Below are 50,109 nucleotides of genomic sequence, written 5' to 3'. Positions count from 1 at the left end.
TGAAGAATACGAAGTATTGGTATCCCTTGAGTCTCGTACCATGGTAACACGCGGTCATTAAGCATATCAGCAGCAGTTAAAGCTGTTTTATCAGTATATAGTTTAGCATCCGCTACCCTAGTATAGCTATCAATAAATACCTGAGAATAAACCTTACCTATACCTTTGAAATTACCTACATAATACGTATCCTGACATCCTAAATAACCTGGATGCTGCGTCTCAATTTCTCCATGAGCTTCTTTTTCCTAGCACTTGTAATTGAGATTCAGTAAGAACAATACCATCCTGAGCCATCTTTGCTTCTAATGCTTTAAGCCTTTTACTGATATTGTTTAAATCATTACGTAACCAAATTGATCTCACTCCTCCAGGCGATACAAGTATACCGCTCTTCTTAAGCTCATTTGATACTCTTAGCTGTCCATATGCTGGATATTCTATTGCCATATCCATTACTGCTTTCTCTATCGCTGGATCAACTCTATTCGCTATTATTGGCTTTCTTCGACTAATTTCATACAATGCCTCTTCGCCACCAGTTTCATACAGTTCTTTAAATCTGTAATAACTATCTCTACTATAGCCCATCGCTTTACATGCTGATGATATGCTACCAAGACTCTTAGCTAGTTCTAGTAACCCTATTTTTGGCTTTATTATTTTTTGATTTAAGTTCATTTTTCATCTCCATTTAATAATTAATTTATTTTACTAATATGTAATCTATACTTCTGGTTCTACTGGTAATCCTAAAGGAGTACTTGTTAGAGATAAAGCTATAGTAAATACATTGTTGTCTATGCAGTTTCTCTTTCCAATGGAAAAAGGAGATGCTTTTCTTTTTAAAACTAATACTGTATTTGATGTTTCTCTAACAGAAATTTTGGGGTGGTTTTTCGGACTGGGTAAAGTTATTGTTTTGCCAATTAATTATGAACTTGATCCTGCAGCACTATTAGAGCAAATTAATATAAATAAAATCACTCATATTAATTTTGTACCTTCAATGCTTTGTGCCCTCTGTAACTATATAGAAGTTACTGGAAAAAAAGTGAAAAGTAACTTAAAATATATATTTGTTGCGGGTGAAGCATTTAATGTTGCTCTTGCACATAGAACTAAAAAAATATTTAAAAATGCTTGCATAGTAAATGCCTATGGTCCTACGGAAGCTGCAGTTTACACGACTTATTATATCTTTAATGGGAATGAAAAATTCTTACCTATAGGCAAACCACTACCAAACATGACTGTATATGTATTAGACAAAAGGATGTTTCCTGTTCCTATTGGAGTCAAAGGTGAACTTTATATTAGTGGTATTGGTTTAGCAGAGGGTTATATTAATAACGAGGTCATATCACAAAAAGCGTTTATAAAAAATAAAATATTTGGTAATAAGTTGGCCTATAAAACCGGTGACGTAGTAAAGTTAAACGAGGATGAAAATGTAGAGTATATTGGTCGTCAGGATTCCCAGATTAAAATACGAGGTTATAGAATTGAACTGGGTGAGATTGAATCTAAAATTAAAGAAATCAGTTGTATACAAAATTGTGCTGTATTAGTTATAGAAGATAATAATCAAGAATATTTAGTTGCGTATCTGGTATCCAAAGATCCTAATTTATCACTAGAATTTATGCTCAATGAGGTAAAGACAACATTAGAAAATTCGCTACCATCCTATATGATTCCAAGAGATTACGTCAAACTAGATGAACTACCGATAAACTCAAGTGGAAAACTTGATAGAAAGTCACTTAAAGATTCTTTTGATCCGAGTCAATTTAAAAGCAAAGTTCATGAGGAGATATCCTTTACTGAGAAAAAGCTATTAAATGCATGGAAGAAGTGTTTGGGGAGAGGCAATATTGATGTGAATAAGAGTTTCTTTGACTTAGGAGGCACCTCGCTTAAAGTTATTGAATTGTATTTTGGTAAAGGATTATGAGTTAAAAATTAACGATATTTATAAACTAAAGACCATAAGAAAAATAGCTAAAAAAATAAAACTAAAGCCCTCAAATTTAATTGCTCATTTTAAAGAAGTAGATTCAAGCATCAATGAATATTATGATACACTAAGTAGAATAACTCACAGTAGATACGTACCTGAAAATATTTCAGTTGATAAAGTATTTAATAATTTTAAATCAGTATTGATAACTGGTGCAACTGGGTATGTAGGAAATTTTATACTTCGATTTTTACTAGAGCATTCAGAAAGTAATATCTTCCTAATAATAAGGGGGAAAAATTCTGATCATATAAAAAATAAGATTAAGGATAAGCTATGGTATTATCATAGAATTGACATTGATAAATTTGACAAAAGAATTAGTTATCTGCAAGGAGATATAGCAGAGTCTAAATTTGGTCTTACGAACATTGATTACATAGATTTAAACGAAACAATGGATATTGTTATTAATTGTGCTGCAAAAGTTGATCATTTTGGCCAGTACGATGAATTTTATAAAGCTAACGTTGAATCAGTAAGGAACTTAATAGATTTTTGCTTATTGAAGGAGCAAGTTTTATTACACCATATTTCGACTGTGAGTGTTGTAAAAGCAATGAAACCAAATTCCGAAGGGATTTCTATTCTAGAAGAGAGAAATATATCTCCATCATCTATAAATGAAATTGACAATTTTTATATAAAGACAAAAATTCTTGCCGAACTATTAATTGAGGATGCCAAAAAAATAGGGTTGAAGTCAAATGTTTATAGACTTGGAAATGTTACTTTTTGTAAGAAAACAGGCATATTCCAGCAAAACCCTCATAAAAATGCTTTTATGAGATTAGTTGGTAGTTTTGTAAAACTTGGCCTTTTCCCAAACGATCATAGAATAAATTTTGACCTAAGCTATATTGATGTGGTGATTAAAGCTTTAGGTCTATTTTTGTGTAAATCAAATACTATTAACCACCATTATAATATAATTAATCCCAACAAGATATCTTTATCAGATCTTGCCACTAAGATAGCAAAATTGGAACCAAAAGTTAAGATAAATGATATCAATGACTTTTATAAACATTTGATCAGTGTATACGATTCAAGACATGAACCTTTGATAACTCATCTTTATTCAAGTGAGTACTGGAGTAAGCCATCAATTGTAAACCACACTTATACTCAGCAAATTCTTGAAAAGCTAGGACACGAATGGAAAGAGTTTGATGCACAAGATGCTTCTAATATTATTAGCATTGTCTCATCTATGAGTTAGCGTGTTTATGATTAATTTTGCAAAAAATAATGATGAGTTAGATAGATTTAATCTAGTGCAAAAGCTAGTAAGTATAGCATCTGATATAGCTATGTATAATTTTGAAAATAGAAAAGTTGTGCAAGTAAAAAAAGATTTATCATTAGTGACAAAAATAGACAAAACAATTGAGAGAGCACTAGTAAATTTAATTTCTAATGTTTTTCCACATGATGGAATATTGGGAGAAGAAATTACACATAAAAGTTCAAAAAGTGGTTATTTATGGACTATTGATCCTATAGATGGGACTATAGCATATGTTCATGATCTCCCCCTTTTTTCTACTTTAATAGGTTTAGTGTTTAATGGTCGTATAGTACTTGGTGTAGCTAGTTTTCCTGCTCTATCTAAAGTTTTTTTTGCTGTGGCTAATCATGGCTCTTATTGCGTTACAGATAGTTTAACCATAAAAACTCATGTAAAACTTTTCTCCACAAGACAACCAAAACTAGGAGAACTAGTTTTTTGTCACTCAGGTGAAAATTATTTTCAGAAAGAAAGTGATAAATACCTTTTTAATAAAATAAAATCTTTTTCTAAGTATGTTCGTTCTTGGGGAGATGCATATGGACATATTATGGTTGCAAAGAGTAGTAGCGATATTATGGTAGATACAGTCTTAAAAGTTTGGGATATCGTACCTTTAAAAATTATTTTAGAAGAATCAGGAAATGTATTTTTTACAAAACCACAATTGAATTTAGAAAATAGATTCCAAAATTATCTTGCTATTTCGTGTGCAAGTAAAAAATTTATAATTAGATTAGTATCAGAGTTCAAGGAGTAAAGAAATATGGTAAGTAAAAAAATCGCAGTGATTACCGGAGCAAGCAATGGTATAGGTAAATCAGTTTCTCAATTTTTGGCTCAAGAAAATTATCATGTGGTTCTAATAGCAAGAAATAAGGGGAAACTGAATCATGTTTGTGAAATCATTAACTCCAAAGGAGGTAGTGCATCATGTATGTATATAGATGTTACAAATTGTAAGTCTGTTAGTAAAACTATAAACTCCATTTTCAGTAATTATTCTCGAATAGATGTATTATTCAACAGTGCTGGAGTTGCATATCAAGGAACTTCAGATATTAGCATAGAAGAAATAGATGAAATGGTAAAAACTAATTTACTTGGAACTATTTATTTTTGCAAATATGTTGCAGAATACATGAAAAAGCAACGTTCAGGTTATATTTTTAATCTATCTTCATTAGGGGGAAAAATATCAAGACCAAATATGGGAGTATATAATTCAACTAAATTTGGTGTATTAGGTTTCAGTAATGCATTATTTAAAGAATTGATGCCATACGGAATAAAAGTTACAGCCTTATGTCCTGGAGTTGTAGCTACTGAAATGGCTAAAAAAATTCTTGTTAATTCAAAAATTACATCTGAAGATTGTATTAATCTTCATGATATCAACCGAACTGTAAGTTATTTATTAGATTCAAGTACTAATATCTCTATAAACGAGATAGTTATGCACTGCACTAAAATGACCCATCTTGAAGAAGAAGCAAAATTAAATTGTTTGCAGAATCATGAATATGAATGATAATATCAATTCTGTGTCTTTCTCAGAAGTTGCTTTAACAAAAAACAGATTATCCCAGATTTCTTTTTATAATGGGTATATTTATATGTTAGAGCATATACCTTGTCAAAAAAAAACTATAGCAATAAGGTTTTGTTCTTCTTCTGGAAAGAAAGAGAGTTTAATTTCAGGATCTTATAGTATAGGAAGCAGGGTTTATGAATATGGTGGTGGAGATTATGTAATTATCAATGATGTTTTTTATTTCATTAATCTGTATGATCAAGCTTTATATGGAATTTTTCTAAGAAAAAATAAACAAGTAAAACGAATTATATCGAAAAAGAATGAAAGATTTGGAGGATTAGTTGGAGATGAAAAAAATAATAAAATCTACTGTATATGTGAAAAACATACAAGTTCAGGAGTTTTTCATAAAGTAATATGTATTGATTTAAAAAAAAATTGTTGTACAACTTTGTGTGCTGGTAAAAATTTGTAATAGTTGAGATTAAATCTTACATTCGTATCATTTTTGAAAAGGTTATTAACAGTAAAATCAATATTTAATTCTTCACTTAAATAGGTAGCAATTTTTATTGCTTTTAACGAATCACCTCCTAAATGAAAAAAACTCTCGTTTAAATTACAGTTTTTTATTTTTAGCGTTTTACACCATATGTTATATACTGTACTTTCAATTTTATCTTTTTTTGCAATGGCGTTAATGTTTTTATTATTTATTTTATCGAAAGGAGAAGGAAGTTTTGTTAAATCTACTTTTCCACTAGAATTTAATTGAAATTCATTTACACATACCAAATAAGTTGGTGTCATATATGATGGTAAAAATTGTGAAAGTCTTGTACGAAAAATGTTCTCCAAAAATTTTGAATTACAAATCAGGTAAGTACAGATTGAGCCACTTTCTTCAGAATTCTTTATGACAGTTGTATAACAATCTTTTATTTCACGAAAATTGTTTAATATAGTTTTGTTAATTTCCTCTAATTCAATTCTGTATCCTCTAATTTTTACTTGAGTATCAATTCTGCCAATAAACTCAAGATAGCCTCTTGTATTCAATACTACAACATCACCAGTACAATATATTCTTTTAGTACCTTTTACTGTATCTAAGGAAATGAATTTTTCTTTTGTTAGATTAGGAAGGTTTATATACTCCTTAGCAAGCCCTATACCACCAATACACAATTCACCTTTGACACCATATTTTATATTATCTATGTGTTCAATTATGTTATCTTCTTTACGAATATATAGTTGATAATTTGATATAGGATTACCTATTGGTACGGAATTATACTCATAAAAAAATGGATCATCATTACAAATATAAGTAGTAGCTGCAATACTAATCTCAGAGGGGCCATATGCATTTATATATTTAACTTTATTAATCCACTTTTTTACAAGTATATGGTTAGTTGGAGAGCCAACTGTAATAAGCAATCTTAAATATTGTACATTTTCTGGTATTAAGTGGGTTAAGTAAGTGGGTGGAAGAGTTATAACTGTAGTTTTACTTGAATTTAAATAATTTTCAAATTTTCTATAATTACTTATAATGTCATTGGTAATAATGTGCAGTGTTCCACCACTTAATAGTGCTATTACTATTTCAGAGATAGATGCATCAAATAAGTAACTAGCAAATTGGGCGTAAATATCTTGATCAGATAAATTAAATTTTGATATATAATGTGAAGCATGATTTGCAATCCCGACGTGTGGTATAACAACTCCTTTAGGATTACCGGTGGATCCAGATGTGTAGATAATGTAAGCTGCATCTTCTAAAGAACTTGAATTTAGAATGTCAGAATCATCAAAACGTTTTAAAAGACTCAATTCGTCAATATAGAATGATTCAATTCTTGAACTGCAGTTATCTTTCATGTCTAACTTAGTAAGAACTATTTTTGCCTTAGAATCTTTAAGTATATAACTTTTTCTTTTCTGCGGAGCATTTGGATCAATATACAATAAGCATGCCCCTGATTTAAGAACAGCAAAAAATGCTATTAGAAATTCAATTGACTTATCAGTACTAATTGCAACTACATTACCATTAGTTATCCCTTTTGCACGAATTACACGAGCAAGTTGATTTGATAATGCATTTAGCTCTTTATAAGATATTTTTTTATCTTTACAAACTGCTGCTATTTTATTTTTAAATTGTTTTGCAACTTTACAAAACTCCTCGTGTATAAGATACATACTGTATTACTGTAGTTTTTAAAATTCAATCTAATGTACTTTTAGTAGGTAAAGTAATTCTTTCCTATGTATATCTATCAATTTTATATAGTCAAAATCCTGATTAATAATATTTTTAAACTTTTTTTTATTCTCGACATTTTCAAATTTGGACTTAGCAACTCTCAGCAAGTCATAAATAACCATATTTAATAAATCCTCTGTATTAATAAATTCTCCTGTTAATTTATAGAAATTATATTCTTTTAGGATTTTTATGAATCGTTCTACATCAATATTACCATTTCGCAAACACATGGTCCTAAATAAAACTGCAAGTTCAAGTATGGGACTTGAAATACAGAAATCATCAAAATCGATTAAGACAATCTTGTTATCTTGAGTAAAGATTAAATTTTTCCAGTGAACGTCTCTATGAACTACAGAGAGGAATTTATACTTTTTTAGTGACAAATGAAAATTATCAACTGAGTTACACAAGAAGTTAAAAAAGTTTTGGTTGATAAGTTTTTTTTCTAGAAGTTTTTGTAAAAACGTCTTCATTTCTTCTGAAGTTTCAATGTCTCTTTTATCAAAATAATCTATAAACTTAATAGAATACTCATGTAGTTTGGCTAGATTACTTACAACATATTTGACTTCAGTATCATCTAAACATTCTTTTTGAATTCCTTCAATGTACTCAAATAGCACAACTATCTGAGATCCTAATATATGTATATACTTGTTCTCAGAATCAGCAATTACACAAGGGACAAAATTTACAAATAATCGTTCATTGCATAGCCTTTGTAGTAGAAATATTTCTTGTTCTACTTTTGATCTTTTTTTGTAAGATATTCTTAAAACATAAATTTTGCCATCAGTATCCTCTATTTTATATACCTCGTTTTCAAGACCATAATCAAATTTTGATATTTCTTTAATGTTAAAATTATAATGTTCCTCAACAAATTTTCTTAATTTAAAATCTAATAAACTGCGAGTTCCACCACAACACTCAACACTATGAGCTTCAAGTGATATAATACAAAGAAATTGTAGCAATACGAATTTTATATATCTAGGCATTGTATAAACTCATAGCAATACTTATTATTTTTTCTCTTGAACATCCAAGATAATTCTGAGATTCAACATAATTTTGACCACAAAGAAACTTTTCTTCATATCCTATCCATTCTGAGTCAAAGTTATTGTATATTTTTTTAACTGAATAAATTAATTCACCTCCAAACCCAGATGTTTTATATCCATCCTCCAACACAAGTAATTTTCTTGTTTTTTCAATACTTGATATTAATAACTCTATATCGAATGGTTTTAAAAATCTAGGGTTTATAATTTCTATTTTAGGTAGTTCTAGTGCAATATCACTTATCCATGAAAAGGCACCACTTCCAATTGGAAGCACTGTCATTTTATCTCCTGACTTTAAAGTGATTCCTTTACCAGTTATAACAGAACCCAAATTTGAAACATTACATTTAAGTTCAAAAGTAGGAACAAATATAATAACTGGACCATTGGTTTTTGCGGAATATGCTAACATTAACTCAAACTCCTTAGTGGAAGATGGTTGTAATATCTTACAATTTGGTATAGATTTAACTATGTTAAATATGTGCATCGATTGCTGAACCATTCCAAATGTGGTTAATCCACTAAAAAAACCTATTATTTTTACATTTGCTCCACTTAAGCACAAATCAATAAATTGGCTAAAACACCTTGACATAAAGGTACAAAAAATTGGTAAAAATACCACGTTATTACTCAATGCAATTGATGTAGATAACGTTACAGATATAGCTGCTCTGTAATCCCAGTATCTATAACTCTTTCAGGATATTGCTTTATTAAACTCTGGAATGGTGGAGTAGAAGGAAAAACTAGATAAACGTTGTTGTCTTTTTCTAATAAGTTATATAAAAATTTTTCAAATAAGACATAGCACTCAAAAAATTGTAAGATCATCCCTTCTGGCTTATAAAATTCACCAGACTGAACATTAAAACCCATAAAGGGTTGATGAAACTCTAATGGATTATTTTCTGATGGAAAATAACCTTTCCCCTTTATGGTTTTTATATTAATAAAAACTTTTTTCTTACTTTCTAAGGCTATTCTAAAAGCATTTATTAAATTTTTAATATTGTGCCCATCACTAACCTCTAAGAAATTGAATCCAAAACAATTTACAAAACTTTTTAAAATATCACTGTCTTTGAAAACTCCAACATTTTCCCTGATAGACATATTATTTTGATTATGTACTATTGCAATATTTGCATCCAATTCGCCAAGTAAGTTCAAACCTTCATAAATCTCACCGCTTGTGAAAGCTCCATCACCAATTAACGCAAAAACTTTGTTATTCGTTGAGACGGCTGCTCCAGCAGCTAAAGCAGTTGATAATCCAGCAAATGTTGGGTGTAAGAAGATGTCATGTTGTATTTCCTTATCAGGTATTTTAAGTTCCCCAGTGCGCATGTAATGCTCTACTACTAAAAAAGGATATCGTTGATGTCCAATATCAAATAAAATCTTAACATTTTCATTGTTGATCACATTTAGTAAAGCAATACTAGTTTCAACTAAGCCTAGACTTGATGATAGGTGAAAACCAGGATTTTGTGCTGCATGGTTAATGAAGAGATTTCTCATATCCTCTGATAACTTTTTATAATTTTTCAAGTTTACCTCCCTACAACGTTTATTAATATTTTATACTCTAGGGTTTATTGTCTTAAGCTTAATATCAATATATTATTTCTTTAATATGAAGAGTTAGAAAACAAATATTTAGATGATCTCATAATCAATGTTCTTATGAATAATTGATATTTCTAATATTTGGACAATATCTTGCTTATACAGGTGTTTAGCTAAATCTAACATTGTTCTACCATCTTTGTTATGAATGTTAATATTGATTCCTTCTTGCTTTAAAAGAGATTTAACTACATCCTTTATAATTTTTTTCAACTGCAATATGTAAAACTGTTTTACCCCTTGTATTTAGAGCATTAATCTCTGCTCCAGTATCTAAATATTTTGTGATTTCTTCAATAATTGTTTTTTCCAGCTGTTTTTCACGTATATCCTCAAATAACTTAGCATTTTTTAGTCGTTGTTTAGCATCATTACGTGATTGTCTATCTTCATCACTACTATCTGAATGACGATTTCTTTTCAGCAATGCAAGATGGGTAAGATCGTCCAATCCTTGTATATTTTGCTCTAAATCTTCTAATGTGTATTCTTGGTTCTCTAATTGAGAAATTTCTGGATTAATTATAAGGGGAGTTTGTATTGGAGAATATTTAATATTTCTTTCTGCAACTTTATTAGCACCTTCTATCTTAGCTCGATCTAAATAATACTGGTACCTTGACCTTTGCGATATATTATTCTCTTCATATAATACTTTATTAACAATGACCTTGCTTGCATTCACAAAATCTGTTTGGTGCTTTTTTAATTTAGGGGGTTCTAATTTTAATATAACACACCTCTTGAAATAATATTACACAACTACTTATTTTTTTAATTTCCTAATCTAAATATTAACTTTTTTTTTATTTAATACAATGACTTTATTTATTTTTTTGTAGTTTTTAAAACCTACTCAACTCGAATTTTGTATTAATAAAGGCGATGCATAGCTGATAATGACTGGGTTACAATGGTATTAATAATACTGTTTCTGTTATAAAGTTAGATAAAAATTGCATAAATCTTTAGTATCGGACCTTAAAAGAATTACTAAGAAAATACTTAGCCTAAATATAGCCAAGGCGGGATAAAAAGGCTATGGGAAATAATTTCTAAAAAGCTGATCAATATCACATTGATATTTTCTACGAATGGATTTTATTTCAGCCCATTTATGTTCAATAGGATTTAGATCAGGACTATATGCAGGTAAATACTCAAGCGTAAAACCGGCATCTCGAATATAATCTTGCATATCCTTATTCTTATGGAAAGTTGCATTATTCAGCACAAGCACGCTATCTTCCGGTAATTTTGGAATCAAGTCTTGTTTCACCCAACTAGTAAAAGTTTGTGTATCGATATTATGCTCAAATAAACTAACCGTCAGAAGTTGTTTTCCAAGTAAAGCTCCTATTGCATTAGTCCTACCCTTTGCTGCCCAATCATGCATGCCATAACATCTTTCTCCTTTTAATGCATATCCATGCGTTCTTGGCATTGAATTTGCAAACCCACTTTCATCAATATATACAACTGACTTTTCTTTCTTCTCATATTCAAATATTTTATTTTGGAAGCTCTGTCTCTCTTCTTCCTTGCGTTTCGGATGTACTAGGCTTTTTTTTATAGGTTACATTTAGTCGTTTTAATGTATCTCCTACTGTTCTTATACCTACTTCTAGACGTTTAGCTCTTTCATAATGATAGCCATCAGGATATTTCTTTATATCTACTTTAAGTGCTTCTATATCTATTTTGGTTGCAGGTTTATTGCGACTCCTCTCCGGCTCAAGCTTCTGTTCTCAACGTACTAAGGTAGTTTTTCCTATTCTGAATCGCTCAGCCGTTTGCTTATAGCTCAATCCTTCTTGCTCTTTTATCGAAATTACTTTTCGACGGAAATCTATACTGTATGTCATAATTATATGTCATAATTATATTTTATAGCCTTTTTATCCCGCCTTGGCTATATTACATGAAATCAGTGTAAAGTAAGAAATTGAGCAATTTATAGCTAAACCACTGTAAAACAGTTATGTTATATAGTAATTTAGCTATATTACTTTAATACTGTATCAATTTTATCCGTTTCTAACACACTTACCACATCAGCATAAATGCTGTATTGCTAATGACGAATATTACAAGTCTAGCAGACCATATCGTACTTATGGGTAAAGTTAAGCATTTACTCCATGTTAATCGTACTATTGCAAAATCTCACCCCTGTATTCTATCTCAGCTTTCCTACTACAAAAAGCGAAAGATACTTTAAAGATCTTCTTTATATGAGGATGAGACCTAATTCTAGTATCATATGCTTTATTATTTATTTGCTGTAATCCTACTTGTGCTAATTTTACTAATTCTTCCTCTTTCTCACTTACTTTATATTCAATAAGAAAAGCTTTATCTCCTATATCTTTTCTTGCAATAAGTAGGTGATCAAACCTACCATAACCTGATTCTATATTTGATTCTATAATATATTGCTGAGATAAAGGAGAAAATATACCTCCCATCAAGTTGTGATAATCTCGCTCTTTACATAAATCATGACAAGATGTTGAATCTCTAAAGTATTCTTTTAACCTCTCTACAAACTTATCTACATCCCCACAGGTCAGTAATCCTATAAAACCATCATAATCAGTTGTCGGCATCTTTAATTTATTACTTACCCAATCTTTTATTCGATTAACATATATGCTTCTTATTTCTTTATTTGGGATAAATAAACGATATTCTTCATCATTATTATCAAGTTCAGCATTTAAATAACCTGTAAATACTAGTAAACTAAAAAATACATTCTTGTTATTAGCGATATCCTCAAACGATATTTGTTTATATAACTGCTTAGTTATTTTCTTATTTTCTAGTAATTTTTGTAAATCTTCCTGTATATCATCAGATCTCAATACTTTATCGATTAAATCTGTTCCTCCACTATCTAACCAATAACGATCTAACTGACCATTGCGAGATATACATTGCATTATAGACCATGGATTGTAGACTAACTCTCCACCAATCTTATAACCATTATACCAATCTTTTATTTTATTTTGATTAATCTGAGATGGTGTATCAATAAGTAATTCTGATACTTCTTGTTCAGTAAAACCATAAAATTTAGCAAAATTCTGATCAAGCACTGTATATTCAGTAAGATTATTTAAATCAGAAAATAAATTAGCCTTAGCAATTTTCAATATTCCTGTAATTACTCCCTTCTCTAAATACTCATTACCTTTTAAACATGCCCCTAATATACCTCTAAACAATTCAACTACATCTTTAAAACCTTGCTCTTGATTCCTAAAAGTTGCATATGCATTATTGATTGGTGTATCATACTCATCAATCAATATGTATACTTTTTGCTTGAAATGCTTAAACAGTAGCTTGCTCAAAAACAATAATGAACTATGTAGTTTATCTATTGTTATATTATTCGTTAAATAGTCTTGAAACTTTTGTTTATCTATATCACTAATCTTACTGCTATTAGTTAAATATTGATGATACTCAAAAACATTGGTAATTTTTTCCATTACCTTAGCTTCTATAGTTTGATAATTACTACCTTTTATATCTTTGAGGCTAAGAAAAATTACTGGAAAATTACCTTGCCTTTTCATTGCATACGATACACTTGCTATCCTTAAAGGTTTTAATTGTTTCTCTTCATTAAAGCCTATATTAATCTTACCACCTAAAAATAATTTCTTATTTACTCTTTGTGCTTCCGGAACAATGTTACCATGGCCATCTACTTCTATTTCAAAAAACCGTTGTATCTACTCATATTAATACTTTTGCCCCACCTCCTTGGTCTGGCTATCAGTATTGCTTCACTATAATCTTCTAATAATTCTTTGATCATTAGGCTTTTATCAACAAATATATCTCCCTTTACTATTAGCTTATAAAAATCATCAGTACCTAACATTATTTTAGATAGGTTAGCTATCATTCTGTGATTTAGCGTTCTTCTTAGATAATTTGTACATTTATTCTCATAATTATTAATCTCTTGCTCTATTTTTATTGATTCTTCTTGTGATATATCGAAAAACTTTTCCTTTATACCATGAACATAATCTTTAAAAAATCTCCTGATCTTTTCTTTGATGATTACTTTATTAACACTCTTAATAGCTTCCTGCCAAATTATATGACTATGCGTTAATTTGTATAAATATGAACTACTATGCTCCCCATATATAGAATATACCCTATAGATTAACTTCTTAATTTTTAAACTGTAAAGATCACAATTAATCTCATAAGGTAAAAAAATAGGCAAAGAACCATATCCACTAAACTCAGTATGTAATTCCCTGACTACCGGTCCATGCTCCCATGCTTCTATTTCTTCCTTAAATAGTGGCTTATCATATAAAGCAAGATGAATGCCTTGGACTAAATACATTAGCTTTTGTAGTTTTAGTTGTGTAATTACATCACCTGCTTCTCTATCCACTAATATCAAAAAATACTTAGCTACATCAATGCTACTTAGTATTTCCTCCTCCTGTGCTTGCTCTTTTATCTCTCTACTCTCTGTCATAATCTTACTTTTATATTGAACGTTACGGTTCTAGCTCTTGACCAACTCAGCTGATTGCAACTTTAACATAGAATAGCTGTAAATACCACATCTTAAGATTGATAACTTACCTCACTAGCAACAGCTGGTTTATGTTATTACATAATGCATCGCATCTTGTTTTATGCTATTCTGTAAAATTTCATAATTGCAAATTACACCTAGGCAGTGTTTTTCTAATCGCCCTGCAATCTCAGGTATTTTTAAGTAAACAGCTAAAGCTAAAAATATCTGTAAAGTTTCAGAGGTGGTTTGCCAGATCTTGTCAAGAGACTTAGCTCTAACCGTCTGCATATTATGTAATCTATCAAACAGCTTAATTAATAATAAATCATCCTTCTTTTGCAGATATAATATCTTAACCATTTCTACAGCACTAATCTTATAATCTTTTTTAATTCTGGTTAAATCTTCAACATAAGAAGCTATCTTATCACTAAATGCTTCTGCTATCATTTCTTGAGTCAACTCTGTATCCTCAATAGCATCATGTAATATGGCAGTAACAATAAGATCAGTTTTACATGAGTAATCAGCAACCATATATACTACTTCTAAAGAATGAGTATAAAATAATTCCCCAGTTTTTCGCTTCTGTTCACCATGATATTTTTTGGCATAGTAAATAGCCTTACTAACTTGATTAAAATCTATCTTATTTGTCGTATATTTACTTAATAGCAAAAGTTTATGTAATAATCTTTTACTGTAATAACAATTTAAAAACTCGTGATATTTATAATTGATTTGATTCTTAACCATATTTTGTCATTCTTTACTTATATATTAAGTTTAGTTAACTAAACTAATAATAATCAAGCAGTTCTTACTCATTAGGTCAATTTTTATAGTTACAAGTATAAGGTCTTGTAAATTTGCATTACAAAACCTTAGTCATTGGGGATTATTAGACTTTTTCCCAATTAGAAGTAGAGTTTGCAATGGGGCTTTGGTGATATATAGGTAATGTTATTGGTATATTGCATGTAACAGTAGTACTCTTACCTTCTTCACTTGCTACCTCAATATCTCCATGCATTTCGTGAATAAGTTTTTTAACAAAGCCAAGCCCTAATTTTAACCCTGTATACCCGGTTGCAGCATCAAATTCAATATCCTGACCTCTAATATATTGCTGTATTTCTTCAGACATACCAATACCCGTATCATGGATAATAAATTGTAGCACCATCTCTTTATTATCTTCTTCTATAGTAGTAGGAAATAGATTGATTGTGACAATGACTTTGCCGTCTTCAGTAAATTTAACTGCATTAGCTACTAATTGTTCTAATATTGCCGATATCCAGTAACTATTTCCAATAATTATCTTTTCTATATTATACTGAAAATTACAAAAAAGATCTAAGCCTTTATCTTCAGCCTCCGGCTTAATTTTATTAACAGTGTCATTTACTAATTGCTCTAGATCAAAAGCTTGTCGATCTATGGGCACGAATTTGCTATCTTTGTGCAGCAAATTCACTAGATTGTGAGAATAATCTAATAGTCCCTTAGCACAATCTATGACAATGTTAGATAAGGAGTTCTTTTTGTTAGGATCTGTTTCTCCCCCGTACAATGTCAGTAGCTTGGAGAGCATGTCATTACATGATATATCTAATTTATTACTAATATTTTTAATTAAATCTACCTTGAATATATTAGATTCTTTTAGTTCGTGCTTTACCTTTTGTAACTCTTGCGCTAATGTTTGAGGGGTGTCTGTAACACTATATGTTTGCTCAGATGGCATTAATGTGACAGATATAGGAGATAATTGCAATATCCAAGCTTGCTGTCCCATATTTTTAACTTGATTATTATCTTTTTGTTGATTTGTGTTATTAATTATTATAGCATCTCCTTGCTGTTAAGGTTAGAAAACAGCTCAGAGGTTAAAGTGGTAAAATGTTGTGTTTTTAACTTAAACTCTGAACTAGAGTTGCACCACGGCCGCTCTTAACAAGGACAGATATCACCACAATTCTGTGAAGTACAGAGGATTTTAGAGCTTTTTTGACAGATTTTTATCCAATATGACAACCAGCTGCATAAATGAGACATATCAAAGTCTTTAAGTACAATTCTAAAAAATCAATAAATATATTATTTATTATATCAGAAAATAGCCTAAAAGCTGCAAGAAACCTTGTTTTTACTGGCATATTAATGCATTTTTTGCTATAATTTACCTATCCATTAAATGCTTAAGATCTTTGTGTCAGTAAATAATTTAGAAAAGCCCGGTCCATTTCTGCAATGGGTTGGTGGCAAAAGAAAAATCGCCGATCAATTAACTAAATTTATCCCTTCTGGGTTAAATAATTACTATGAACCATTCCTTGGCGGTGGTGCTTTATTCTTTCATGTAAGAGATAAATTTAACCATTGTTTCTTATCTGATATTAATCTTGATTTAGTCACGTCCTATAACGCAGTTAAGAAGAATCCGGAGCAGGTTAGTAAATTGTTAGACTTCCATAAAGAACAACATTCTAAAGAACATTACTACCAAGTGAGAAGTAATAAGGCAGCCATCTAGCTTTATTTGACAAGCCACTTTTTAAAGAAGAGATTGAAGCTTGGCAGTATGGTCTTGTAGTGCCATGTCTGCGTGCAATATTTGGTAATTTTGCTGCTACTCCAATCCCGTCGCCCGGAGAAATAGATTTTAGTATTTATAATGCACAACAAAAAATATTAATTTATAATATATATTCTTTTTACGGTGAGCATACAGTTGCTTATTTACGTGATTTAATACGCCAACATGCCATTTGGCAACAAGCTATTATCTGTACTAACAGAATTATTACTAAAGAAGAAATGAGCAAATTTTTTAAAAATCAAATAAAAGATTATTTTCTGGTCCCGACAAAAGAAAATATTGTCCAAATAAAAAATGCTAATGATAGTAATGATCCAGCAAAAATTACTGCCAGATTTATCTATCTTAATCGATATTCATTTAAAGGCATTTACCGAATTAATATTGATGGAAAAGCAGCGCAAAGTTTTTCCGGTAGGAATTATAGTAAATCTGATATTGCTGCTAGATTAAAACAATGTAGTCAGCTTTTAGCAGGCACTTCTATTTGTGCGCTGGATTTTTCTTTTATTGAACCTCAAAAGAATGATTTTGTTTATTTTGATCCTCCTTATCATCAATCAGGTGAGAAATTTTATACTAGATTACCCTTTGATGAAAGTGAGCAAACGAGACTTAAAGATTTTGCCAAAGAGCTAGATAATAAAGGCGTTAAAATAATGATCTCCAATAGTGATACTCCTTTTATTAAGAATTTATACAAGAATTTTAATGTTAATATTATTAAAGTTAAATATTCTATGCCGGAGCATAATAAAATGTCTAATGAGGTAATTATCACAAATTATCAGCTACCATAAGTAAGATATAAGTCATCATGAAATATAAGTCACCATGAATCAAATTAGATTTCTTTGCTTGCTTTAGTTATTAGGTGCATAATTTCTTTTAAATCATTTGTAGTAGGGATACCATTATCATAATTCATCAACCACCTGTCTTCAGCATTTTTTATTTGGACAATATTTTCTTTTGTCGGGACCAGAAAATAATCTTTTATTTGATTTTTAAAAAATTTGCTCATTTCTTCTTTAGTAATAATTCTGTTAGTACAGATAATAGCTTGTTGCCAAATGGCATGTTGGCGTATTAAATCACGTAAATAAGCAACTGTATGCTCACCGTAAAAAGAATATATATTATAAATTAATATTTTTTGTTGTGCATTATAAATACTAAAATCTATTTCTCCGGGCGACGGGATTGGAGTAGCAGCAAAATTACCAAATATTGCACGCAGACATGGCACTACAAGACCATACTGCCAAGCTTCAATCTCTTCTTTAAAAAGTGGCTTGTCAAATAAAGCTAGATGGCTGCCTTGGGAAAAATATATGAGCTTTTGTAATTTTAGTTGTGTTATTGTATCACCTAATTCTCGATTAACTAAGATTAGAAAATATTGTGCTACATTAAAACAACTTAATAATTCATCTTTTTGTGGCATATTCATTATTTCAATCCTTATCATTAAATTTTAGTAATGCAAAAGTAAATCCTTGCATTTGAAAAGCATCAGCTAAGTCATTCATATAACGGTTACGAACAAAATAATCATAAAAACTTGATTTTGCTTAGATAATTATTTTTTTATTTTGAGTATCTTCCGTTATTACTGTTAGCTTACTAAAGGTCCCGATATCAACATATCTACTATAGCGTTCAATTAGGAATTTTCTAACTTTGTACCACACTGAAGTTGGATCTAATTGTTTGCTTAATGCAAGTAAATAAGTTTGATCAGCTTGTTTAGGATCATTTTCTTTTTTACTTGCGGCATTAACAAATGGCGGAATAATTTGTAACTGCCCAATACTACTGCCATAGATCATTCGTACTTGCTGTAGTATTTTATCTTGTGTATTTTCTGAAAGCGTAATATTTTTAAGCAATTTGATTTGATACTGATTATTTACTACCCCAATAAATAAGCAGGAGCTTAGTAATTCATAAGCTGAATCAGGATCAAAACTACCAATGATTTTACGTTTTAACTGAGATTGTTTGCTAGTGTCAAGGCTGCTTTCTATCTTATCTAGATATCGGTCTTTAGCTTTGTTTACATCGTTAGATTTAAACTGAAACTTCTCACAATTAGTTTGAGTAGCTTCTCTCAGTTCATGAGCTAAAGCTTTAGCCATGTAATTTAAAAACACTTTTTTATGACCAAAATGATGTTCTGGGTATTGTTCTGCTAATTTCAATAAGAGCTTGTTAATAAAAGTAAGATTAAATTCTCGATTTGATTTTATCTGTAATAAATCAGCCTCTTCTTGGGTTAATGGATGGAAATCTGTTAATTTTTTCCTTTTGAACCAGCTTTTATAATTAACGGCATTAATTGCTGCATTATTGCTATTTGATGGTGTAGAGTCGTATTTTTTAGAGATTTTATTAATAACTGCTTGTAGTGCAGTATTAATCCGTGTGGCACCTGTTGTGATATTAGCACTAGAGAAATTAGTATTACCAGCTTGTTGTTGATCATTGGTTGAACTTGTTGTTTTGAATTGTAAATTTGTTTCAAGTTGTTGTTCTTGTAACTGAGTTTGGTGATTATGATTAAATATATTTTTTTCATTTTGAAAAATTGTAGATCTGTTAGATCTAGATTTATTAGATATATTTTTATTATTATCTATATATAAGTAGTTGGCGAAATTTTTTTCAGGTTGACCTGAAATTTCTTTCGGGTTGGAGCGAAAAATTTTTTGTGTATGGCTGAAAATTTTTTCGTTTTCAGCTGAAGATGTATGATTATAAGGCTGGAAATCTTTTGCTAATTTTATACAAGGAGTGTTACGACATTTGATACCATATTTAATTACTGTTGTGGTAGAAAGATTGATGAACCCGGATTGTTCTAGTTCGAGTAGACATTGTCTTACTCTTCGTTGACAAACTCCTAGAGATTCTTCAAAGAAATGATAGGTTTCCTGGAGTTCGTCGATAGAATTGTTATAATAGATTTGTAAGCGGAAGACTATCAGGGATAAGAGCTGTCTTGAGGTTTTACTTAAGATTTTACCATTATTAGAGGTCAAATTATTCCATTCAGGTGGAATAAAATTACCGACAAAATTGTAGAATATAACAGAGCTATTATCACTATTGTTAATATTTAACTTATTATTAGAGTTAGAGGTGGAAAAAGAGGAGAATATATTATGCATAATATTTCTCCTGAATATCAGTTATAGAAGAGATTTGAAAGCAATTATAGCTCTGATAACTTAATCTCAAAGGAGAATATAAGGAGCATAAGAATTTTTTGATAACAATACTAAACTGTGGAAGACCTAGAGATAAGGTGGTGGGCGATAGGGGAGTTGAACCCCTGACCTTTACGATGTCAACGTAATGCTCTAACCAACTGAGCTAATCACCCTTATAATTTTTTAAATCTTTATGTAGTTTTGGCTTTATCGAATTATGGGCCTTATAATATTTACAATTAAGATAAGTGTCAATTGATTAGTTCAAGTTATATGTTAATATATTGATAAAAAATAGTTATATTGCATACATTTATTAAAAAAACAGAAAAAATTCCTAAAACAGCTATTTCAATAGCTAAAACTTAAGATTAAAGGAAGGTTTAATGAAAAATTTTGATGAATTTAACAAAGAGTTATAAACCCCGAAGTAAAAAAAGCTTATGAAGAACGAAAAATGGAATTTGAGATAGCAAGCACTTTAATAAAGGCTCGTCTTGCATCTAATATGACTCAGGCGGATGTTGCTAAAAAAATGTCTACTTCTCAAGCTCAAATAGCAAGAATGGAAAGCGGACATCATATTCCTAATTTCTTAAGCCTTCAAAAATACGCTAAAGCTGTAAATCAAAAAATGAATTTGTTGATTACCCCATCATAGGGTGTACTACTAAATCTATATGTAGTTTTTAACCATTGTTTTTTTAAAAAATTTATTAATGTACTAGATTTCAAGCTTTATTTCCATTATTTATAACATTTTATTATTTAGTCTATAATTTTATGGTGGATTTAAAAACTAAAGCCTTTGATATTTCTCAAAATTTCACTATTTCTCTTGACGGTCCTGCTGCTTCAGGTAAAGGGACTATAGGTTTAATACTGGCCAAGAAATTTTCTCTTAAATATTTTCAGTCAAGTATTGTTTATAGGCAGCTTGCGTTTGACTGTATTAGTCAAAAAATAGATGTCACTGATATAGATGCGGTAATTGCTTTATCTAAAGAATTAAGACTCGACAATAATTTTGACTTAGAGAATGAGAATATAGGAAATATAGCATCGCAAATTGCCGTAATAAGTGAAATTAGAAATAATCTAAACAAATACCTGATTAATCTAGTAAAAACAACACCTAGAATGATTATGGAGGGTAGGGATATAGGCACCGTTGTTGCACCTGACGCCGATTTAAAGATTTTTATAACCGCAAATCCTCAAATTAGGGCTGAAAGACGATATAAGCAGTTGCAAGCCAAAGGAAAAACATGTATACTCGATGAGATTTTACGGCAAATAATTTTGCGGGATAAAAGAGATAAAGAGCGAAAAGCTGCACCGTTATTACCGGCTTCAGATGCTTTAATTATCGATACTTCAAAGCTTTCGGCTATGGAAGTCGTAGAAGAAGTAACAAATTATATAAAGAATAAAATAACTTGAAAAAGTGCTAGGTTATTTTATTCGATTTTATGGCATTATTGCATGGCTAGTATGTCATTCCCGCGTAGGCGGGAATTCAGTAACTAAAAGGTAAAAACACACTGAATTTTAATATTAAAAGTTCAAATAGTTTCGCTTTTTCTGGATTCCCTCCTACGCGGGAATGACATAGCACGCTTTTTTTAGCCATGCAAGAGCATCCAATTTTATTAACCTTTCAAAAAAATTTTATTAGCCTAGGCACTTTAGCTAATATTACGAGAAGAATATGTCAATAAAACTAAAACAACGATTTGTTCCACAACTTGCAGCAATGAATCATGAATTTGCAGAAGATTTCTCTAAAATGCTTGAAACCGTTGATACAAGTCATATAAAAGAAAAAACGGTAGTTAAAGGTCAAGTAATCGAAATAAAAAACGATATAATTATTGTTGACGTTGGATTAAAAAATGAAGGTAGAATACCTAAGTCTGAATTTTTAGTTTTACCTGAAGTTGGGGACGTAGTTGAAGTTTTCATCGAGAAAATTGAAGGACGTAACGGCAGAACAATATTGAGCCGTGAAAAAGCAGTTAAAGAAGAATTATGGGGACAACTAGAAATCATGTGTTCCAAGGGCGAATTTGTTGACGGTACGATTTTCGGTCGTGTAAAAGGAGGCTTTACCGTGGATTTATCCGGTGTAGTGGCATTCTTACCAGGAAGCCAAGTTGACGTTAGACCTATTAAAGATCCTACTTCTATAATGAATATCAAGCAACCGTTTAAAATTTTAAGTATGGATAAAAAGCTTGGTAATATAGTAGTTTCAAGAAGAGCTATTTTAGAAGAATCACGTTCTGAAGCTAGAGATGAGATGCTATCTAAAATTAAAGAAGGCATGGTATTAGAAGGAACCGTAAAAAATATTACTGATTACGGTGCGTTTATCGATCTTGGAAGTGTTGACGGTTTATTACATTTAACCGATATTTCTTGGGGAAGAGTTAACCATCCTTCAGAAGTGTTAGAATTTAACCAAAAGGTTAAAGTAATGGTTATTAAGTTTGATGAAAAAACCAAAAGAATATCACTCGGTATAAAACAACTTGATTCTAACCCATGGGAAGCAATTAAAGAAGAATTCCCCGTCGGTAAACAAATGACCGGTAAAGTTACAAATTTTGCTGATTACGGCGTATTTATAGAATTAAAAGACGGGCTTGAGGGACTTGTTCATTCAAGCGAAATTAGTTGGTTAAAATCTAATCAAAATCCTAGAAAAACGCTAACTATAGGGCAAGAAGTAGAATTCGTAGTTTTAGAGGTCGATACTGAAAAGCATCGTGTTTCTTTAAGTATTAAACAATGTCAAGAAAATCCTTTGACAAAGTTCGCTGAAAATAATCCTGTCGGTACTATAATTAAAGCACCGATTAGAAATATTACGGATTTCGGTATTTTTGTTGCACTCGGTAATAATATGGACGGCATGATTCATGAAGGTGATATTAGCTGGGAAGATAAAGGAACGGATCTATTAAAATCATACAAAAAAGGTGACAAAATAGAATGCAAAGTTCTAGCCATTAATATTGAAAAAGAACAAGTTAGTTTAGGTATAAAACAATTGTCGCCGAATCCATATCAAGAAATCAGTGATGAATATAAAAAAGGCACAATAGTTAAAGCCCTTATAACAGAAGTTAAAGATGAGGGACTTGAAGTATTGTTAAACAATAAAGTAACAGGTTTTATTAAAAGAACTGAACTATCGGATGAAAAAGACGAGCAGAAGCCTGAAATGTTTCAAATAGACAAAGCAATAGAAGCAAAAGTTGTTTCTATCGAGAAATCAACCGGTAGAATTTTATTATCGGTAAAAGCTTATAAAATAGCAGAACGTCAAAAAGCTCTCAAAGAATATGGTTCTAGTGATAATACTACCAATATGGGAGATATACTTGCTAATGCTTTAGAAGATAAGAAGTAATAATCTATTAAGTCATTGCGAGGAGAAACTGTAAGTTTCAACGAAGCAATCTCAGGAGTTCTATGCTACTTCATGAGGTTGCCACGTCGGTTATTAAAATAACCTCCTCGTCATGACGAAAAACTATTTAATTCATCAATTTCAGGAGAAAATATTAATGTCGTATGTACCGATAGTAATTGAACCAACATCACGCGGTGAACGTGCTTATGATATATATTCAAGATTGCTAAAAGAACGTATAATCTTTGTATGTAGTACTGTTGAAGATCATATGGCAAACTTAATTGTTGCACAATTATTGTTTCTTGAAGCAGAAAATCCTAAAAAAGATATATATATGTATATCAATTCCCCCGGAGGAGTTGTAACCGCAGGTCTTGCGATTTATGACACAATGCAATATATAAAACCTAAAGTGGCTACATTATGCATAGGTCAAGCTTGTTCTATGGGTTCACTTTTATTGTGCGGGGGCGAGAAGGGGATGCGTTATAGTTTACCTCACAGTCGTATTATGATCCATCAACCATCAGGAGGTTATAAAGGGCAAGCTACCGATATAGAAATCCACGCTCAAGAAACCCTAAAAATCAAAAGGTTACTTAACGAATTGTATAGTAAACATACTGAACAAGAGTTAAAACATATCGAAAAAAGTATGGAACGTGATAATTTCATGTCACCGGAAGAAGCAAAAAAATTTGGATTAGTAGATAATATAATGTCTTCTAGAGATGCTATGGCATTGTTAGCAAAATAAAGATTAAATTTTATAGATTTAGTTTTATTATTATAGTATAAGAGAATTAATTTGTTATAGTCAAGTCAGTGGGATTTGCACACCAGAAGCGAGGAGTTAAGCCTAACTAATAGGAGAACGACGAATGATGATGCAGGCGAGTCCAAATCAATTGACTATATTGGGGTCATAGCTCAGTTGGTAGAGTGTTTGAATGGCATTCAAAAGGTCGGGGGTTCGACTCCCCCTGGCTCCACCATGTCTTATTGCTATTTCAATTTATAAATATTTCACACAGTAAACATATCATAAACTAAGGACTTTTTGCTTTTCAAAAAAAGTTAGATAATATTCAAATCTTATTATAATTCCTTTTTAGATTAGTTTTAACTTACTTAGTGAATTAATAAGAGGCTATAAAATGCATAAAGTAATTACACAATTATCAGAAATTAAATTAATTGGTATTACAACAAGTCGGAGAATATAAAGCTCAAAGCGGGGCATTTTAAAGGTAATACAAGTTATTTAATGATAAGAAATATATTATAACATAAGCTTTACCCCACTTTCTACTTCTCATTTTTTGCTTTTTTTTAAATGGCTAGAAATGCCACATATAAAACTATGGTGGAATAAGGATATAGAATGGAGTTTAGAATTGATCGAACAAAAATACTCAAGCTATGTTAGAGGGTATAAGCTAGAAAATAATGAGCCTAAAAATATACACGCTTACATTATAGAAGCAGACTGTACTCCTATAGGATACATCCAAATTTACAATGCTTATGATTTTGAGCGTTCAGACCCATTAATAAAATTACCTTCAAAACTTGCAGCACTTGATTATTTCTTTAATGCTTAGGTTCTGTGGACATTTAATAGAATAATCATAATTATGACTCTTTTTTGCTGCAAATTATAAGTTTTTTTGAAAGAAATATGAATAACTATTCCTTCAAAAATCTTATTACTTTTCGCTAAAAAATACTTCAAAATAAAAAATCAATTAGAAATCTTCACAGAACCTAGATATATTAATATAGATTAAGTGTAAAAAGAATTAGTGAGAAAATGCTAAAAGATCAGAATTTAGATATAGAAAGAAAGCAAGACCATATTGAAATTAATCTTACGAAAAACGTTGAATCTACACTTAAAAGCGGTTTTGAATCTATTCAATTTATTCACAATGCATTACCGGAAATTAACTACGATAGCGTCAATACAACTACTACTTTCCTCGGAAAATCTTTACAAGCACCTATCATAATTTCTAGTATGACCGGAGGCACGACTAGAGCTAGAGATATTAACTATAGACTTGCACAGGTCGCTCAAAAAGCCGGTATTGCTATGGGGCTTGGCTCTATGCGGGTTTTGTTAACGGAACCGGATACAATCAAGACATTTGCAGTAAGGCATATAGCTCCCGATATCCCTTTACTAGCCAATATCGGTGCAGTACAGCTTAATTACGGAGTGACACCTAAAGAATGTCAGTATTTAGTGGATGCTATTAAAGCCGATGCCTTAATTTTACACTTAAACGTTTTACAGGAACTGACTCAGCCGGAAGGTAATAGAAACTGGGAAAAGCTGTTACCTAAGATAAGAGAAGTGGTTAATTACCTCTCTATTCCGGTAATTGTTAAGGAAGTAGGATACGGTTTATCTAAAAAAGTTGCTGAGAGTCTTATTGACGCAGGGGTTAAGGTTCTTGATATTGCAGGGAGCGGTGGGACATCTTGGAGTCAAGTAGAGGCTTATCGTGCTACAAATTCGTTACAAAACCGTATAGCTAGTAGCTTTATTAACTGGGGAATCCCGACTTTAGATTCTCTAAAAATGGTGCGGGAAGTTTCAAAAGATATTCCGATTATTACCAGTGGCGGGTTAAAATCCGGCATTGACGGTGCAAAAGCAATTCGTATAGGAGCTAATATTTTTGGACTTGCCGGTCAATTTTTAAAAGCGGCAGATACTTCTGAAAGCTTGCTTTTCGAAGAGATACAATTGATAATCGAGCAGCTTAAAATTACCATGCTATGCACCGGATCACGCACTTTAAAAGATTTAGCACAAGCAGAGATTAGGTTTTAGTAAAATTTATATTCATAATATATTGGCACCAAATTCAAAAATAACTCTTTCGGCCTTATAATCACTAATTTGAACAAGTTTAACTTCTTCAAGATAATTACCTTTGGTAAATTCGTTAATGACTTTCCGCCAAAATATCAATACCGGTTTATTTTCAGGCATAACCGCAACTTCCCATAATCTTTTATGCATTTGCCAAATTTGCTTAGCTACTTGCCTACCAACTCCTTTATTTTGAAATCTTGCTATAATAAAAAATTCCCCATATTCCAATCGATTTTTATAATGCGTTCCAACCTTATTAAGCAATATAAAACCTGCTATTTCGTCATTTACTTTAATTCAATAGGCTTGCCTATCCGTTTCTATAAAATATTTTTTGTAATCATCAGCTTCATATAAACCATCTCGTGGCAATGTCTAATCATATTCATCTGATTCAAACACCCACAATAACGCGATATATCATATATATAAAACCGTACCATATTTTGGATTAGAGGGTAATCAGCAACGGTTGCAGTGGTTAAACGTATATTCTGTACAGATTCATTCTTCATAACTCTTTTCTTAAATATAATTTAGCCATTTCTCCGGAATTATGATAACCTAGCACTTCATAAAATATATGCGTACTGTCTTTAGCACGTCGATAACCAGAAGTAAGATCAACGATTACGGGGCTATATTTGGGGCTATATTTTTTTTGCTATTTCTTCTAAATATTCCATAAGCTTTTTACCTATTATAAAAGTAAAAATAGAAATTAAAAGACTATCAATATGAGGTAATTAGTAGACGATAAGCTTTATAAAAAGCTTTTAGACTTTATAAATGTAATAACAAATGCATATGAAAATTTTAAATACTCGACAGTGGAAACCTTGATTACTATTTGACTTTCCGGTTCGATAAACTACAAAAATTGGCTAACTGTCCAGACTAGAGCGTGGTAAGTTAGTATTACAGAAAAAAGATATTTTTGTTTAGGTAAAGTTGATGGTAATATTTTAACAGGCCGTTTTACGTTCCAAGATAATCATATAAGAATTTTTAGAGCAGGATACTGGCGCAAAGGTAAGAGAATTTATGAGCAAGAGAATAAAATACACTGATGGGGAAATATGGGAAGTAAAAATAGTAAAAGATTTCTTGCCGCACCCTAGAGAACTTTTATTAAAAGATGATTCAGTAAAAGTAACCATTTCTTTAAGTAAAGAGAGCGTAGAATTTTTTAAATCAGAAGCAGCAACTGCACATGTTCCTTTACTAAGTATTATAAGAAAATAAACGAGCATAACATACTCTTCTGCTGTTAAGAATTGCTCTTTGTTATCTGCATGAATTCACATACTCACTTATCAAGTATAAACTGTACACACTCACCATTTGATAACAAATTCAATGCTTGAAATCATGCGAGTATACCATAAACTGAGCTGGCGGAGAGAGGGGGATTCGAACCCCCGACACGTTGCCGTGAACACGCTTTCCAGGCGTGCGCCTTAAACCGCTCGGCCATCTCTCCCAAATTTTTAGCATTGCCTGTATGGCTTCCTATGTCATTCTCACAAGGTATTGATGTTGTTGCATAGAGTAAAAAGCCTACTAGATATCATCCCAGCGGAAGCGAGGATCCCAAAAAATAAACCTATAAAAACAAGTTTTTTATAGGTTTTACTGGATTCCCGCTTTCTCGCGGGAATGACATAAAACGATCTATGCCACAAAGCCTTTAGTCGCTTGCAATGACGACTCGGGTATCCATACGACAAAGCTAAGACTTATTCTGAGAAAAAATATTATTAGCTTCTTCTAGCTCATTTTTAGTATTAACACCAACAATTAAATCATGATCAGTAGATAATAAATATGAAACCTTTTCACCGTGATTTTTACATATTTTTACTATTTCAGTTAAATAAACTTCCTTATGACCGTTAGTATTAGTAGCAAATAAAGGTAAGTATTTATTTAAAATTTCGCTACTGAAAGCCATAATACCTGAATTACAAAGCTTTATGTTTTTCTCTTCTGCGCTTGCATTTTTATGTTCGATTATCTCTAAAAATTCACCATTTTTATCAGTAATTATTCTCCCATATTGAACCGGATTTGCTCTCTCAAAGCTTAAAGTCACTAATGCAGAATTAGTAAGGCTTAAATAAGCTATTAATTCATGCATAAGTTTTGGAGTAATAAGAGGATGATCAGCGTATAAAACTAATATAGTTTTATTTTTATTAATTAAATCTATTGCTGCATAAGTAGCATGAGCTGTGCCTTTAGGTTCTTCTTGCAGTACAAAGCGACACATATTTTCATAGGACGTTAAATATTTTTTAAGTTCTTCTGAATAAACTATAATTACATCATTTGTAACATTAAGCGAATTCTTTAATACCGTTTCAAGCATTGGAACTCCACCGACTTTATGCATTACTTTCGGTAAATCGGACTCCATTCTAGTACCTTTACCGGCTGCTAAAATAATTATTTGATAATTTGCATCGTTATAAGTCATGGTTCTCCTTGTATTATTTCGTAAACATCATCAGATAACTCATAATTCCCAAAAACTCTTTGCACATCATCACTTTCTTCTAAAACTTCCACAAGCTTTAGTAATTTTTCAGCTTTTTCCTTATCATCTATAATTATTGTATTTAATGGGATCCAGCCTATATACGAATCTTCAGGTATGCCATATTTGCCAGTTAAAAATTCTAGAACTTTAGAGAAATTTTCAATATCCGTATAGATTGTATGGGTGGTATCATCGGATATAATATCATACCCCCCGGCTTCTATAACTGCCTCTAAAACATCTTCATTAGATGCTATATTTATTGGATACTGAATAACTCCGCAATGGTTGAATAAATAATTGACACTACCGGTTTCGCCTAAACTCCCACCATATTTAGTAAAACTAGAGCGTACTTCTGCAGCAGTGCGGTTTTTATTATCGGTTAAAGCTTCAACTATTATAGCAATACCATTCGATGCATAACCTTCATATCTAATTTCCGTATAATTTTCGGTATTAGAAGAACATTAGCACTATTAATAGCTTTATCTATTCTTTCTTTAGGGAGATTTTGACTACGTGCAGCGGTTAAAGCATTTCTAAGACGTGGATTATTTTCAGGGTTATTAGAAGAACCGGTTTTAGCTGCAGTAACTATTTCACGAATTAATTTAGTGAAAACTTTTGCTCTTTTTTTATCTTGAGCCCCTTTACGATGCTGAATATTTTTGAACTTTGAATGACCGGCCATATTTATTTCTTTTCTTTCAAAAGTAGTATTATATACTCTGAAGTAAAATGAAAAGTAATATACGAAGATCAACTTGAAAAAGAGCAAGGAGTCTGCAAACCGAGGAGCGGAGCATATAATAAACATTCAGCATCCGAGGACTTACAAAGACGACGTAGCTAATTTTTCAAGTTCATCGAGTATATTTTTTCTCCAAAAACGATTAATTAACCTTGTTTTGCTTTAAATCTTTTATTCTTTTTATTTATTACAAAAATTTTACCTCTTCTTTTAACGATCTGACAATCTTTATCACGTTTTTTTAATGATTTTAATGAGCTAACAACTTTCATAAAATATACTTTTACATTTAATTTGGATTGATAATAAACATTTTTATTTAATCAGTCAATTAGGTTCTGTACTCTTGTAATAGAATAATCATAATTATGGCTATTTTTAGCTGCAAATTATAAGATTTTTTTGAAATATGAATAACTATTTCTGCAAAAATCTTATTAATTTTTGCTAAAAAATATCTCAAAATTATAATCATTAATCAAAAGTGTACAGTACCTAACAATTTAAAGCATTTTTAAAAAATACCATGCTTCGTGGTTTTTAAATATAAATTTAACCAATAATTACAAAGGGATCAAATTATGAATAAATATTCATTATATAACTTTACTCAAGAAACTATAAATGAAATCAAGCAAAATGGAAGAGAATGGAGTTTAAACAAACCATATTATGATGAATTTCTTGTTGAATTACCGAAATTAGTTCAAAAATTTGAGCTATCTGAAACAATTACAAAAGTAGATTATCCAGGTAAACATGTATCCATATTTAATGCAATAGGGAAGCTAGCATCATATGCTCAACTTGCTAAATGGGCTGAGAATGCTATGAAAGATGAGCAGCAAGGTGAAAATGAAAAAGCTAATAATCAATGGAAAGCTATAAAAGCAGTATTAGAGCATGCTAAAACATTAGGTATAGATTATTGTAGTTTAATAAGAGGCTGGGAAAATAATACAGGAGTAGCACAAGGCGATCAGATACTGAAACTTCTTTTAAACAAAGTGAAACAAAATATTGACTTAAGTATAGATGAGCTGAAGATAGCTAAAATCATAATAGACGAAGCAGATAAAGGAGAATACGGCTTATACACTATTCCAAATAATTATAAAAATAATGAAAATGCAAAACATGCAGCTAACAAACATAAAAAATGGTATGAAAGCATAATTAAAGATGAGGATTTTTCAATGTTACAAGCTTTAAGCTATAGTGTGGATACAAGCTCTATATTGCAAGAAAAAGATCTAATTGATCTATCTGAGGATGATTCTACTATATCTCCCGAAATGTCAAAGGAACAAAATAATCTTAACGATCAACAACTTGCAGCTTTGGTTCATCAAGCAACTGCTCACGCTAACAGAGAGGAAATACCACATATACAACCTTCTACTAGTTCTAATAGGGGAGAGAGCGGTACAGAAGATACTATTTTAGGTATGCAAGCTAAGGATTTAGTAACATTAATTAATGCCGGAGTGCAAGCTTTAGATGGGACTACTAATCCTCAAGATGCTCAAGGTAGCACTGCTGAAGACGTTGTAACACAAGTAAGTAATCTTTTGCAAGCGACAGGAGGCGATATTAATAATTTGTTGGATATGGTACCCGATATATTAGGTAATCCTCAAAACACTAATGATGCTGCTTGGGATTTAGATTAAATCCTTACTTCTTAAATGCTATAACTTCCCTTGCTTCATAAGATAAGTTATGGTAGGCTAGTTTATCTTATTGTAACTCAAGTTATTTTAGCGTTGCCGGTATGGTTTGGGAATTATGCCAAAATTGTTATTGCGAGCGACTACAAGGAGCGTGGCAATCCAGCAAAACAATAAAAAAATTCTGTAAATCAGAATTTTTTACTGGACTGCTTCATCAATTACTCAGTAATTTTCCTCTCAATGAAGTTAAAACCATACTACTCCTATTATTATCCTTTATCCTCTTCTCTAAACCGGCTATTGCCGATCCTGAAATAGCTGAATCCTTTAAATGTTCAAAACTTTTTCCTTACTTTGAAAAAAAATTTAATATCCCATCTAATACGTTACATTCAATAGCTTTAAAAGAATCAGGAAAAAAACATACAACCAGTAAAATTAGATTAGTATGGCCTTGGACGGTAAATGTTGAAGGAAAAGGCTATTATTTTAACACAAAAAGAGCAGCCGTAAGTTTTGTTAGAATAGAGCTTATAAAAGGGCGAGAGAGTATTGATGTCGGATGCATGCAGATTAACTTAAGGCATCATTTAGGGGCTTTTAATTCCCTTGAACAGGCATTTGATCCAAATAATAACATTCGTTACGGTGCAGAATTTTTGCGTTCAAAATATGATCAGCTAGGGAGCTGGCACAAGGCGATAGCTCATTATCATTCGGCTACACATTCTTTAGGGCTTAAATATAAACAAGATGTAGTTAAAATAGCAAGTAATATGGCTCTTTATAAAGCATCCTTACATAGTTATCTAAATAATAATGAAGGGGCTTTAGAAGATACAATTCCAGTAAATAATAACAAAGTTCAAAAAAAATCACTTTTTAGTGGCAATAAAAGATACAGAAGTAGTATTATGATACCGGTTCCTGCTAAAATTAATTAATTCTATGAATATTAAATTAATTACATGTTTTTTAATATTAGTAAGTGCGGTAAAAGTAAATGCCGATTTTAACAATATTCAAGATAATTTTGAATATCAGGAAGAACAATTAGTAATAGAATTACCTTGGAGCGATTGTACCGAAATTCATAAATTATTAGAGGAAAAATTATCTTTTTCAGAACAACAAATAAAAAAAGAAAATAAAATTCATGAGAAATATAAACAATTTTATTTAAAACATAATAACCCTACTAATTTTTCTATGCAATTTCTTGAGAAAAAATCTAAGACTAATGGAGTAGAAACTTTAATATCAGGTTTTTTAAAATTTTGTGAAGATAATTTTCAAACTAGTAAAAGTAAATCTAATTCCCTAAATTATTATATTAAAAAACAACAAGACCAATGGTTTAATTATATAAGAAATGAGAATTACAAAATATATTATAGAAAAAAATACGAAGATAATATCTTTAGAAATAATTAATTAAGGCAACTATATATCTTTGTATAACCTAAATTGTTTCGATATAATAATTTTATATAAAATTGTGTTAGTATAGTTAAGTGTTAGATTTTAAAAGTGTTGTTGATTTATTCGAACAATTACCTACTGAACAAAAGTGCATAATTATTTTACTGACATACGTTGGGCTAACGGAGCTTATTGTCCGTATTGCGGCAACCAAAAGATTTTTCATTATGCGGATGGAACGAATCACAAATGTTCGGCATGTAAAAAGCGTTTTAGTATCAAAGTCGGCACAATGTTTGAAAATAGTAAGATTTCTTTAAAGAAATGGTTTACAGCAGTTTTGCAAGTTACTACGCAAAAAAAAAGTTTATCATCGTTACAGCTTTCAAGAGATATTAATGTTACCCAAACAACTGCATGGTTTTATGCTTCATAGGATTAGAGAAGTGACTAAACTAGAAAGTTTTAGTATTCCTTAAAAAGCACTGTAGAAATAGATAAGACGTATATTGGTGGTAAAGAAAAGAACCAACATCAAAATAAAAAAACTAAAGGTACACAAGGTTGCAGCACAAGGACAAAAACCGTTGTAATCGGCATGATAGAGAGAAACGGTAACGCTAAGGCTCAAGTTATAACAAAGGTTAATTCAAAGACCATAGAAAAAATTGCAATAAATAATATTCTAATAGGGTCAACTATTTTATCTGATGAATGGAAAGCTTACAAGGTATTAGAAAAGTTATATAATCATGAATATATAAATCACGACTTAGGTGTAAATAATATAAGAGAGTCTGTGTCCACAAACACGATAGAAAGCTTTTGAGCGGTGTTTAAGCGTGGTATAAATCGGGACTCTTATTCTATTAGCAAAAAACACATAGAGAGATATTTAAACGAGTTTGTATTTAGGTGCAACCATAAAAACTATAATGTAAGCAATATGTTTAATGCTATACTTTTAAATACAGGTAATTATTTATCTTATAAAGCCTTGGTAGGTCGGTATGAAACTCAAAGTAGTTAAAAACGGAGAATTATCTTTTAACGAGGTTTTAGCAGTGATAGGTCAAGCTCCGTTAAAAATTAATTCTCCAGAGATTGAAGAAGACAAAATCCTTAAACCATTTATAAAATGGGCAGGGGAAAAAGAAGCCTTAGCAAAGAGTTGTGCTTACGCTTACCTGCTAGTTACAATAATCATTATGAGCCTTTTATAGGAGGAGGAGCACTTTTTTTGCACTCGTTCCAGACAAAGCTATTATATCAGATATAAACTTAGATTTCATACAAGACAGTTAAGGATGAAGCTCGAGCATTAATTGAGCTTGTTAGCTAAGCATAAAGCTAATCACTCTCAAGATTATTACTATGCTGTTAGAAAGAACGCAAATAGCGATAACCCTATTGAGATAGCAACACGTTTCATATACCTTAACAAGGCTTGTTATATAATGGTCTTTATAGAGTAAATAGCAAAGGAGAGTGCAATGTCCCGATGGGAGCTTATATGAATCCTAATATTCTTGATAAGGATAACATACTTGCGTGTAGTAAAGCTTTACAAAATGCTGAAATAATATATCAGGATTTCAGCAATATTTCACCTAAGCCTAAAGATTTCGTTGATATAGACCCGCCATATCAACCTATTAATAAATACTTCATTTACAAAATATACAAAGCTTGGCTTTACAGAGGCAGATCAGGTTAAGTTTTATGAAAAATGCAGAGCATTAAATAAGAAAGGTGTATATTTAAATTCAGATAGCGATTTTATAAAGAACTTATACAAGTTTTTTAGTATAGATATAGTAAATGCACCAAGAAGCATAAATTGTAAATCCGACAGTAGGCAAGGAGCTAATGAAGTTTTAATAAGAAATTATTAGTACAATGGTAAAACAAATTGCAATTTTACAAGCTAATAAAACTGTAAACGAACTTGAGATTTTTATATATGATCGACTAAAAAGAGAAGGATATTGTTTTGTACCTAATAAAAGATTTAGTGCAGCTAGGATCCTTAAGCAGCCTATTTATACTAGACAGTTTGAAGTTGGCAAAAATATTTATGATACTAAATGGAAATGCGATTTTATATTATATCATCCAGAACGTCACTCTAATTGCCTAGTTATAGAATCTAAGTAGCAACAATCAGGAGAATCGGTTGATGAAAAATATACTTATCTTGTGCTAAAAAAAAACAAGGAATTTATGATACTATAATAATAATTGATGGTGATGGATATAAAAAAGAAACCTTGAAATGGCTCAAGGATCAAGTTGGCAGTAATTTAATAGAAGTGTTTAGTATGTCTGAATTTACATCTTGGATAAATAACAAGAAAATATAGGTTATACAAGTATATAATTCCCTTAATTTATTTCAGTACTTGATGCATATATTATTTAATTTATATTAACTGTAATAATATACAGGGTTATTTATGTTAAAGAAATTTATATTAGTATTGTTGTGTGTTATAAATCTCTAGGAGAATCTAATAAGACCGAGAACAATGTTTCAGCGATAGAAAGAAAAAAAGTTTCTAGTAATGATAAACAACTAAAACCTGTCTACTTAGAGCATTTTGATCTAACTTTGGATTTAAATCCTACAGAAAAAAGCCTGTTGAGTTTAGAACCTTTATCACCTAATAATAACAATACGCAACCTATAATTGTAGATATTTAGGAGAATTTTGAAGGGCTAGATAGAGTTAAAGGGGATGATATTCGCACTGCAAGACAGAGAGAACTTGTTCAAAATAGTTTGCTAGGAGATTTTTTAGGGGGTTTTATTTCTCGACCGCCACCAACAATTTTAGGAGAGAAAATTCAAGATAGGAGAGGATTATATATTCAACAGACTAAAGCTAAAAAATCACCGAAATAATGCAGTAGAGGGGATAAGTAACAGCTTATTTATCAAGCATGCAGCTAATGATATAATAAGTCGATTAGGAATGATTGATAAGGATTTTTCGGATATTCTAGAAATATCGGCTAAATGCGGTTATCTTACGAGCTTACTAAAAAATGCTTATCGAAGTGCCGATATTACCGTAACAGATATGTCGCCTTTATTGCTTGATTCTTTTGAGCATAATCATAAATTATTAATCGATGATGAAGATTTAGAATTGCCAAAAGACTCTTTTGATTTAATTATTTATTCATTAGGGTTACACTGGATAAATGATGTACAACGCTTTTTATCTAATATAAGAATATTTTTAAAGTCTGACGGTATTTTTATCGGTCATTTTGTCGGAGGAAATAGCTTAAAGAATTTACGTAAATCCTTAATAGATGCCGAAATAGCAAGTGATTTTAAACACTCTCCTCATATTGCTCCTTTTATTCATTTTGATCATGTTCCGATTTTATTTTCGCAAGCAAGATTTGCCGAAGTAATTGTTGACTATGAAAATATAGAGCTAAAATTTGATAATCCTTTAGCTTTAATGAGAGAAATAAAAAATATAGGTGAGGCAAATTCACTAAATGCTAGTCATAATTATGCTATTTCTAAAAAGATGTTTTCTTTACTACAAAATTATACAAACGGCTTTGAAGATAATATTAATTTAATTAGTTTTATTGCTTCACCAAATAAGAATAGTATAAGATTAAAGTTGTTATAAAGGTAATAATGGTATATTTTTAGCAGTATTACATCATTGCGAGGAAATTATGTAAGTAATGGACAAAGCAATCTCAGGATATTTGACAAGATTGCCACGCAGCCTATGGCTGCTCGCAATGACGATCCAACAATTTATTAAGGTCAAACAAATATGCAAGAATTTGATTTAGTGGTAATAGGTAGCGGTCCAGCCGGTTATACAGGCAGTATTAGGGCTGCTCAGCTTGGTATGAAAGTAGCGTGTATTGAGAAAAGCGATACTCTTGGCGGCACTTGTTTAAATATAGGATGCATACCATCGAAAGCTTTACTTAATTCTTCCGAAAAATATGAAGCAGCTCTAAAACATTTTGAGAATATAGGTATTACTGCAGATGTAAAACTAGACTTACAAAAAATGCTAGCTAATAAAGATAAAGTAGTTCTTGATCTTACAAAAGGTATAGAAAGTCTATTTGCCAAAAACAAAGTTACTAGGATAAAAGGTGAAGCTAAAATTAGCTCTAGTAATATCGTTGAAGTAAATAAAGAGCAAATTAAAGCCAAAAATATCCTAATTACTACAGGTTCCAGCGTCATAGAAATACCGAATATCAAAATAGACGAAGAATTTATTGTTTCATCTACCGGTGCTTTGAAACTTTCTAAAGTACCTGAGAACTTAATAGTAGTCGGCGGAGGGTATATAGGCTTAGAACTTGGTTCAGTTTGGCGTCGTTTGGGAGCTAAAGTAACGATTATTGAGTATACACCGAGCATTGTACCTATGCTTGATAAAGAAATTGCTACACAATTTATGAAACTACAGCAAAAACAAGGTATAGAGTTTAAACTGAATACTAAAGTGCTATCTGCTGAAGTAAAGTCAGGAAAAGTAAATCTGACAATAGAGGAGGGCGGTAAGAGTTCAGTAGTAACAAGCGATGTTGTGTTGATGGCGGTAGGCAGAAAAGCCTATACGCAAAATCTAGGACTTGAGTCTGTCGGTATTATTACGGATAAACAAGGTAGCATTGAGATTAATGACCGGTTCCAAACAGCAATTTCAAATATTTACGCAGTCGGTGATGTGGTAAAAGGAGCTATGCTTGCTCATAAAGCCGAGGAAGAGGCTGTAGCTGCCGTGGAAATTATGGCAGGGCAGGCAGGACATGTTAACTATCACTTAATTCCAAGCGTAATATATACTTATCCTGAAGTAGCAAGCGTCGGTGAAACGGAAGAACAGCTAAAAGAAAAAGGCATTAATTATAAAGTCGGTAAGTTTCCGTTTTTAGCAAATAGTAGAGCAAGAGCAATCGGTAGTACGGAAGGGATGGTTAAGATCCTTGCCGATAGTAAAACCGATAGGGTTTTAGGAGCGCATATCATAGGAGCTGATGCAGGTACATTAATTGCCTCGCTTACGGCTTATATGGAATTCGGAGCAGCTTCAGAAGATATAGCAAGAACCTGCCACGCTCACCCAACTTTAAGCGAGGCTATAAAAGAGGCAGCACTTAGTGTAGATAAGAGGACTATTAATATGTGATATATTTCGACGTCATTGCGAGGAAAATTACGAAGTAATTGACGAAGCAATATCAGGAGTCCTGCTTTATGAGATTGCCACACTCCTTGCAGTCGCGGCGTTGTTGCATGGCTTGAAAAACCAGTGCGGTGTCATACCGTGGCTTGACCACGGTATCCAGTAAAACCACTCAAAATACTAATAATATTAGTATTTTTAACTAGATCCCACGAACAAGTCGTGGGATGACAGAGATGAAGCAAGCCATACCACAAGGCCTTCAGTCGCTCGCAATGACGAATTTAAGGATATTTATGACCAAACAAGAGCTGCGTCTTTATTTCAAAGAATTTTTAATAAAAAACCAAGATAAGATTAATTCCGATTTAGTCAAAAACTCTCTAATCAATAAAATTAGCCGGTTATTACAGGAGTTAAAAGTAAAGACAGTAGGACTTTATTTTCCTCTAAAATATGAAATTAACTTACTTGAAATAACAAACTTACATCCTGAAATAAGATTCTTCCTACCGAAAATCATAAAAAATGAGATAAAATATTGTTCTTATCATTATAACGATCAATTGGCTTTAGGGGCTTTTAAAACCTACGAACCTATAAATAATGATTTTTTTATTCCTGAGTTAGTTATTATCCCAGGGCTTGCGTTTAGTAAGGAGGGTTATAGACTTGGATACGGCAAAGGACATTTTGACCGATATCTTAATAATAACCGAAATATATTAACCGCCGGAGTTTGTTTAAAAGAACAATTAATAGATAATTTTCTGATTGAATCTCATGATCGTAAGCTTAAATTTATGATGTCGGTATAAAATAACCTTAATTTTTTTAACTTTGGGTAAAATGGTTGATATAATAAAAAAAATTGTCGTATTGATCGGTGTACCTTTTGCTTTTTTTGCACAAACAGTTGGAGATTGGCTAGAAACAGGACAAATATCCGGCGATACTTAGACTGGAGATATTTGCTTTCAATTAGCATTAGTAGGAGTAGGGACACTTATCATAACCCAGGCATTTAGTAACTTGCCTGATGATGTATACAACGAATATGTCAAAGTAGTACAAGATAGTGAGATACAAGTTACATTAGTTGGCTAATTTTTTTCTATTCATAATAGGCTACAAATTATTCGATTTATAGCTCTTTGCTTATAAGTTATTACACAAACTTATTATTTCATCTTTATATTTTTGTTTGTGTAAATATTTGCTTTTTAAATTTAGATTTTTAAAATCCTTGTGATTCAATGGCGGGTATTTACTAAGCTTTATTAAATCTTCATCTAAAATAAAATGCTTACGAGGAATATTTATAGTTTGTGCATTCTCTTCACGATAAGCTGCAAGCATTTGAATTTTGTGATTAAAACTCTTATCATCACTTATATATTTTATTTTTTTCCAAGCATCTTTCGGCTCAACCTTATAATTTCTAACATCTAATAAAGTACTAAGAGTAGTTTGATATTTATTAGTTAAATTATTTCTAATAATTATATTATTTAACTCTTTATATATCTTATACAAATACTCCACGTCTAACATTGCATAATTTAACATATCACTAGTAATAGGACGTTTTAGCCAGTTAGATTTTTGGTGGGTTTTATCGATAGTAATACCGATTAGCTTATAGCAAAGGTCATCATAGCTTAGCTGTTTACCAAATCCGCAAATATTTGCTGCAATTTGTATATCAAAAACATTAGCAGGTAGTGTTTTAAATAAATTATAGAAAATCTCTAAATCTTCACGAGGAGCATGAAATATTTTAGTAATATTATTATCTGCAAGCAGCTTATTAAAAATATTCAGATCTAAATTGCTTAATGCATCAATTATTCCGCAATATTCTTCTGCTTTAACTTGAATTATACTAAGCTGAGCATAATAAGTATAGCGACGCTCAAATTCCGTATCTATGCTTAAGCATGCCTTATTTACTAACCGGTTACAAAATTCTTCTAATGTTTTTTGATTATCGATAATTTGCATAGAAGCTATTTATAAAGCTCCGATAATTTTTAAGAAAAGATTAGTATGAGATAACGACAGAACCACTTCAAGACCGATTAAAATAATAATAATCCACTCAAGTTTGGTGGAATGTTTATAATTAAGATCGTTTGAAAGAATGTCTAAAAGCTCATGAATCATATTAAGACGATGATTCATTATATTTTGCCGTATTTCTATGTCTTGAAACTCTGCTGTCATGAGATATAGAGGCTCATAACTCGGACGACGCCAAAAGAATTCTGGAGTATCGAATATATCGCTATGCAAACTGATTGAATAACGCTCGTTAAATAATATACCTATTTGCTGTAATATCTCCTTTTTAGAAAGCGATACGCTACCGGTTCTAGCTAGTTCCTGTTGTATAGGGGTTGTCTGAACAATCAAGTTACTAACAGATTGCTCAAGAACGCTAAGTTTAACCGATTGTGCAAGCGCATGGGAAATAGAAAGTTTAACAAAAACTGATTTATCTGCCAAGATTATTTTATTTTTTTCTTCATCAATAAATGTTTTCTTGACCTCCGTATTATATTCAAAATAAATATAATCGGATACCGGCTCTTTAAGCTTATTTACTGGTACTAAATCAGTATCGCTTAAAACTATTTTTTCTTGAATTTCATCGCCGCCCCAAATAGTTACACAACCAAACGGAAAGAAAAATATCTCTATAAAATCAGAATCTTTATTTATCTCTTTCCGAATATATAAAACATCGTCAAAATGTTGAGGTTCAAGACCAATCTTTTTTAAATTAGTAACTAGATCACTCATCTTATATTCGGAAGAAGTACAGTAAGATGAACATCTCATGATTATTAAGTTTAATTTATATAAATTTAGAGTATAGTAGTTAGGAACCTATAAAGTCAATAATATTATAATTATGTATGAAATATTAAGTAATAGAGAAGTTATCAAAATAATAGGTTTTGATTCCGTAAAGTTCCTACAAAATCTCATTACTAACGATATTTGTAAGAGTATAGTCAATTCAGTTGAATTCGGATACAAGGAGCGAGGAGCGAAGCCTATAATAATAGGCGAGACGACGAGTAACGCAGTAGGCGAGTCCAAATCAATTGACTATAATTATTGCTATACTTATTTGCTTAATAATCAAGGAAGATATTTATTTGATTTTTTCGTGTATGTTCATAACCCTGAGGAAATTTACCTTGATATTGATAAAAGTAATAAAGCTGCTTTGATAGAGTATTTAAACTTCTATAAATTTCGCTCAAAAATACAAGTAATAGATTGTAGTGACGAATATAAAGTTATCTACTCACTTCAAAAATTAGATATAGACTCGCTAATTACGGTTCGTGATCCTCGTTATGCTAAGCTTGGTTTCCGCTCAATAAATAAGCTCGATGTCATACCGCTGTGCGGTATCCAGACAACAATTAAAAAAGACTGGACCCCGTGGTCAAGCCACGGGGTGACAGAGGGGGAACCGCCCCCCTCAACAACATCTCCCCGCGAAAGCGGAAATCCAATATACCTAGAAGATAAATATAATTTTGCAATAATAGATGGTGTGGAAGATTTAATCACAGATAAATCTATTCCAAATATGTATGGTGCTGAGGAGTTAAATGCAATTAGTTTTGATAAAGGTTGTTATGTCGGGCAGGAAGTGATTTCAAGGGCTAAATATCAAGGAGTTATAAGAAGAAAGATATATAAAATTACAGCAGATGAAGATTTATCTTCATTAGTTAAAAATGCAGAAATACTCGCAGATAACAATAAAATCGGCGTAATATGCTCAAGTTATCACAATAAAGCAATCGCCTTAATTAGAGAAGAACAATATCTTGCCGATAAAGGAGCTGATGTTACCGTTAAAGGGATTAAAATAAACTTATCTCTCGCACCTTGGTATTAAATAATAGTTAATTTTTTAATAATCACTTGATATTTATTAAGTTTTTATGTATTATAGTAATAATAAATAGATACAAACCATATTTCATGGTATTTTTATAAAAAATAATATAAATTGGAGACTTTTATTTATACACCTTTTCAATTATTAACTTCAGGAAACATACAATTAATACCGGCTATATTAAACAGAACTAATGTTAACAACAAACTGAATATTTTTGAAGCTCTTTGTAGTTTAATACCTCAACAATAAGATCAGAATGTTAAAAATGTTTTAGAAAATACTGCTGTACAGATATTAAACAAAATGATCCTCATCCCTGACACTAATTGGGATAAGAAAGATACAAACGGTAATACTATACTTGAATGGGGTATTTGTAGTAATAGCTCCAATGTTATTGATGTATTTCATCATAACCCTGCACTTATGGCAAAATTTGTTTCAACTGAGAAAGCACAAATTCATAATTTTTTCCGTGTTGCTATGGAGTCGCATATTTCTGATGATTTCCGTAAGACACAAATTGAAAAATTTACACAATTAGGTTTAGATATTAATGATCTTGGTCAAGATAATCATATTGCTTTATATTCTACAATAAATATCAGCTTATTACTAATAATCCGAGTAATCAAAATATAAGTTTATTTCAAACTCAAATGGATAAATATTATAAAATAATTGAGAATCTAGTTAAATTTGGTGTTAATCCTTCGCTTAAGGCAAATAATATATTAAATTTATTAGCTACCGGTACTTTACAAATACAAAATACAATATCTAAAATGTCCGATAACGGTAATAAATATTTAGCTCAAGCAGGTTTTAAAACTTTAATAATGAATGCAAAGGAATTAGTAGAAAAAACATTAGAAAATTGTAACCTTGGAAATTCTACCGGCGGTAATAATATGATTGCTACGCTTGGTAATATAATATGGTCTATTAAACAAGATATTTCAAACGAATCCGGTCAAGAAAAAACATTGTTAATCAACAATTTTAAAGAACTGAAATCTTTAGCTGAACCTATAATAGAAAAAATAGTAAAAAAGCAAGGATTTAATCCTAACATTATGGATCAATTGAATTCTAATACAATAGCATGGTTCGGTGCATTTGGAGCCGCATTCTTAGAAAAATGCATAAAAAATACGCATACAAAACCTGATGTAAATTTCTATGATAAGAGTGGTAAAACACCACTTGATTGGTATAGCGATTATAATGCTACTAAAATCGTAGAAACTTTAATAAAAAATGACGGTAATGTAAATCTTCAGTGTACTCAAGATGCAGCTACTCCTGGCCATAGATTATTTTTAAATAATTCAAAAGTATAATGCTAGCAACCCAAAACTGCCAACTCTAAAAGCATTAAAACAAGCTGCCGTTTGATCCAAGTATCAAGATGGTAGGTAATAAAAACTGCAGCAGATGTATTAGAAGAGAAAAAAACAGCTATAGTTGATGACAATGATTATCATAATGCACGATGAGTACATAACTTGGTATAATAACGATTATACTGTAGCATAATTAGGTCAGGCAGTAGAAGTTTAATCTTTATGAATAAAAAATGAGTCTTGTATTTCATTCCTAGCTAAAAGCGGCCTTATTGCATGGCTCGTTTATATTCATGCCCGCAGAAGCAGGAATTTCAGCATAAAGCGAGCTTTAAAAAAATCTTTTAAAAAGTTTTGAAGTACTGGATTCCCGCCTACGCGGGAATAACATCGAGTCTTATGACACCAATGTGTATTCGTAGGAATGACATACTTTTTTAACTCCACAAAAATATTGTTTGTTTCTTTTTTTATCTTTATTATTATTTGCATAGAAAATCCCTATAACTTAACTCTATGCCAAATATAGATCTCCTTATTTTTACTAGCTTTTTAGCGATTAATTTGCTAGTTGGACTTCTAAATATCAAAAATATTGCGAATATGCGATAGAAACAAGGAATTTTTCTACAGGTACAATAGTCGCAACTCTTATTGCTACTTGGATCGGTACTAGTACTTTTTTAATCGATAATTCAAGAATATATACGGACGGATCATTGTACTTATTACCTAGTATATTCGGTAGCGTTGTTAGTTGGTTATTAATTAGTGACTTTATAGCTCCTCGTTTTGAGAATTTTTTGGGTAGCTTATCGGCAGCGGAAATAATAGGGGAGGCGTACGGTAACAAAGTTCGTATTCTTACGTCGATAGTTAGTATATTAATGTCTATAGGTATGATTGCCATGCAATTCCACGTAGCAAGTTAATATTACAGCTATTCTTTAACATTTCAAATTTTTACATAGATTTATGTATTGCCACTGTAAAATAATAAGCTCTTCTGCTTTTGGCGGTGTAAAATCGGTTACTTTTACCGAAGCCGTACAGTTTTTTACTTAATTGTAATTGACGTTTCCGCTATTTATTAGTACAATTATTCCGGTAATAGGAATTGTCGTATGGAATGTTTTTAGTGATCCGCATATAGTTATAGATTCAAATGTACACACTCGTCTTACTGATTTACAAGGATTGTTTTACTATACTAGTCCTAAATTTTGGATTTCTTTAAATATTTTTATATATTTTGTGATTCCGTCATTTGGTCCTTCAATTTTTCAAAGAATATTGATGGCAAAAGACACAAGTCAAATATCACAAACATTTTTTATTTCGGCAGTTATTTGTCTTTTTTTATCCGTTTTATTCATTTGGATTGCAATATTATTATTGTCTCAAGATCCGGTAGTTAACACCAATGAATTGTTTTTACGGATCATTAAAAGTTATATAGGATTTAAGGGGTTAATAGTCGGCGTTATTGTGGCAATGATAATCGCAAGTACGAACTCTTATATTAACGTTGCAGTGATAATGACATCATTAAAAAAGCTTCATTAAATTATAATTATATAACCGCAATTACTATAGAATTAATAGGTTTTATTATATCGCTCTACACTAAAGATTTAATAAATCTATTTTTATTATTGACTAGCATCTATTTACCGCTAAGCACTTTGCCGTTAATTTTGTTAATATACGGTTTTAAATCAAGTGTCAAAAGTTTTTTTATCGGTATGATTACTGCAATATTGACTATTATATTGTGGCAAATATTTTCTTTAAGAACAGTTCTAGGTATTTATCCGATACTACCCGCAACTATTGTAAATTTACTCTTTTTCCTTGAAAGCCATTATATTTTAAAGCAACCCGTAGGGTTTAGTTCTTTAAAAGAGCCGCTAGCCGTTAAAATAATAAGGCAAGAGAGAGAAAGAAAAGGTTTGACTTTATTTCGTGATCTTAAGAATTTTAACATCTTTAAATATTGGGAAAGTACCCTACCAAATCAAGAAATTACTTATAGTTATGTCGGTATATTTATTTTAATATCGATGTTCTCATCTTTATATACCACATCAGGTAGCAGAATAATGAACCATTTGGAGATATATAATATTATTTACCATACCACACTTATAACTGCTGCAATATTAATTACTTATCCCTTATGGTCTTTAAAGTTTCAAAAGAATTATATTATATCTTTATCTTGGTTTGTGGCTACTTTCGTTATATTAATATTTTTCGGTAGTTTACTTGTTATATCAAGTAGTTTTGATCAACTGCAATTAATGTGTTCGATAATTAACTTATTTATAATTGCAACGATATTCAGGTGGCAAGCTACTTTACTTATGACCGTTACAGGCGTGTTTGCTAGTATAGAGTTTTATAAATATTTTATGGATGAGAAGTTATTAATTAGCATAAATAGTTTTCAATTCAAAGTAGTATATTCCTAACCTTATTTAGTAGCCTTTTAATAGTATGCTTAAAACCAAGGCAGGAGCAAGAAAAATTAGTTAACCTAAAAAATACTCCTTTAGGTAATAGAGTTAATTATAGAGAGCAGGAATTATAGAAGTTACTTGATTTGAAACATTAGTTCTTACGTGATATAAACCATGAAATCAATACGCCGCTCACCGGTATTATTAGCCTTGGTGAAACCTTATGGGCTGATTATGTGATACATTTAATGAAGATCAGCGTCGCAATGCAGTAGAGATTATAGCTAAAAGCTCTATTAAATTAAATAGCTTGATAAATAATATTCTAGATTTTTCAAAATTGTCCAGTCTTAATGATGAACTAAATAAAAAAGATATAAACTTAAGTGAATTGCTACATGAAAGGATTAAAATATGTAAGAAATTATATCTAAACGGCAAAATCTTAAATTTTGTATCTGATATTGAAAAGAATATAATAATTATATTCTTTTCAATTTTAACTGTGATCCTCATTATATTAACACACATTCGATAATCTAATAATAAATGCTATCAGCTGTTGTAGTGAGGGAATAATAAAAATTGATCTACACATGCAAGAAAATAATATCTTGTTTTAGTATAAAAGACGATGGAATAGGAGTACTGAAAGAGGAATTGCAGAGTTATATTCGGTGTATTTGTTGTAAGCTCTAAAACACGTACGGCAGGAGTTAGAGGAGTAGGACTTGCATTATGTAAGAAAGTAATAGAACTGCACGCCGGAAAAATTTGGGCAGCAAACGATAAACAGGGAAAGACTACTTTTATTTTTACGATGCCTTTGTAATTGAAAATGTCATTCCGTTGATTACAGGAATCCAGTACTGTTTGCTGTCATACCGTGGCAGGGCCACGGTATGACATTATTATGAAAAAAATTATTTTTAATAAACAACGAGATTTTATATCAATTATAGCACCGGCGTCAAGCTGTCCAGATGCACAAGATAAATTAAAGGAAGCTATTAAAATACTAGCGTTGCATGGTTTTAAAACTTTAGTAGATGATAAGATTTTTTCAGGTGATGAATTGCCTTTTTTCGCTGTTTCTAAAGAGGAAAGGTTGAGAATGTTTAAAGAAGCTATGGAAAATGAACAGGTTAAAATAATTTGGGCTTTTCGCGGCGGATACGGATGCAGTGAATTTGTAGAAGATTGTTTTAATATAGAACAAAAAGGGGATAAAGTCCTGATAGGCTATAGCGATATTACCGTTTTGCATTTATTACTAAATAACCATTATAATATCCCAACTATTCACGGTTCAGCGTTAACTTCGTTACTACCGCCTACTAATCAGGATATTATGCCTATAATAAATGTTCTTAAAGGAGAAAAGAGTGAAATACAACTTATACCTATAAAGAAAATTAGTGAGGAAAATATAACAGGTACAATAACAGGCGGAAATTTAACGGTTTTAACTAAATTGATTAGTACTGGTTTGCAAATTCATTCTCATTCCTATGCTTCTTTATGTCATTCCCGCAGAAGCGGGAATCCAGAAAAAATAATACTGGATCCCCGTTTTCACAGGGATGACAAAAAATTCTATTGCTTGAAGACGTTAATGAAAAAGCCTATGCCGTGCATCGTAATCTAGTTCAATTAAAAAATACCGGTATATTTGAATGCATAAAGGCAATAATCTTTGGTGATTTTACTAAAGGGGATGAGTTTGTAGAACAAGCTATAAAAAGTTTTTGTTTAAATCATATTCAAAATATTGGAACTTATAAAGCAGCAGGAATAGGGCATGGAGAAGTAAATCATCCGGTTATTATGAATCATGAAGTAATTATAAACAGTAATGTTTTAAGTTTTACTAGCCCTTTTGAAATAGCAGAAAACAAATGACAAATTCTATCAGAATAGGTACAAGAAAAAGTCCACTTGCTTTAATACACACTAATTTAGTTATTCAGCAAATCACACAATTTTTTCCTGATATCAATTGTGAAATAGTGCCGATTATTACTAGCGGGGATTTAATCCAAAATAAACCATTATACGATATAGGCGGTAAAGCTTTATTTTTAAAGGAAATAGAGCAAGCCTTGCTTGATAAAAAAATTGACTTAGCTGTTCATTCTTTAAAAGATGTACCGGGTAGAATACCTGAACCGCTAGTAATAGCTGCTGTTTTAGAGCGTGAAGACCCCAGAGATGTTTTTGTTTGTCTAAAATATAAATCTATAGAAGAGCTGCCGCAAAATGCCGTAATAGGTAGCTCGGCAGTACGAAGAAAAGCATTTATCCAAAAAATAAGACCGGATTTAAAGGTAACGGTTTTTAGAGGGAATGTTGATTCAAGAATAAAAAAGCTAATGACCGGCGAAGTTGACGCAACAATTTTAGCATATACAGGTCTTAAAAGGTTAGAGGTGTTTAATCCGGAGTATTGCCATTTGATAGAGTATTCACAGATGTTACCGTGTATAGGGCAGGGAATCATTGCAGTTGAGATTAGAAAAGACGATAATGCTATGCTTGAGATATGCAACCAAATTAATCATCTTCCCACTTTTGAACTCATAAAACCCGAAAGAGCATTTTTAGAGTATCTAGATGCTAATTGCCGCACCCCGATTGCTGCTTATTCACAATATCTAGATGCAGATCCTAGACATCTTTCCAAACTCGCTTATAGGGAGGCATTTGCAGAAAACACAGAAGCACTTGCCACCACAACGCACAAAAGCAATCGCACAGATGCGAGTACCGGATTGACTTACAAATTACCCCTAGAAGTAGAGTTTGGGAAGATGTCCAATATACAAACCAATTTTATGCTCGGTAACCTTGACTGCAGTAAAATAACTTTCCATACCGAAACTACCAATATCAAAACTTCAACAGAAGCAGGCATAAAAGCCGCTAAAATGATGTTGGAAGCTATCTGTAAATAAATTTTAATCGATAATTTAATTCTTTTTTGCTGCAAATTATAAGATTTTTTTGAAATATGAATAACATCCTATCAAAAATCTTATCAATTTTTGCTAAAAAAGCTCTTTACTTGCTAATTACAATTTATTTACAGATAACCTCTTAAATCAACTAGATAAATAGATATTTAGGGAATATACTCCTAAAATATCTAAATTTGCAAGATATTATCATGACAATACAAAGATTTTTAGCCTTAGAATTACCAAAAGGACAGTCCTGTTTTTTGTGGGGAGCACGTAAAACTGGTAAGTCAACATATCTAAAACAACGTTTTCCGGATATATATATATATATTTATTTATTACAAGCTGATATCTATAAAGTTTACTTTCAAAATCCTGAACGTTTAAGAGAAGAGCTTAAGTCAAAAGACGGCAATCTCAACTATTATTATGATGAGGTGCAAAAAATTCCCTTACTGTTAGATGAGGTTCATTATTTAATAGAATCTAATAAATCTTTACAATTTATCCTTTGCGGCTCCAGTGCTAGGTGCTTAAAATCAACAGGTAGCAATTTACTTGGCGGAAGAGCTTGGAGATATATGTTTTTGCCGCTCTATGCTATTCTGAGATAAAAAAGAGCTTGATTGGCATAAAATTTTTAATCATGGACTAATACCTGATCATTATATTGCATCAAAAAAGATTCATAAATATCTTGCGTCCTATTTATATGACTATATTTTACCTGAAGTACAGTTTGAAGCAAATTTAAGAAAACGCAAAGCATTTGCAAGGTTTCTAGAGATTATAGGCATTTCAAATGGTGAGATGATAAATTATAGTAATATAGCAAGAGATTGCGGTGTTGATGCAAAAACCGTTAGAACATATCTTGAAATATTAAAAGATATATGTATTTAGGATATCATCTTTATCCGTATAGATCACTTAGCAAAAGGCAAATTATTACGGAAATGCCTAAATTTTACCTTTTCGATACCGCACTTAGCAATTACCTAAGGAAATATGAATATCAGGAAATGACAGGGTTTGATGCTGGTAAATCTTTTGAGCATTATGCATTCTTAGAATTAATAGCTTATAAATATTTAAACGACAAAAGATATGAATTATTTTATTGGCGTACTAAAGAAGGATATGAGGTTGATTTTATATTTTAAAATAATGCATTTGAAGTTAAAATTGCTTCTTCTATACAAAAAAATCATTTAGAAGGTCTATTAGAATTTAGTAAAGATAGTGATTTTAAATTACATGTTATATCTTTTGAAAAAACAAAACGTATAATT

At 31.1% G+C, this 50,109-nt stretch carries 48 protein-coding genes, 3 tRNA genes and 14 pseudogenes; 40 read left to right on the top strand and 25 right to left on the bottom strand.

The genetic code is table 11. The features are described from left to right. Window positions 1–681 (bottom strand): annotated as a pseudogene (locus RAT170B_RS06385) (helix-turn-helix domain-containing protein); the annotation flags it as partial. A 43-nt stretch (window positions 682–724) separates the two neighbouring features. On the opposite strand from RAT170B_RS06385, the gene RAT170B_RS06380 reads away from it, so the two are divergent. From RAT170B_RS06380 to RAT170B_RS06360, 5 genes are read left to right on the top strand one after another with little or no spacing between them, the layout of a single operon-like run. Further along, window positions 725–1,957 (top strand): non-ribosomal peptide synthetase, encoded by a 1,233-nt coding sequence (locus tag RAT170B_RS06380; RefSeq protein ID WP_261368763.1) that lies wholly within the window; start codon window positions 725–727, stop codon window positions 1,955–1,957. Next, on the top strand, window positions 1,941–3,245 hold the full coding sequence (locus RAT170B_RS06375) for an SDR family oxidoreductase (RefSeq protein WP_186786301.1): 1,305 nt from the start codon (window positions 1,941–1,943) through the stop codon (window positions 3,243–3,245). Before RAT170B_RS06380 ends, RAT170B_RS06375 begins: the two co-directional genes overlap by 17 nt. 7 nt (window positions 3,246–3,252) lie before the next feature. Continuing rightward, entirely contained in the window at window positions 3,253–4,074 is an 822-nt protein-coding gene (locus tag RAT170B_RS06370; protein WP_045805902.1) for an inositol monophosphatase family protein, read from the top strand. A 6-nt stretch (window positions 4,075–4,080) separates the two neighbouring features. After that, window positions 4,081–4,845, top strand: coding sequence for an SDR family oxidoreductase (locus tag RAT170B_RS06365; protein WP_045805901.1), 765 nt, complete (start codon window positions 4,081–4,083; stop codon window positions 4,843–4,845). Beyond that, window positions 4,838–5,326, top strand: coding sequence for a hypothetical protein (locus RAT170B_RS06360; protein ID WP_146620368.1), 489 nt, complete (start codon window positions 4,838–4,840; stop codon window positions 5,324–5,326). Before RAT170B_RS06365 ends, RAT170B_RS06360 begins: the two co-directional genes overlap by 8 nt. On the opposite strand, the gene RAT170B_RS06355 is transcribed toward RAT170B_RS06360, so the two are convergent. The 11 genes and pseudogenes from RAT170B_RS06355 to RAT170B_RS06305 all read right to left on the bottom strand — a co-directional run bounded on the left by RAT170B_RS06355 (window position 5,257) and on the right by RAT170B_RS06305 (window position 16,211). Continuing rightward, complete coding sequence (locus RAT170B_RS06355) at window positions 5,257–7,068, bottom strand: non-ribosomal peptide synthetase (protein WP_052691990.1); 1,812 nt, start codon at window positions 7,066–7,068, stop codon at window positions 5,257–5,259. The two genes, RAT170B_RS06360 and RAT170B_RS06355, sit on opposite strands and share 70 nt — an antisense overlap. Window positions 7,069–7,098: 30 nt before the next feature. Next, window positions 7,099–8,139, bottom strand: a complete 1,041-nt coding sequence (locus RAT170B_RS06350) for a phosphotransferase (RefSeq protein WP_045805899.1) — start codon at window positions 8,137–8,139, stop codon at window positions 7,099–7,101. Then, window positions 8,132–8,848, bottom strand: a complete 717-nt coding sequence (locus tag RAT170B_RS06345) for a transketolase C-terminal domain-containing protein (protein ID WP_082068691.1) — start codon at window positions 8,846–8,848, stop codon at window positions 8,132–8,134. Before RAT170B_RS06345 ends, RAT170B_RS06350 begins: the two co-directional genes overlap by 8 nt. Before the next feature lie 20 nt (window positions 8,849–8,868). After that, window positions 8,869–9,792, bottom strand: coding sequence for a 1-deoxy-D-xylulose-5-phosphate synthase N-terminal domain-containing protein (locus RAT170B_RS06340; RefSeq protein ID WP_261368762.1), 924 nt, complete (start codon window positions 9,790–9,792; stop codon window positions 8,869–8,871). 235 nt (window positions 9,793–10,027) lie between these two features. Then, window positions 10,028–10,528 carry a hypothetical protein gene (locus RAT170B_RS06330; protein ID WP_045805895.1) on the bottom strand — a complete coding sequence of 167 codons (501 nt, stop codon included), beginning with the start codon at window positions 10,526–10,528 and terminating at the stop codon, window positions 10,028–10,030. Between the two features lie 354 nt (window positions 10,529–10,882). Then, window positions 10,883–11,416: an IS630 family transposase gene (locus tag RAT170B_RS06325; RefSeq protein WP_222595558.1), complete on the bottom strand. Its 534-nt coding sequence runs from the start codon at window positions 11,414–11,416 to the stop codon at window positions 10,883–10,885. Next, window positions 11,355–11,552, bottom strand: a pseudogene (locus tag RAT170B_RS12460) (IS630 transposase-related protein); the annotation flags it as partial. The gene RAT170B_RS06325 and the pseudogene RAT170B_RS12460, both read right to left, overlap by 62 nt. Window positions 11,553–11,996: 444 nt before the next feature. Next, window positions 11,997–13,433: an ATP-binding protein gene (locus RAT170B_RS06320; RefSeq protein WP_261368757.1), complete on the bottom strand. Its 1,437-nt coding sequence runs from the start codon at window positions 13,431–13,433 to the stop codon at window positions 11,997–11,999. Window positions 13,434–13,570: 137 nt separating this feature from the next. Beyond that, a complete protein-coding gene (locus RAT170B_RS11780) occupies window positions 13,571–14,365 on the bottom strand; it encodes a Panacea domain-containing protein (protein ID WP_261368756.1) in 795 nt (264 codons plus the stop codon). A 129-nt stretch (window positions 14,366–14,494) separates the two neighbouring features. Then, complete coding sequence (locus RAT170B_RS06310; protein ID WP_045805893.1) at window positions 14,495–15,166, bottom strand: HD domain-containing protein; 672 nt, start codon at window positions 15,164–15,166, stop codon at window positions 14,495–14,497. Between the two features lie 145 nt (window positions 15,167–15,311). Continuing rightward, window positions 15,312–16,211, bottom strand: a complete 900-nt coding sequence (locus RAT170B_RS06305) for a sensor histidine kinase (protein ID WP_261368755.1) — start codon at window positions 16,209–16,211, stop codon at window positions 15,312–15,314. Window positions 16,212–16,625: 414 nt separating this feature from the next. On the opposite strand from RAT170B_RS06305, the gene RAT170B_RS06300 reads away from it, so the two are divergent. Together RAT170B_RS06300 and RAT170B_RS10650 are read left to right on the top strand one after the other, a co-directional pair. After that, window positions 16,626–16,949, top strand: coding sequence for a DNA adenine methylase (locus RAT170B_RS06300; protein WP_409994161.1), 324 nt, complete (start codon window positions 16,626–16,628; stop codon window positions 16,947–16,949). Between the two features lie 59 nt (window positions 16,950–17,008). After that, window positions 17,009–17,815, top strand: coding sequence for a DNA adenine methylase (locus tag RAT170B_RS10650; protein ID WP_261368754.1), 807 nt, complete (start codon window positions 17,009–17,011; stop codon window positions 17,813–17,815). Between the two features lie 44 nt (window positions 17,816–17,859). Here RAT170B_RS10650 and RAT170B_RS06290 read toward each other — a convergent pair whose 3' ends face one another. The 3 genes and pseudogenes from RAT170B_RS06290 to RAT170B_RS06280 all read right to left on the bottom strand — a co-directional run bounded on the left by RAT170B_RS06290 (window position 17,860) and on the right by RAT170B_RS06280 (window position 20,403). Then, on the bottom strand, window positions 17,860–18,462 hold the full coding sequence (locus tag RAT170B_RS06290; RefSeq protein ID WP_245207445.1) for a Panacea domain-containing protein: 603 nt from the start codon (window positions 18,460–18,462) through the stop codon (window positions 17,860–17,862). Window positions 18,463–18,472: 10 nt separating this feature from the next. Continuing rightward, a pseudogene (locus RAT170B_RS06285) lies at window positions 18,473–20,188 on the bottom strand (hypothetical protein). A gap of 138 nt (window positions 20,189–20,326) precedes the next feature. Beyond that, window positions 20,327–20,403 (bottom strand) — tRNA-Val (locus tag RAT170B_RS06280). Between the two features lie 121 nt (window positions 20,404–20,524). Between RAT170B_RS06280 and RAT170B_RS12455 the strand changes: the two genes are divergently transcribed. The 8 genes from RAT170B_RS12455 to fni all read left to right on the top strand — a co-directional run bounded on the left by RAT170B_RS12455 (window position 20,525) and on the right by fni (window position 26,496). Then, window positions 20,525–20,599, top strand: coding sequence for a type II toxin-antitoxin system RelE/ParE family toxin (locus RAT170B_RS12455; RefSeq protein WP_109559329.1), 75 nt, complete (start codon window positions 20,525–20,527; stop codon window positions 20,597–20,599). Window positions 20,600–20,687: 88 nt separating this feature from the next. After that, window positions 20,688–20,891: a helix-turn-helix transcriptional regulator gene (locus RAT170B_RS06275; RefSeq protein ID WP_045805891.1), complete on the top strand. Its 204-nt coding sequence runs from the start codon at window positions 20,688–20,690 to the stop codon at window positions 20,889–20,891. Between the two features lie 122 nt (window positions 20,892–21,013). Continuing rightward, on the top strand, window positions 21,014–21,673 hold the full coding sequence (gene cmk / locus RAT170B_RS06270; protein WP_045805890.1) for a (d)CMP kinase: 660 nt from the start codon (window positions 21,014–21,016) through the stop codon (window positions 21,671–21,673). A gap of 268 nt (window positions 21,674–21,941) precedes the next feature. Then, a complete protein-coding gene (locus tag RAT170B_RS06265) occupies window positions 21,942–23,648 on the top strand; it encodes a 30S ribosomal protein S1 (protein ID WP_045805889.1) in 1,707 nt (568 codons plus the stop codon). Window positions 23,649–23,805: 157 nt separating this feature from the next. After that, window positions 23,806–24,411: an ATP-dependent Clp endopeptidase proteolytic subunit ClpP gene (clpP, locus tag RAT170B_RS06260; RefSeq protein ID WP_004998361.1), complete on the top strand. Its 606-nt coding sequence runs from the start codon at window positions 23,806–23,808 to the stop codon at window positions 24,409–24,411. A gap of 162 nt (window positions 24,412–24,573) precedes the next feature. After that, window positions 24,574–24,649: transfer RNA gene (locus RAT170B_RS06255), tRNA-Ala, on the top strand. 351 nt (window positions 24,650–25,000) lie between these two features. Next, entirely contained in the window at window positions 25,001–25,258 is a 258-nt protein-coding gene (locus RAT170B_RS06250; protein WP_146620364.1) for an acetyltransferase, read from the top strand. A gap of 209 nt (window positions 25,259–25,467) precedes the next feature. Next, window positions 25,468–26,496: a type 2 isopentenyl-diphosphate Delta-isomerase gene (gene fni / locus RAT170B_RS06245; protein ID WP_014120840.1), complete on the top strand. Its 1,029-nt coding sequence runs from the start codon at window positions 25,468–25,470 to the stop codon at window positions 26,494–26,496. 12 nt (window positions 26,497–26,508) lie between these two features. On the opposite strand, the gene RAT170B_RS06240 is transcribed toward fni, so the two are convergent. From RAT170B_RS06240 to RAT170B_RS09120, 3 genes and pseudogenes are all read right to left on the bottom strand, one after another. After that, on the bottom strand, window positions 26,509–26,805 hold the full coding sequence (locus tag RAT170B_RS06240) for an acetyltransferase (protein WP_082068690.1): 297 nt from the start codon (window positions 26,803–26,805) through the stop codon (window positions 26,509–26,511). 33 nt (window positions 26,806–26,838) lie between these two features. Further along, window positions 26,839–27,056 (bottom strand): annotated as a pseudogene (locus RAT170B_RS09125) (hypothetical protein). Then, a pseudogene (locus RAT170B_RS09120) lies at window positions 27,053–27,242 on the bottom strand (GNAT family N-acetyltransferase); the annotation flags it as partial. The pseudogenes RAT170B_RS09125 and RAT170B_RS09120, both read right to left, overlap by 4 nt. 343 nt (window positions 27,243–27,585) lie before the next feature. Here RAT170B_RS09120 and RAT170B_RS06235 point away from each other — a divergent pair. Then, window positions 27,586–27,786, top strand: coding sequence for a hypothetical protein (locus RAT170B_RS06235; RefSeq protein WP_045805888.1), 201 nt, complete (start codon window positions 27,586–27,588; stop codon window positions 27,784–27,786). A 150-nt stretch (window positions 27,787–27,936) separates the two neighbouring features. On the opposite strand, the gene RAT170B_RS06230 is transcribed toward RAT170B_RS06235, so the two are convergent. From RAT170B_RS06230 to ykgO, 4 genes and pseudogenes are all read right to left on the bottom strand, one after another. Continuing rightward, window positions 27,937–28,024, bottom strand: a tRNA-Ser gene (locus RAT170B_RS06230). Between the two features lie 249 nt (window positions 28,025–28,273). Next, the gene (locus tag RAT170B_RS06225) at window positions 28,274–29,020 is read right to left on the bottom strand and encodes a sugar phosphate nucleotidyltransferase (protein WP_014014389.1); all 747 of its coding nucleotides are present in this window, start codon (window positions 29,018–29,020) and stop codon (window positions 28,274–28,276) included. After that, window positions 29,017–29,777 (bottom strand): annotated as a pseudogene (locus RAT170B_RS06220) (YebC/PmpR family DNA-binding transcriptional regulator). Before RAT170B_RS06220 ends, RAT170B_RS06225 begins: the two are co-directional and overlap by 4 nt. Window positions 29,778–29,983: 206 nt before the next feature. After that, a complete protein-coding gene (gene ykgO / locus RAT170B_RS06215) occupies window positions 29,984–30,109 on the bottom strand; it encodes a type B 50S ribosomal protein L36 (protein WP_004998227.1) in 126 nt (41 codons plus the stop codon). 924 nt (window positions 30,110–31,033) lie between these two features. On the opposite strand from ykgO, the gene RAT170B_RS12250 reads away from it, so the two are divergent. From RAT170B_RS12250 to lpdA, 13 genes and pseudogenes are all read left to right on the top strand, one after another. After that, window positions 31,034–31,510 (top strand): hypothetical protein, encoded by a 477-nt coding sequence (locus RAT170B_RS12250; RefSeq protein WP_045805910.1) that lies wholly within the window; start codon window positions 31,034–31,036, stop codon window positions 31,508–31,510. Window positions 31,511–31,611: 101 nt separating this feature from the next. After that, entirely contained in the window at window positions 31,612–32,454 is an 843-nt protein-coding gene (locus RAT170B_RS06200) for a lytic transglycosylase domain-containing protein (protein ID WP_014014393.1), read from the top strand. Window positions 32,455–32,458: 4 nt separating this feature from the next. Then, window positions 32,459–32,944: a DUF2532 domain-containing protein gene (locus RAT170B_RS06195; RefSeq protein ID WP_045805887.1), complete on the top strand. Its 486-nt coding sequence runs from the start codon at window positions 32,459–32,461 to the stop codon at window positions 32,942–32,944. Window positions 32,945–33,080: 136 nt separating this feature from the next. Next, the gene (locus tag RAT170B_RS07855; RefSeq protein ID WP_052691988.1) at window positions 33,081–33,368 is read left to right on the top strand and encodes a transposase; all 288 of its coding nucleotides are present in this window, start codon (window positions 33,081–33,083) and stop codon (window positions 33,366–33,368) included. Between the two features lie 51 nt (window positions 33,369–33,419). Next, window positions 33,420–33,761, top strand: a pseudogene (locus RAT170B_RS07850) (transposase); the annotation flags it as partial. Between the two features lie 181 nt (window positions 33,762–33,942). Further along, window positions 33,943–34,155 carry a hypothetical protein gene (locus RAT170B_RS06185; protein WP_014014397.1) on the top strand — a complete coding sequence of 71 codons (213 nt, stop codon included), beginning with the start codon at window positions 33,943–33,945 and terminating at the stop codon, window positions 34,153–34,155. Next, window positions 34,131–34,211, top strand: a pseudogene (locus RAT170B_RS12450) (hypothetical protein); the annotation flags it as partial. The gene RAT170B_RS06185 and the pseudogene RAT170B_RS12450, both read left to right, overlap by 25 nt. Before the next feature lie 222 nt (window positions 34,212–34,433). Then, a pseudogene (locus RAT170B_RS11770) lies at window positions 34,434–34,716 on the top strand (DNA adenine methylase); the annotation flags it as partial. A 115-nt stretch (window positions 34,717–34,831) separates the two neighbouring features. After that, a complete protein-coding gene (locus tag RAT170B_RS11765; RefSeq protein ID WP_045805886.1) occupies window positions 34,832–35,089 on the top strand; it encodes a PD-(D/E)XK nuclease superfamily protein in 258 nt (85 codons plus the stop codon). Window positions 35,090–35,118: 29 nt separating this feature from the next. Further along, window positions 35,119–35,295 (top strand): PD-(D/E)XK nuclease superfamily protein, encoded by a 177-nt coding sequence (locus RAT170B_RS12245; protein WP_315849892.1) that lies wholly within the window; start codon window positions 35,119–35,121, stop codon window positions 35,293–35,295. A 93-nt stretch (window positions 35,296–35,388) separates the two neighbouring features. Beyond that, a pseudogene (locus RAT170B_RS11760) lies at window positions 35,389–35,837 on the top strand (hypothetical protein). A 31-nt stretch (window positions 35,838–35,868) separates the two neighbouring features. Beyond that, window positions 35,869–36,588 (top strand): methyltransferase domain-containing protein, encoded by a 720-nt coding sequence (locus RAT170B_RS06165; RefSeq protein ID WP_261368760.1) that lies wholly within the window; start codon window positions 35,869–35,871, stop codon window positions 36,586–36,588. A 153-nt stretch (window positions 36,589–36,741) separates the two neighbouring features. Then, window positions 36,742–38,121 carry a dihydrolipoyl dehydrogenase gene (gene lpdA / locus RAT170B_RS06160; protein WP_014014402.1) on the top strand — a complete coding sequence of 460 codons (1,380 nt, stop codon included), beginning with the start codon at window positions 36,742–36,744 and terminating at the stop codon, window positions 38,119–38,121. On the opposite strand, the pseudogene RAT170B_RS12445 reads toward lpdA, so the two are convergent. Beyond that, window positions 38,097–38,213 (bottom strand): annotated as a pseudogene (locus RAT170B_RS12445) (lytic transglycosylase domain-containing protein); the annotation flags it as partial. The gene lpdA and the pseudogene RAT170B_RS12445 overlap by 25 nt on opposite strands. 201 nt (window positions 38,214–38,414) lie before the next feature. Here RAT170B_RS12445 and RAT170B_RS06155 point away from each other — a divergent pair. Beyond that, window positions 38,415–38,936, top strand: a complete 522-nt coding sequence (locus RAT170B_RS06155; protein ID WP_014014403.1) for a 5-formyltetrahydrofolate cyclo-ligase — start codon at window positions 38,415–38,417, stop codon at window positions 38,934–38,936. 61 nt (window positions 38,937–38,997) lie between these two features. Next, a pseudogene (locus tag RAT170B_RS12240) lies at window positions 38,998–39,225 on the top strand (hypothetical protein). 51 nt (window positions 39,226–39,276) lie between these two features. On the opposite strand, the gene RAT170B_RS06150 reads toward RAT170B_RS12240, so the two are convergent. After that, window positions 39,277–40,122 carry a ribonuclease D gene (locus tag RAT170B_RS06150; RefSeq protein WP_045805885.1) on the bottom strand — a complete coding sequence of 282 codons (846 nt, stop codon included), beginning with the start codon at window positions 40,120–40,122 and terminating at the stop codon, window positions 39,277–39,279. A 9-nt stretch (window positions 40,123–40,131) separates the two neighbouring features. Continuing rightward, window positions 40,132–40,923 (bottom strand): RMD1 family protein, encoded by a 792-nt coding sequence (locus tag RAT170B_RS06145; RefSeq protein WP_012150942.1) that lies wholly within the window; start codon window positions 40,921–40,923, stop codon window positions 40,132–40,134. Between the two features lie 112 nt (window positions 40,924–41,035). Between RAT170B_RS06145 and RAT170B_RS06140 the strand changes: the two genes are divergently transcribed. The 9 genes and pseudogenes from RAT170B_RS06140 to RAT170B_RS12435 all read left to right on the top strand — a co-directional run bounded on the left by RAT170B_RS06140 (window position 41,036) and on the right by RAT170B_RS12435 (window position 49,980). Next, window positions 41,036–42,043, top strand: a complete 1,008-nt coding sequence (locus tag RAT170B_RS06140; protein WP_014014407.1) for a YgfZ/GcvT domain-containing protein — start codon at window positions 41,036–41,038, stop codon at window positions 42,041–42,043. A gap of 309 nt (window positions 42,044–42,352) precedes the next feature. Next, the gene (locus RAT170B_RS06135) at window positions 42,353–42,691 is read left to right on the top strand and encodes a hypothetical protein (RefSeq protein WP_045805884.1); all 339 of its coding nucleotides are present in this window, start codon (window positions 42,353–42,355) and stop codon (window positions 42,689–42,691) included. Window positions 42,692–42,708: 17 nt separating this feature from the next. Next, complete coding sequence (locus tag RAT170B_RS06130) at window positions 42,709–43,392, top strand: ankyrin repeat domain-containing protein (protein WP_045805883.1); 684 nt, start codon at window positions 42,709–42,711, stop codon at window positions 43,390–43,392. Window positions 43,393–43,911: 519 nt separating this feature from the next. Beyond that, window positions 43,912–46,689, top strand: a pseudogene (locus RAT170B_RS12235) (ATP-binding protein). Between the two features lie 81 nt (window positions 46,690–46,770). Next, window positions 46,771–47,759 (top strand): annotated as a pseudogene (locus RAT170B_RS06115) (LD-carboxypeptidase). Beyond that, the gene (gene hemC / locus RAT170B_RS06110; protein ID WP_045805881.1) at window positions 47,756–48,811 is read left to right on the top strand and encodes a hydroxymethylbilane synthase; all 1,056 of its coding nucleotides are present in this window, start codon (window positions 47,756–47,758) and stop codon (window positions 48,809–48,811) included. The pseudogene RAT170B_RS06115 and the gene hemC overlap by 4 nt, the downstream one beginning before the upstream one ends. Before the next feature lie 212 nt (window positions 48,812–49,023). Continuing rightward, window positions 49,024–49,431: an AAA family ATPase gene (locus tag RAT170B_RS10630; protein WP_045805880.1), complete on the top strand. Its 408-nt coding sequence runs from the start codon at window positions 49,024–49,026 to the stop codon at window positions 49,429–49,431. A gap of 22 nt (window positions 49,432–49,453) precedes the next feature. Continuing rightward, window positions 49,454–49,720 (top strand): DUF4143 domain-containing protein, encoded by a 267-nt coding sequence (locus RAT170B_RS12440; protein WP_409994162.1) that lies wholly within the window; start codon window positions 49,454–49,456, stop codon window positions 49,718–49,720. Between the two features lie 53 nt (window positions 49,721–49,773). Continuing rightward, window positions 49,774–49,980, top strand: a complete 207-nt coding sequence (locus RAT170B_RS12435) for a DUF4143 domain-containing protein (RefSeq protein ID WP_409994160.1) — start codon at window positions 49,774–49,776, stop codon at window positions 49,978–49,980. Window positions 49,981–50,109: the final 129 nt, after the last annotated feature.

The sequence above is a fragment of the Rickettsia argasii T170-B genome, from assembly GCF_000965185.1.
Taxonomy (GTDB): Bacteria; Pseudomonadota; Alphaproteobacteria; order Rickettsiales; family Rickettsiaceae; genus Rickettsia; species Rickettsia rickettsii.
Note: the sequence above shows the minus strand (reverse complement) of the source record. Positions and strands in the feature narration are given on the sequence as shown.

Coding starts and splice junctions, on each gene's coding strand:
- RAT170B_RS06370 (WP_045805902.1), top strand. CDS start 3,253: ATGATTAATTTTGCAAAAAATAATGATGAGTTAGATAGATTTAATCTA.
- RAT170B_RS06365 (WP_045805901.1), top strand. CDS start 4,081: ATGGTAAGTAAAAAAATCGCAGTGATTACCGGAGCAAGCAATGGTATA.
- RAT170B_RS06360 (WP_146620368.1), top strand. CDS start 4,838: ATGAATGATAATATCAATTCTGTGTCTTTCTCAGAAGTTGCTTTAACA.
- RAT170B_RS06355 (WP_052691990.1), bottom strand. CDS start 7,068: ATGTATCTTATACACGAGGAGTTTTGTAAAGTTGCAAAACAATTTAAA.
- RAT170B_RS06350 (WP_045805899.1), bottom strand. CDS start 8,139: ATGCCTAGATATATAAAATTCGTATTGCTACAATTTCTTTGTATTATA.
- RAT170B_RS06320 (WP_261368757.1), bottom strand. CDS start 13,433: ATGAAAAGGCAAGGTAATTTTCCAGTAATTTTTCTTAGCCTCAAAGAT.
- RAT170B_RS11780 (WP_261368756.1), bottom strand. CDS start 14,365: ATGACAGAGAGTAGAGAGATAAAAGAGCAAGCACAGGAGGAGGAAATA.
- RAT170B_RS06310 (WP_045805893.1), bottom strand. CDS start 15,166: ATGGTTAAGAATCAAATCAATTATAAATATCACGAGTTTTTAAATTGT.
- RAT170B_RS06305 (WP_261368755.1), bottom strand. CDS start 16,211: ATGGGACAGCAAGCTTGGATATTGCAATTATCTCCTATATCTGTCACA.
- RAT170B_RS06290 (WP_245207445.1), bottom strand. CDS start 18,462: ATGCCACAAAAAGATGAATTATTAAGTTGTTTTAATGTAGCACAATAT.
- RAT170B_RS06275 (WP_045805891.1), top strand. CDS start 20,688: ATGGAATTTGAGATAGCAAGCACTTTAATAAAGGCTCGTCTTGCATCT.
- cmk (WP_045805890.1), top strand. CDS start 21,014: ATGGTGGATTTAAAAACTAAAGCCTTTGATATTTCTCAAAATTTCACT.
- RAT170B_RS06265 (WP_045805889.1), top strand. CDS start 21,942: ATGTCAATAAAACTAAAACAACGATTTGTTCCACAACTTGCAGCAATG.
- clpP (WP_004998361.1), top strand. CDS start 23,806: ATGTCGTATGTACCGATAGTAATTGAACCAACATCACGCGGTGAACGT.
- RAT170B_RS06250 (WP_146620364.1), top strand. CDS start 25,001: ATGCCACATATAAAACTATGGTGGAATAAGGATATAGAATGGAGTTTA.
- fni (WP_014120840.1), top strand. CDS start 25,468: ATGCTAAAAGATCAGAATTTAGATATAGAAAGAAAGCAAGACCATATT.
- RAT170B_RS06235 (WP_045805888.1), top strand. CDS start 27,586: ATGAGCAAGAGAATAAAATACACTGATGGGGAAATATGGGAAGTAAAA.
- RAT170B_RS06225 (WP_014014389.1), bottom strand. CDS start 29,020: ATGACTTATAACGATGCAAATTATCAAATAATTATTTTAGCAGCCGGT.
- ykgO (WP_004998227.1), bottom strand. CDS start 30,109: ATGAAAGTTGTTAGCTCATTAAAATCATTAAAAAAACGTGATAAAGAT.
- RAT170B_RS12250 (WP_045805910.1), top strand. CDS start 31,034: ATGTTACAAGCTTTAAGCTATAGTGTGGATACAAGCTCTATATTGCAA.
- RAT170B_RS06200 (WP_014014393.1), top strand. CDS start 31,612: ATGGTTTGGGAATTATGCCAAAATTGTTATTGCGAGCGACTACAAGGA.
- RAT170B_RS06195 (WP_045805887.1), top strand. CDS start 32,459: ATGAATATTAAATTAATTACATGTTTTTTAATATTAGTAAGTGCGGTA.
- RAT170B_RS06185 (WP_014014397.1), top strand. CDS start 33,943: ATGAAACTCAAAGTAGTTAAAAACGGAGAATTATCTTTTAACGAGGTT.
- RAT170B_RS11765 (WP_045805886.1), top strand. CDS start 34,832: ATGGTAAAACAAATTGCAATTTTACAAGCTAATAAAACTGTAAACGAA.
- lpdA (WP_014014402.1), top strand. CDS start 36,742: ATGCAAGAATTTGATTTAGTGGTAATAGGTAGCGGTCCAGCCGGTTAT.
- RAT170B_RS06155 (WP_014014403.1), top strand. CDS start 38,415: ATGACCAAACAAGAGCTGCGTCTTTATTTCAAAGAATTTTTAATAAAA.
- RAT170B_RS06150 (WP_045805885.1), bottom strand. CDS start 40,122: ATGCAAATTATCGATAATCAAAAAACATTAGAAGAATTTTGTAACCGG.
- RAT170B_RS06145 (WP_012150942.1), bottom strand. CDS start 40,923: ATGAGTGATCTAGTTACTAATTTAAAAAAGATTGGTCTTGAACCTCAA.
- RAT170B_RS06140 (WP_014014407.1), top strand. CDS start 41,036: ATGTATGAAATATTAAGTAATAGAGAAGTTATCAAAATAATAGGTTTT.
- RAT170B_RS06135 (WP_045805884.1), top strand. CDS start 42,353: ATGATCCTCATCCCTGACACTAATTGGGATAAGAAAGATACAAACGGT.
- RAT170B_RS06130 (WP_045805883.1), top strand. CDS start 42,709: ATGGATAAATATTATAAAATAATTGAGAATCTAGTTAAATTTGGTGTT.
- hemC (WP_045805881.1), top strand. CDS start 47,756: ATGACAAATTCTATCAGAATAGGTACAAGAAAAAGTCCACTTGCTTTA.
- RAT170B_RS10630 (WP_045805880.1), top strand. CDS start 49,024: ATGACAATACAAAGATTTTTAGCCTTAGAATTACCAAAAGGACAGTCC.
- RAT170B_RS12435 (WP_409994160.1), top strand. CDS start 49,774: ATGCCTAAATTTTACCTTTTCGATACCGCACTTAGCAATTACCTAAGG.